We start from the raw sequence: 57,671 nt of genomic DNA on the forward strand, positions 1-57,671 counted from the left end.
TCTGCAACCTGTGTTCCAAACATGACTTCAAGTTGACCTGAAAGACGGCGCGAACCGACTTTTAAAATAGGCAGTGCTTGGGTCGCACCTTGGTCTAACCAGCGTGTTGGCATTTGACCTAGACGGGTAATCCCCACTTTTAAAGCACTTGAATTTGCTAGATAGACAATATGCGGTTGAAAGCAAACCTCATGAGCAAAATCATCTTCACGGCAAGTACCTAAATGATAATGGCACGTTTCAGGCTTCATGATACACATGTCGCAAGATGCCTTGGTTTTCATGCATTTAAAGCAATGGCCTTGCGAATAAGACTTCGGTGTTTTTGCTCCACAAGAAACACAATAAATGTTTCCTGTTGCTTCAATCTCAATTTCTTGACCTAAACTAAATGGTAGCTCGGTTTCTGAGCGATCTAATATAAATTTATATTCAACATTTGCCTTATGTGTTTGTTGATCAGTTACACTAAGGTCTTTAAGACCTGCATGCATTTTATGACAAATGCCTTGTAGTTCCATGTTTAATTACTCGCTTCAAAAAAGGTGCAGTTATGGCTGAGCAAAATGTCATCACTTCAATGCTAGACGATTTATCGCAAGAACAGCCAATTCAAACTGCATTGTGTATTGGGCAAAATTTGGCACAATACCCTACAAATTATTCAATTCAATGGTCCTATTTTAACGTATCTGAGTTTTTAAGTCTGCCTTTTACGCAACGATATGATTTAGGATTTGTACTTTTAGATACAGATGAAATGTCTGGGATCACCGATTTACAAAAATCCCAGTTATTGGTCAAGTTGCGTGATTTACTGGCAAAACGAATCGTCGTGGCATGTCAGCTAAAAGATGAGCAGTTACTCAGATCGCTTGGTTTTACCCAACTTATTGATAAAACTTTACATCAAAATGATTTTGCACTTTGGCAGTTTAATATTTTGACCTATAAACATGTACCAGATTGGTTTAATTCTAAGTTTTGGGCTAACCCAGAAAACTGGAATAAATTTCGTTGGTAGTGATTTTATTTTGGTTATAAAACCAGTCTTAAGCTATTGCAAAATTTAACAATTCCAATTTTGGTGAATAGGATAAAGCCAAGTATGCTGTACTTGTCTCATAAAACTTAAAAAGGAAAACGCATGACAGATTTAACCAATATTGTGGAAATTCTGGCAAAACAAGCACTTGGCGGACAACAACAATCACAAGGCGGGCTAGGTGGTGGATTGGGCGGGGTACTTGGTTCAGTACTCGGTGGCTTGGGTGGGCAGCAGCAACAATCACAAGGTGGATTGGGTGGCGTGCTTGGTTCAGTTTTAGGTGGTTTGACAGGTGGACAACAACAACAAGCACCGCAAGCGGGTGGTTTTAATGCCTCTTCTTTATTGATTGCAGTTGTGCCATTGGTCTTGGGTTGGATTCAACAAAATGGTGGTCTACAAGGTGCTTTAGCTAAATTGCAAGGCGCAGGTTTAGGTGGGCAGGTTCAAAGTTGGGTCGATCCGTCACAAGGTAATGGTGCTGTAAATGTAGAGCAAATCCAGAGTTTATTTGGTGGTCAGCAAGTTGAACAAGTTGCTCAACAAGCCAATGTTCCGACCAATGAAGTATATGGTGCAATCTCTACAGTATTACCGCAAATTATTGATTCACTCACACCACAAGGTGATGCAACAGATCACACTGAAGCCAATGGTGATATTCAAAATGTCATGAATTTGGTATCAGGCTTTTTAAAGTAAAATCGAATATAAAAATGATCAAAGCCAGTCAATAGCTGTTGACTGGCTGATTTAAATTAAGGCTGTGGGTCATCGCCAATTGCTTCGCTACTTTTTACGTCGCCATTCTGTTTCTTTTTAATGTATTTAATTTGCCCATATCCTTCAGCATACCATTCATCCAATGTTTCATCTCCGATTTGAGAAATGAAATGACATGCATTATCAAACTTTAAAGTATTGTCATCATTGTCAATTAAAGTCAGATCTTCAAATCCTACAAATACTAAGTCAATGGTCTTATTGTTTTCAGACTTATCATTGTTATCCATTTGCGATTCAATGACCGCGTTATAGGTCATTTGGAATTTTTGCTGTGGTTTAAGATTGGATGGGAATGTTGGAAGCGGAGCTTGATAGGTGGTTTTTACCAACACATCATTTGGATTTGATCCGAGCGCAGCAATACCATAGTCCAAGTTTGCAAGCATGGTGCGGCCAGTTAAATCGTAGATATAATCTGTACGCACACCTGCGCCTTGTCTAACGATTGCTATTGCATTCTGATTGTTGAAGGTTGTTGGAACAATCTGTATTTGTGTTTCTTCATTGTTGTTCAGGGTAAACTGTTTGTTGGGTTCTAACTTAAAACAATCATCTGAATTGGCTGCTTTATGTGCTTTTTTAACCGCTGGGGCTTCTGCTTGATGTTCAGAACTGTCATGCGGTTTATTTTTAGAGCAAGCAACACTAAAAATAGAGAGTAAGCTAATTACAACAACAGTTTTCTTCATTTTTACCCTAGACGATAAAGTTTAAATTTCACGAGGCTATTTTTCACTATGAGCCAATAAAAAACAACCATATTCTTACGAAATATGGTTGGAGTAAACTTTATATTTATGAGTTGCTTATTATTCAGCTAAGACAGTTTTGTCTTCCTCTTCATCATCTTCAGCAGAATCCATACCTAATTCTTTGAGTTTGCGGGTTAAAGTATTACGCCCCCAACCTAAAAGTTCAGCAGCATGACGTTTACGACCACGGGTTTGTTGAAGTGCTGCGATGATCAAAGTACGTTCAAACATTGGGGTGGCAATGTCTAAAATTTTCATTTCACCATTTTTAAGCTTTTGAATTGCCCATTGCGCCAGTAACTCATCCCAATGATGTAATGCAATACGATCAATACCAGCTTGTGCTTGACCCTGATCATCAGATTTGTTGATTGGAATTTGTTTTAATTCAGACGGCAAGTCTTCTGGATAAACTTCACGACCTGTGATCATCACAGTTAACCAGCGGCAGGTATTCTCGAGTTGACGTACATTGCCTGGCCAAGGCAGTTTTTGAATATACTCTTGCGTTTCTGGGCGTAAAATTTTCGGACTAACTCCGAGTTCTTTACCCGCGCGTGCCAAGAAGTGTTGCGCCAACATCGGAATATCTTCAGAACGATGAGCAAGTTTAGGGATGTGAATACGAATGACATTTAGGCGATGATATAAGTCTTCACGGAAACGGCCATCATTGACCAACTTTTCTAAATCTTGATGTGTTGCTGCCACAATACGAACATCAACACGAACTGGAATATGACCACCAACACGGTAGAACTCACCATCTGCCAAAACACGAAGTAGGCGTGTTTGGGTTTCAAAGGGCATGTCACCAATTTCATCTAAGAATAAGGTTCCGCCATTGGCTTGTTCAAAACGACCTTGGCGTTGAGTATTGGCACCGGTAAATGCACCTTTTTCATGGCCAAATAATTCAGTTTCAATCAAATCTTTTGGAATAGCGGCCATGTTTAACGCAATAAATGGTTTACTGCTTCTTGGTGAGTGGCGATGTAAAGCGTGTGCAACTAACTCTTTACCTGTTCCAGATTCACCGTTGATCAATACAGTAATATGCGATTGAGATAGACGTCCAATGGCGCGGAAAACTTCCTGCATTGCAGGGGATTCACCAATAATTTCCGTAGATTGAATCGGGGTAACTTTGGCCGATTCTTGTTGTTGCAGTTTGTTGATATGCAAAATCGCACGATTCACCAACGCAAGTGCTTCATCAATATCAAACGGTTTTGGTAGATATTCAAAAGCACCTGTTTGATAGCTCGATACTGCAGATTCTAAATCTGAATGTGCTGTCATAATAATCACAGGCAGATCAGGATAACTTCCTTTGACTTTTCCTAGGAAGGTTAAACCATCAATGCCAGGCATACGAATATCAGTGAGAATGACATCTGGCGCATTGCTTGGAAGTTGATCTAAAGCAGATTGTGCTTCTTCAAAACTGGTGACGTCGAAGCCTTCTTCTTTAAATGTTTTTTCCAAGACCCAACGCATAGCACGGTCGTCATCGATCACCCAAATTTTATTATGCGACATGGTTAGACTCCCAAGGTAGATATAAGCTAAATACTGTTTTTCCAGGAACGGATTGGCATTCAATCATTCCGTTGTGTTGATGCATGATATTTTGTGCGATGCTTAAGCCAAGACCTGTTCCTTTGGCACGACCAGTCACAAGTGGATAAAACACGGATTCTAAAATTTCTTCAGGAACACCAGGGCCATTGTCTTCAATATCAATACGAATGGCTGATTTATTCAGTACGCCATTAATCGTCACCAAACGTTGGATGCGCGTACGCAACATTAGTTCAGGTTGATGATCAATAAAAAACTCACGATTCTCAGTCATCGCCTGTACCGCATTGACACTGATGTTGAGCATCACTTGAATCAGTTGATCGCGATCCGCTTTGACATCAGGCAATGAAAGGTCATAGTCTCGTGTAATTTTAATTTTTTTCTTGGTTTGATTTACAATTAAAGAGCGAACACGTTCGAGCGGTTCATGCACGTTGACCAATTCGTAGCTCGGGAGCTGACGTGAACCTAGCATGGTGTCAGCAAGGTTTCTTAAGCGATCGACTTCACTGATAATAATATCGGTGAACTCTGCGTACTGTGGATCATTTAAACTACGAGCAAGCAGTTGAGTTGCGCCACGAATTCCACCTAATGGGTTTTTGATTTCATGTGCAACACCTCGAATCAGCTGTCGTGCAACTTGGTGTTGTTGAATCAGGTTTTCTTCTTTAGAAATTTTAAGCATCCGATCAATCGGATTTAATTCAATTAATAGTAATGGGTGATAGGGTCTTCCTGTATTTAGCTGCGATACGGAATAATCAACATGCATGTCTTTAAAGTTAACATTGATAATCGCTTCACGGCGTGTATAGGCTTGACCTGTTTTTATTGAGTTGTTTAATGCTTCCAAGGTATTAAAGCTATCATTTGGTGCATGTAAAATATTAATCACTGGCTGACCTGCCGCACGAAGCAAGCTAATATCAAACAATGCTTCGCATGATGAATTAAGATAAAAAATATTTAAATTACAATCGACCAAAAGAATTGCAGTGGTTAAATTATCCACCAGCAATCTATAATCAATTGTTGGGTATTGATCCATTAGCAGAGCTTTCCTGTCTTTAAATAGCGCAATGGCATCTGCACCTCGTTTTCTATTTTCCCGAACATGGGTGATTGAATCGGTTAAATCGTCCTGATATAAAGCAAGATGCACGCCAACTTTTATATACTGCGCAGTTTTCTTACATGAATGATAAAAATTGCGCATTTACTGCGCTTTATTCAAGTGTAAAAACCAGCATTCATATTACGCTATCATTATATTGTTCCAAAATGGTGCATTGTAGTAATTTAATTATTTGATTGGATGTATTTTGGTGCATTATACAAAGAGTGCAGTTTCCACCTGTTTTTATCTCTTGAAAAGTCATACAATACGCGGATTATAGTGGAGCGCAGATTCATGAAGTCCCCCAAAGTCGGTTTTGTATCTTTAGGTTGTCCTAAGGCATTGGTAGATTCTGAACGCATTTTAACGCAGTTAAAGACTGAAGGTTATGATGTTGCATCAGATTATGAAGGTGCTGATTTAGTTGTTGTGAACACCTGTGGTTTTATTGAATCTGCAGTACAAGAGTCTTTAGATGCAATTGGTGAAGCCATGAGCGCCAATGGTCGTGTGATCGTCACAGGCTGTTTGGGTAAAGATGAAGATAAAATTCGCCAGATGCATCCAAATGTCTTAAAAGTGACAGGTGCTGCGGCGTATCAAGATGTAATGGAAGCTGTCCATCAGTATGTTCCAGAACCACCGAAACACAATCCTTTTGTAGATCTTGTACCTGAACAAGGTATTCGTTTAACACCTAAACATTATGCTTATTTAAAAATATCAGAAGGCTGTAACCATCGTTGCACATTCTGCATTATTCCAAGCATGCGTGGTGATCTTGTGTCACGTCCTGTTGGCTCTGTATTAAATGAAGCACAGGCGTTAAAAAAAGCGGGTGTAAAAGAAGTCTTGGTGATTTCTCAAGACACCTCCGCTTATGGTGTAGATACCAAATATAAGCTTGATTTCTGGAATGGTCAGCCTGTTAAAACCAAATTCTATGACATGTGCGAAGCGCTTGGTCAGTTAGGGATTTGGGTGCGATTACATTATGTTTATCCATATCCACATGTGGATGCGGTGATTGACTTAATGGCACAGGGTAAAATTCTTCCGTATTTAGACATTCCTTTTCAACACGCCAGTCCGCGCATCTTAAAATTGATGAAGCGACCAGCTCATAGTGAAAACACCTTGGAACGTCTAAAATTATGGCGTGAAAAATGTCCTGAATTGGTTATTCGTTCAACATTTGTCGTGGGTTTCCCTGGTGAAACTGAAGAAGATTTTCAAATGTTATTGGACTGGTTACAAGAGGCGAAACTTGATCGTGTAGGTTGCTTTACCTACTCACCTGTAGAAGGCGCAACAGCCAACGATTTGCCTGATCATGTTCCTGAAGAAATTAAGCAACAACGCTATGAACGTTTTATGGAAGTTCAACAAGCGATTTCTGCTGAAAAACTGCAAAGTCGTATTGGTCAAACCATGACGGTTTTAGTGGATGATCTTGAAGAAGAATTCCCAGTCGCAATTGCACGCTCTTATGCAGATGCACCTGAGATTGATGGTAATGTTTTTGTTGAAGATATTGATAAGTCAGTGATTAAAGCTGGTGATTTACTTGAAGTCGAAATTACAGATGCAGATGAATATGATTTGTTTGCCAAGTTGATTCGCGTTAAATCAGCTTAAGTATTGCCGATTTCGATTTGATTAAATACGAATAAAATTGTAGATATAAGTATTGGAGTTTTGTGATGTTAGATTCTAAAAAGCCACGCTACGAGCGAATTTTGCTGAAACTTTCGGGTGAAGCGCTTGCGGGTAATAAAGACATGGGGATTGATGCCCAAGTCTTAGATCAAATGTCTTTATCTATTGCTCACTTGGTTGGTTTGGGTGTGCAAGTGGGTATTGTGGTTGGTGGTGGTAACTTATACCGTGGTAGTCAATTACAAAAAGATGGTTTGGTTGGCCGTGTAACGGGTGATCAAATGGGTATGCTTGCTACGGTAATGAATGGTTTGGCATTACGTGATGCTTTGGTTCGCCGTAACATCAAAACCCGTTTAATGTCAGCATTGCCAATTGGTGCAGTAGTTGAAGCATATTCAAGCCGTGATGCAATTCGCCACTTAACTCAAGGTGAAGTGTGCGTATTTGTTGCTGGAACAGGTAATCCGTTCTTTACAACGGATACAGCAGCATGCTTACGTGGTATTGAAATTGAAGCAAACCTTATTTTAAAAGCCACTAAAGTTGATGGTGTCTACAATAAAGACCCAAGCAAATATGATGATGCTGTTAAATATGACCATTTAAGCTTTGATGAAGTTCTAGATGAGAAACTTGGTGTCATGGATTTAACTGCAATTTGCTTATGCCGCGATCACAATGTGCCACTTCAAGTATTTGATATGAACAAGTCTGGTGCTTTGCTTTCTGTGGTAATGGGCGAAAAAGAGGGCACTCACGTTACAAACTAATGTACGTGGGTAGTAAAGCTCTTTATACTACTGCAATTTTAGATTAGGGTGTATTGACACTTCGCCTGTTTATGAAATGTCACTAGACCTCATACACATTTAGATAAATAAGTAAGGAAGATCATATGATTAACGATCTTAAAAAAGACGCAGAAGACCGTATGAATAAGTCATTGGAGTCTTTGGAACATGGTTTTGCAAAGGTTCGTACAGGTCGTGCGCATCCATCCATCCTAAATGGAGTTATGGTTCCTTACTATGGTTCTGACGTGCCGTTAAACCAAGTGGCTAACGTGGGTGTTGAAGATTCACGTACTTTGTTAGTTCAACCATTTGAACGTTCAATGGTTTCTGCAATTGATAAAGCAATCCGTGAATCAGATTTGGGCTTAAACCCAGTAACTGCTGATGCGATTCGTGTGCCAATGGCTGCTTTGACAGAAGAAACACGTAAAGATATGCAGAAAGTTGCACGTAACGAAGCAGAAAATGCCAAAGTTGCGATTCGTAACATTCGTCGTGATGTTTTAGGCGATATCAAATCATTATTAAAAGATAAAGAAATTTCTGAAGATGATGAACGTCGTGCAGGCGATGATATCCAAAAAATTACCGATAAATTTGTTGCTGAAGTGGACAAACGTCTTGCTGCGAAAGAAGCTGAATTGATGAAGGTCTAAGATTTAAATGACCACATCTGAAGACAACCATCTTCCAAAACATGTTGCCATCATCATGGATGGCAACAATCGTTTTGCAAAAAAGAAACAACTGCAAAAAGGTGATGGACACCGTGAAGGTAAAAATGTCCTTGATCCGATTGTAGAGCATTGCCGTAAAGTTGGCGTTCAGGCGCTTACTGTGTTTGCTTTCTCAAGTGAAAACTGGAACCGACCGCAGTATGAAGTTGATTTGTTAATGAAATTGTTAGAAGACACAATTCATGAACAAATTCCACGGATGGAAAAATTCGAAATTTCGTTGAGATTTATTGGTGATCGTAGTCGGCTTTCTCCAGAGCTACGTGAATTAATGTTGCATGCTGAACAAAGGACTGCTAAGTTCAGTAACATGACTTTAACAATTGCGATTAGTTATGGTGGTATGTGGGATATCGCAGATACTGCACGTAAACTTGCGCAACAGGTTAAAGATCAACAAATTGATGTGAATCAAATCAATACTGAGTTATTTGCACAACAAATAAGTTTGGGGGATTTGCCACCCGTGGATTTATTGATTCGTACAGGCGGTGATTACCGACTGTCTAATTTCTTACTGTGGCAGGCTGCATACGCTGAGTTATATTTTACTGAGACATTATGGCCAGAATTTACAGTGCAAGAGTTGGATCATGCGTTCAATATTTTTTCAGGGCGTGAAAGACGTTTCGGAAAAACCTCTGAACAAATTCAACAAGAACATATAGAGAATTTATAATGTTAGAGCGGATTATAACCGCATTGGTATTGGTGGCAGTTGTACTGAGTTGTATGTTTGCAACAAAATCTCAATATCCAATGTTAGTGTTAATGATTATCGCAGCTGGGGCAGCAGGTTATGAGTGGTTTAAACTCATGCCACATGAATCTGACCATGTGAAGAAAATTAAAGCTGCTGGATTCGGTGTATTGACCGCTTTTTTTTCAGGGTTAGCATTATATTTTAATGATTTGGCGCTTATTCTTTGGAGTGCCTCTATTCTCACTTGGTTGTGTAGTCTGTATTGGGTAAAACATTATCCTGAATATGATGGCTGGTACAATATCACTTTAAATATTGTTGGCTTGGTTTTAATCAGTGCCGCAGTTACCGCTATTTTTGAAGTTTGGAAAAGCTCTCCTTGGTGGTTGATGTACCTGTTCCTGTTGGTTTGGGGCGCGGACAGTGGTGCATATTTTGTTGGGCGTAAATTTGGTAAGCGTAAACTTGCGCCAGATGTGAGTCCAAACAAATCAATCGAAGGCTTAATTGGTGGGATTGTCACTGTTGCGATTGTGATCATCGTGGTTCAATCGATTTACCTACATTTAACGCTTCCACAACATATTCTTTTCCTAGTTTTGTCTATTGTGACTGTGTTTAGCTCTGTGCTTGGCGACTTGTTTGAATCTATGATCAAACGTCGTGCAGGAATTAAAGACTCAGGTCGTATCCTTCCAGGACATGGTGGGGTGCTTGATCGTATAGATTCATTGCTTGCTGCGGCTCCATTTTTTGCGGCTGGCATGTATGTTTTAAAACTTATTGGTGTAGATTTATAGATGTCACAATCTGTTTGTATATTAGGTGTTACAGGTTCTATTGGGCGCAGTACTTTAAAAATTTTACAACAGCATTCGGACCAGTATTCAGTTTTTGCAGTGACTGGATTTAGTCGAATCAAAGAACTCAGTGAAATATGCAAACAATATCGACCGAAATGTGTTGTTGTACCATCGGATAAAGTAGATGAGTTACAACAGCTACTTGCTATACATCATATTTTTGATATCGAAATCCTTACAGATGAAGCAGGGCTTATCACCGTATCGGAACATCCTGATGTAGATGTGGTGATGGCAGCAATTGTTGGTGCAGCAGGATTGTTGCCGACTTTAGCTGCAGTGAAAGCAGGTAAGCGCGTTTTACTTGCCAACAAAGAAGCCTTGGTGATGTCTGGCGATATTATGCTTCAAGCAGCTAAAGATCATCATGCTTTGTTACTGCCTGTTGACTCTGAACATAATGCTATTTTCCAATGTCTTCCGCAAAATTATTTACAGATTCAACCCAATGGTGAGCCTCAATTGGGGGTCAAGCAAGTTTTGTTGACTGCTTCAGGTGGCCCATTTTTAAACTTTAGCTTAGAACAATTAAAAACCGTAACACCAGCACAAGCCTGTAAACATCCAAATTGGTCGATGGGACAAAAAATTTCGGTAGATTCTGCAACCCTGATGAATAAAGGTTTAGAATTGATCGAAGCATGTCATTTATTTTCAATTAAAGAACAATTTGTTACAGTTGTTGTTCATCCACAAAGTATCATTCATTCAATGGTTCAATATGTGGATGGTTCAACTTTGGCTCAAATGGGTAATCCTGATATGTGTACGCCGATTGCGCATGCACTTGCATGGCCTGAGCGGATTCAAACACATGTCCCGCCTCTAGATTTATTTGTCCATTCACAACTCGACTTTCAAGCACCAGATATTACGCGTTTTCCATCGCTTAAACTGGCTCGACATGCTATGCAGGCGGGCGGATTGGCACCGTCTATTCTCAATGCTGCCAATGAAATTGCTGTAAGTGCTTTTTTACAGCAAAAAATTGCATTTTTACAAATTTCACAAGTGGTTGAACATACCTTAAATCACGTTCAAAATGGTTTGGCAGATTCGATTGACACGATTTTGCAGACAGATCAACTTGCGCGCCAAGTTGCTTCACAACGCATTACACAATTGGGAAGCTGATCATGAGTGTTCTATTTATCATTGTTGCTGCCATATTCCTACTTGGTCCGCTGATTGCGATTCATGAATTTGGGCATTATTGGGTTGCACGTAAACTCGGTGTAAAAGTACTGGTTTATTCAATTGGTTTTGGTCCAACTTTGTTGAAGTGGACATCGAAAAAATCAGGCATCCAATATCAACTTTCTGCATTACCACTGGGTGGTTATGTCAAAATGTTGGATGAGCGTGAGGGGAATGTTAGTGCGGAAGATTTGCCGTTAGCATTTAACCGTCAGCCACCATGGAAGCGTATTGCGATTGTTGCTGCTGGTCCATTGATCAATTTGATTTTTGCAATCGTCCTATTTTGGATTCTATTTCTACCTGCACAAGAGCAATTAAATACTCGTGTTGGTGCAATTCTACCCAATACACCTGCTGCAACAGCTCAAATGCAGATTGGCGATAAAATTGTTGCTGTAGATGGAACAGATGTTAGCACTTGGGAAAAACTCAACTATGCCATCGTTGATCGTGTTGGTGAAACAGGTCATATCGATGTTCAGGTTGAGCGCAATGGTCAGCCGCAGAGTTTTGCTTTACCGATCAAGAATTTCTTAAAAGACCAAAGTCAGTCACCATTTGATGTGCTAGGTTTTACCCCATATCGTCCACAGATTCCTGCAACTGTTTATAAGTTAAGTAGTGATGGCGCTGCGATTCGTCAAGGGATGAAAGAAGGTGACCAAATCATTTCAATCAATCAGGTGAAAATGAAAGATTGGTTTGATGTGGTAGATGTGGTACAAAAATCACCTGAAAAGTTACTTAAAGTTGATGTGTTGCGCCAAGGGCAAATTGTACATTTACAAGTAATGCCGCAAGGTAAACGCGACAATATGGGAAATGTAACAGGTATGTTGGGTGTGCAAGCACAGACTGATAAACTGACAATTCCTACTGAATATAAACAAACAATTCAATATAATCCTGCTGAAGCTTTTGTTGTTGCTGTTGAAAAGACCGGGCAACTTTCAGCAATGATTTTGAATTCAATGGTGAAGATGGTACGTGGTTTAATTGGCTTAGATAATTTATCAGGTCCAATTACCATTGCAAAAGTCGCTGGTCAAAGTGCTGAAATGGGGTGGCAAACATTCATTTCATTTATGGCTTTGATGAGTGTGAGTTTGGGGATTTTAAATTTATTGCCTATCCCGATGTTAGATGGCGGTCATTTGGTTTATTACATTGTTGAAGCAATTCGTGGTAAACCTGTTTCTGAACAAATACAATTGGTTGGGTTAAAAATTGGTATGGTACTGCTTGGTAGCATGATGCTTCTTGCAATATTTAATGATTTTATGCGTTTATAACGCAATTGTGGATTAACTTACTGGAAAATAATAGGCATGCAGCACTCACATTTATTTATGCCATTAGCGCTCGTTAGTGCGATGGCAGCTGTACAGCAAGTACAAGCGGCAGATGAGTTCATTGCACGTGATATCCGTGTGGATGGCTTGGTTCGTTTAACGCAACAAAATGTTCTTGCACTTTTACCAATAAATAGTGGTGACCGTGTCAATGATCCTGCAATTGCGGATTCAATTCGTGCTTTGTACGCTTCAAATCTATTTGATGATATCCAAGCATCTAACCAAGACGGTGTCTTGGTGTTTAAAGTGATTGAACGTCCAGTAATTTCAAAAATTAATTTTAAAGGCAATAAACTAATTCCGAAAGAAGCTTTGACGGATGGTTTAAAGAAAATGGGCTTGGCCGAAGGCGAAGTGCTTAAAAAGTCTGCCTTACAAACCTTAGAAACTGAGTTAGAGCAACAATATGCTCAACAAGGTCGTTATGATGCAGATATTAAAGTTGAACAAGTTGCTCAACCTAATAACCGCGTTGAATTGAATATCAATTTTAATGAAGGTAAGCCTGCAAAAGTTTTTGATATCAATATTATTGGTAATACCGTATTTAAAGAAGACGACATTAAACAGGCGTTTGCGGTAAAAGAGAGTGGCTGGTTATCGGTTATTTCTCGAAATGACCGTTATGCACGTGAAAAAATGTCTGCAAGTCTAGAGTCGTTGCGAGCGCTATATCTCAATAAAGGTTATATCAATTTTGATATTAACAGTTCAAATTTAAATCTTAGTGAAGATAAAAAACATATCTTTATTGAAGTTTCAGTCAATGAAGGCGAGCAGTTTAAATTTGGCGAAACTAAATTTTTAGGTGATGCACTTTATAAAACTGAAGATTTAAAAGCGCTACAAATCTATAAAGATGGCACAACGTATTCTCAAGAAAAAGTCAATGCTGTAAAGCAGTTATTACTTCGTAAATATGGTAATGCGGGTTACTACTATGCAGAAGTAAATGTCGTCCCTGAAATCAATAATGAAACCCATATTGTTGACTTAAATTACTATATTAATCCTGGTCAACAAGTGACTGTACGTCGTATTAACTTTACCGGTAATACTAAAACTGCGGATGAAGTATTACGTCGTGAAATGCGTCAAATGGAAGGTGCTTTAGCAAGTAACGAAAAAATCGACTTGTCTAAAGTTCGTTTAGAACGTACTGGTTTCTTTAGTAAAGTTGATGTTAAACCTGTTCGCGTACCGAACTTGCCAGATCAAATGGACTTGAATATTGATGTTGAAGAACAACATTCTGGTACCAGTACATTGGCAGTGGGTTACTCTCAGAATGGTGGTATCACATTCCAAGCAGGTTTAAGCCAAACCAACTTTATGGGTACCGGTAATCGTGTTGCTATTGATTTATCTCGTTCAGAAACCCAAGATTATTATAACTTAAGTGTGACTGACCCATACTTTACCATTGATGGTGTAAGTCGTGGTTATAACATGTACTACCGTAAAACCAAGTTAAATAATGATTATAACGTTAACAACTATGTAACGGATAGTATTGGTGGTGGTGTTACATTTGGTTATCCAATCGATGAAAATCAAAATATCAGTGCGGGTTTAAATGTTGACCAAACCAAAGTTACTACTGGTGCTTATGTTTCAACCTATGTACGTGATTATTTGTTAGCAAATGGTGGGAAAGCGAGAGGTGGCCAAGGGCGTTATTGCCCAACCGCGTTGTTGAAAGATTATAAACCTGATGATAATGAAAATGTTTCAACTTGTGGACCAAATGATGATCAATGGGTGCCGTTTGATAATGAGTTTGAAGGTAAGTACTTAACTTATAATTTAAACCTAGGTTGGTCATATAATACATTGAACCGTCCGATATTCCCTACTAACGGTACATCACATCGTGTCAATGCTGAAATCGCATTGCCAGGTAGTGATGTTGAATATCAAAAAGTTACTTATGATACACAGACTTATTTCCCATTAGGTCGTGATTTCGTATTACGTGGTTATGGTAAGTTAGGTTATGGTAATGATTTGCCATTCTATAAAAACTTCTATGCAGGTGGTTTTGGTTCAGTCCGTGGTTATGACAACAGTACATTGGGTCCAAAATATCCTGGTGTAACTTATAATGAAAGTCATACAAAGGATTACGATCCAGAAGAAGTTGGTGGTAATGCTTTAGTACAATTTGGTACAGAGTTGGCTTTACCAGTTCCATTTAAAGGTGATTGGGCGCGTCAGATCCGTCCGGTGATCTTTGCTGAGGGCGCACAAGTCTTTGATACTAATTGTAGTACTGCTACTGGTAGGCTATATTTAGAGGGTGGTGACGCTGATAAAGGTGTTGAAGCCAAAAAATATTGTAAAGATAACTATGACTTTGACTTTGGTAACATGCGTTATAGTGTTGGTGTAGGCTTTACTTGGATTACCATGATTGGCCCACTTTCGTTGAGTTACGCATTCCCATTGAATGACAAACCAGGCGATCAAACTAAAAATATTCAATTCGAGATTGGTCGTACTTTCTAAGTACGATCTTTTTACGAGATTTAACTTAATATAAGGAACAATGATGAAAACAATGAAAATGGCCATTGTGGGCTTAGGCTTGGGTTTTGCTGGATTGGTTCAAGCGGCAGGTTTTGGTGTAGTTGATCTAGAAAAAGTTGTAGAAAGTAGCACCTACTTAAAGCAACAGAATGCAAGTTTAGAACAATCTGTTAAACCGCAAACCACTAAGCTTGAACAAATCACCAAAGATATTGAAGCGTTGAAACAAAAAGCACAGGCTCAAGGTGCAAATGTTCAGCAAATTAATGCGCAATACCAAGCAAAAGTGAATGAATTCCAAACGATTCAGCAAGGTGTTCAGGCGAAAGTACAGAGCACAATTCAAAACACCAATGCAACTTTTGAGGCTCGTGTAAAGCAAGCTGCTGAACAATTGCGCCAAGAAGCTGGATTAGACTTTGTTTTGAATAAAAATTCAGCACTTGCTTATGACGCAAAGAGTGATTTAACTGCTAAAATAATCCAAAAGGTTAATGCAATTAAATAATCAATGAAATCAAATCGTTTTCATCTCGATGAATTAGCTCAGCTTGTACAAGGTGAGCTAATTGGTCAAGCCAATTTTGTTTTAGATGGGCTTGCAAGTTTAGAACACGCGCAATCCAATCATATTTCTTTTGTAAATAACGACAAATATTTGAATGAAGCTCAAAACTCTAAAGCTGGCGCTTTGATCGTCACGGCAGAGTTAAAAGAACAGCTTACAAATTGCCAGAATTTTATTGTTGTTGCCAATCCCTATCTTGCTTTTGCGATTTTAACCCATCAATTTGAAGTTAAAGTAACTAAACGGGGTATCGAAAGTACTGCGCAAATCTCTCCTTCAGCAATTATTGCAGATGATGCTTATATTGGTCATTATGTTGTGATTGGTGATGATTGTGTGGTGGGTGCAAATACAGTTATCCAATCACACAGCAAAATTGATGATGGTGTTGAAATTGGCAAAGACGGTTTTGTCGATTCTCATGTGACCATTACAGGCCAAACAAAAATCGCAGATCGTGTTCGGATTCATTCCAATACTGCAATTGGTGGTGAGGGCTTCGGTTTTGCACCTTATCAAGGAAAGTGGAATCGTATTGCTCAATTGGGTTCTGTACGTATCGGAAATGATGTACGTATAGGTTCAAATTGTAGTATTGATCGTGGTGCTTTGGACGATACAATCATTCATGACGGTGTCATTATTGATAACCTTGTGCAAATCGCCCATAACGTGCAAATTGGCGAGAATACTGCCATTGCAGCCAAGTGTGGTATCGCGGGTAGTACGATTATTGGCAAAAACTGTGTTCTTGCAGGTGCTGTTGGCATCGTAGGGCATATAAAAATCACAGATAATGTCACAATTACTGGAATGTCAATAGTCACAAAAAGTATTTCTGAAGCAGGTTCTTATTCTTCAGGTACTGGACAGTTTGAAACAAATCATTGGAAAAGAACGGTTGTGCGCTTAAGACAATTAGCAGATGTGCCATTGACCAAACTGGTGAAACAAATAGATCATATGCAGGCTCAAATTGAGTCCATTGAATCAACTTTAAAGTCGCGTAAATAATTATGACTGAGTCTAAATCTCTACCTTTTACGGTTCCTGAATTACCAATGCAAACCCAAACGATTCGCGAGTATTTGCCACATCGTTATCCATTTTTGCTTGTCGATCGTGTAACTGAAGTTACAGAGAATGGGATTGTAGGATACAAAAACGTTTCAATTAATGAAGAATTTATGCAGGGTCATTTCCCTGGCTATCCAATTATGCCAGGTGTTTTGATCGTTGAGGCGATGGCACAAGTTTCTGGTGTGCTTGGTTTTATCATGAATAATGAAAAGCCAAGACCAGGTTCTTTGTTCTTATTCGCTGGTGCTGAAAAAATACGATTTAAAAAACAAGTCGTACCAGGTGACCAACTCGTGCTAAAATCTGAATTACTCATGCAAAAACGTGGCATTTACAAGTATTTATGTACTGCCAGTGTTGACGGCGTGGTAGCAGCAACCGCTGAAATTATCATTTCTCATCAGAAATTAGAGCAGGCATGAGCAGTAACGACTTAATCCACCCAACCGCTATTATTGACTCTTCTGCAGTGATAGCACCAGATGTCCAAATAGGGCCATATTGTATTATTGGTCCACAAGTGACGATTGGTGCTGGTACCAAACTTCACTCACATGTTGTGATTGGAGGCTATACACGTATTGGTGAAAATAACGATATTTTCCAATTCGCAAGTGTAGGTGAAATTTGTCAAGATTTAAAATACCAAGGTGAAGAAACTTGGTTAGAAATTGGCGACAACAACAAAATCCGTGAACATTGCAGCTTACATCGTGGCACTGTTCAAGATCGAGGCCTAACCAAAATAGGAAGCAATAACCTATTGATGGTGAATACGCATATTGCACATGATTGTTTGATTGGAAATAACAATATTTTTGCAAATAATGTCGGCATCGCTGGCCATGTTCACATTGGCGATTTCGTCATTGTGGGCGGGAACTCAGGTATCCATCAATTCTGTAAGATTGATTCTTATAGTATGATTGGTGGTGCATCACTGATTCTTAAAGATGTTCCTGCTTATGTCATGGTTTCAGGCAACCCTGCGCATGCCTATGGTATGAACGTTGAAGGGATGCGTCGTAAAGGTTGGTCTAAGAATGTGATTCAAGGCTTAAGAGAGTCGTTTAAATTGATCTATAAAGAGAATTTAACCACTGAACAAGCCATTGAAAAAATTCGTCAAGAGATCCTTCCAGAAGTTGAAGAAGTCCAGTTATTGATTGATTCAGTATTAGAATCTAAGCGCGGTATCGTGCGTTAATTGTTAAAAATATCAATAAAAAATGCCTCTATTGAGGCATTTTTTTGGTCTAAATTGTGAATAAGCGGATTAACCTTTTTTGAAAAAACCTGCTTCTTCTGATTTAGGGTAGGTGCTTAACAGTTTGCTTTTATAGACATTTGCAGTTTGTGTATTCTTGTTGACATCTTTAGCGATACTATAAAGTTGGTATAAAGCACGCGGTGCTTTAGACGAGTTTGGAAATTTAGCTGCCACGATTTCATAGTTTTTCTTGGCTTCATTATAGTTTGGTGGATCAATTGCCAATTGAAACTCAGCTAACCAAAAATAAGCATTTCCAGTATAAATACTGTTTGGGTAGTTTTTAATAAAGTTTTGCATAGGAGCGATGGCTTGTTTTGCACCGCCTTTTTTATAGGCATCTAAAGCAATGGTATAAGCTGCTTTTTCCAGTGCAACAGGATCACTGGTATTGTTGCTGCTGTTGGCTGGTGTTGCTGGATTTTGAGCCGTTGTTGGTGCCGGGCTATTCGTTGTAGCTTTGCTTGCAGTGCTTGTTTGATCGGTTGCGGTTGAACTATCGACAGGTGCATTTTCAGCAGGTGCTTGTTCTGGTTGATTGCTTTCAGGTTCAAGTTTCTGATTGAGCAGTTCAAGACGTTGATCTAAATCGGTATAGCGGTTGGTGAGTTCTTTGTTTAGTTGATCAATGGCATGATCTTGTTCTTCAATCTTGCCACGTAATTCACGAATTTGATTTTCTAATTGTTGATTCTTTTGTATTAAATCCCAATTCATATTTCCAGCAATGGGTGCTGGTGAATTCGCTACATCATTTCGAGATGATGCAGTATCACTTAATCCACGAGATTCTATAGGGATTGCATATAAAGATGCTGAACTGAGTAAAGCAATAGAAAACAGGGCATGCTTTTTTAGCATAATTTAAAATCCATCAAAGTCAAAATTTTTCAAATAGACTGATATGGGCTATTTGAAAATCAATAATTGTTATCATTAAAAACGGCTAGGGGCGGAATTGCAAGATGCTTTTACAATCTTCAGCTAATTCTAATGCAATATGAAGCTTTTTTGTATTTTAACACCTGCAATCTATGAAGTAGCGCTGAGATAAAATTCAGTAGAATATTGACTAATGCTTGATAATTTTAATGGGCTATTGAAAAGAAAAGTTAGAATTACTGTTAAAAATTAACCATATTGATGATGAAATAAGCAAACGAATGAATAACTTGAGAAAATCACAATGTTAGGCTTGAAAGAAAATTAAAAATCTCTATACTCTGTTCTTGCAATGGTAGCCCTGCTGGTGGTTTCGCAATTGTACTCTGAAAACCCCGCCAGGACCGGAAGGTAGCAACGGTATCAGAAATACGATGTGCCGAGATTTTGCTAGTAGGGCTGCCACCAGATTTTTAAATCTACCAATAATGATAACTCAAGAGATCCATTCGATTTATATCCTACATTTTAAAACCATCTCTGCTATTTAATTCCTGAAAATTTTATATTCTCATTCTTTAGACCATCTGATTTAATTCAATCATCATTTTTTAGTCGTGACTAAAGATCTATCATCCTTATTGAGCTTATATTGAAAATACGCGTATAGTTTTACGGATGAATGAAATGATAGTTTGTACAGTGCTAAAAGATATTGGATCTGATTAGAATTTATAAGAAATCAAAAGTGAGAAGGGAATTCTATCAATAGATTTTCAGCCTAAGATTCTCAACCTAGCGTTTAATGAAAAGTTGATCTTGAATTGTATCGACTGACCATCATCAATCATCATTTGGTTTTTTTGAAATTGCTTTCATAATTGCATCCATTTCAAAACCACGATATTGTAAAAAGCGAATTTGTTTGGCTTTAATTTTTGGATCTTTGCTGACCTCTGTACCATATTTTTTAACTTTCAATTGATAGGCTTGTTCATACCAATCAATTTCTGCAATATCCTCTTGTACTAAGGCTCTATCCAGTTGTTTGGCGCGTAAAGCCAGTTTGATTCGATTCGGGCCTTTACCTCTGCGGACTTGACTACGCACAGTCATTTCTGCCACACGTTGGTCACTTTGGTAGTTATTCGCTGACAACTCATCAACCAAAGTTAAAACCTCCTCTCGGCTCTGCGCATAGGTCATCAGCTTTTCAATTAGATCAGCTTTGGAATATTCTTTTCGAGTCAACACCGCAAAAGCATAAGAACGCAAACGTGTACCGGTTAAGCCCTGTGGTTTGGGTGCAAGATCCTGTTCCGCATTAAAGGCGTGTTCATCATTTACAATGCCAGATTCAGGTTCTGCAGGTTGAGATGTAGAATGCTGATACGCTGTTGTTTCCTGTTCACCAAATTGTTGTTTGAGTTTTTGGTAGTCTAACAATTTGGGAAATTTTGCTTGGCTCATAGCTATTGATAACAATCTATTTATTTCAGAGATAAACACTAGTTTAGCTTTAATTCATTTTTTTAACAGTGCAAATGCTATACGGATGAATTTTCCTCCGCCTAAATATCAAAGAATCTAAACCAGTATAAGAGGGGAAGATAAACAGATATCAGGGTTTAGATTTTTATTTAAAGTGCTTCATGTCGAAGCTTAATAACGCCTAAACTGGCTTACCGATACTATCCGTTTCTATTTGATCAATGATTCGAATTGACTTAGGACGAAGATAGCGAGGAGTTTGGCCGCTAATCCATAATTGTAATTCCTCAATATTGAGTATCTGATTGAGAATAATGTCTACAGCCAAGCATTGTCCAAGATCAGCATCATCTATAGCATAAGCGCGTGCAAATTTGATTGCGTTATGGATATATAAAATATTTTCCAAATCAATCGGGTAAACATTTACACCACCGCAAATTAACATATCATCAGAGCGACCTTTTAAATAATAATAACCTTCAGCATCTTGTACGGCTAAATCACCGCACTGTAGCCATTGATTCGGTGTAATTGACCAAGCACATTTGCTCCATAAGATACCGATATTGCCATTTTCTAAAGGCTGACCTGTAGAATCGGCAATTTTAATTTGTACACCTTGAATAGCTTTTCCTATACTTTCAGGATTTCGTTTTAAATCAGCTGTTGTTGCCAAGAGGTTAATTCCACTTTCAGAGCTGCCATAGAGATTGAACAGTTGTATCTGAGGATAGTGCTGTAGGGCATGTTTGACTAAATTCGCACTTAAAGGCGCGCTACCTGTAATGATGTATTGCACTGAGCTCAGAGGAGCGTTCAGTTCAATTAAACGGTATAAAATAGTGGGCACTAAGTTTAAACAATCAATTTGATGGTGTTTAATCAGTTGCTTGGCAGATTGTGGATCAAAACGTTTTTGCAAAATCACAGTTTTATGAAAGCTCAGCGCCATCAAACTCGCAGTTAAACCTGCCGCATGGCACAGTGGTGTCATCACAAAAATTTGCTTAATTTTAAAAAATTTTAGTTTTCTGAGCATGAGGTCTAACAAAGGTAAACTTTGTAGTGGTTTAGATTGCCTTGTCGCAACTTTAGGGATTCCTGTTGAACCAGAAGAACAGACACTTATTTTATTAAAATAAGTCGGTTTTATACGAAATTTCTGCTGGGTACTTGGTGCAGGAATAAGCGTAAAATTTTGGATATTGAGTGGAGTAAATACATCTAAACTGCCAATAAGATGCAGTTGTCTTTGCTCAATTAAAGCTTGAAGTTTATGCTGTACGAGGCTGGGGTTAACGATAATGATATCTTTACCTAAACGGCTCAGTGCAAACAAGGCCGCCAAGCTATCTAGGTCTTGTTGCATCATTAAACCAATCTGTTGCGGAAGTTGCTTTGGATTATGGGAGTTTTGCCATTCACAAATAAGTTGATCAGTTCTGTATTTTAATTCTAAAAAGCTAATTTGATGCTCATCAATAATAAATGCTGTTTTATTTTTTTGAATACGCGTCTGTGCATCTAAAATACTATATAAATGAATACCATGTTGAATAGTGCTATAGCATAAACTTATGCACCATCTTAACCCAAAGATCCATTTCATCTTATAACTTTCGCTTGAGTAAATGTTTATAGAAATAATAAATCGGTGTGATCAACAATATTGAACCAATCTGTGCAATTCCTAGCCACCATGGTTGCCATTGTCGTTTACGATAAATTAGGCACGCAAGAATCGCTTGAGCAGCGTCTTTTGCTTGCATCGCTGGCATTTGTTGATATTGCTTGGTGGGTAAAATCATTCGTGTACGTACTAAGGGCAAGTAGACTAAGCCTGCGTGTACTTCATGAACCGCCAATTCTGGTTGAATGGCAAGAATCCACTGTTGCATTGCGGTTTTCGAAGCTTGATAGGTTGACCAAAATGGCGGGGCAAACAGTTTGGTATTGATGGTTGAAACCACAATAATTTGTCCTTGCTTGTGTTTTAAATCACCTAACAATAAACGGGTAAGTTGAGCAGGGTTGATATAGTTAATCGCAATGGTTCGATCGATATCCTGTGGGCGATCCAAGCTATCCCAAACAGAGCGCTGAATTGATTTTCCTGCATTATGGATCAATACATCAATTTGAATATTGCGTGCTGTTAGGCTTTGAAAAATATGTTCTGCGGCATCGGATTGATATAAATCTACACAGATGATTTCAATATGGCACGAATAAGATTCTAATTTACTTTTGAGTTGTACAAGTTTATCTGTACTGCGTGCAATCAGCACAAGCGTGCATTGCGTATTGGATAACAGCCTTGCACATGCTTCACCAATCCCAAAACTTGCCCCTGTAATTAAAATGGTTTTATTTTGAAAGTGTTGTTTGAGTTTATTTTTTTGAATTCGTGGAGCTCGAAAAAATAAAAATTCAGTGATTGTTCTGATTTTTTTATACATAATAATGAAAGAATCTGATTCATAACGGCTTTAGCTTAGTTATAACTGAAATTTATATTAAATCAAAATGACTGTTGTTTAATTTAGTTTTTAGCATAAAAAAGCACCTCGAAAGGCGCTTGATATACTTAAAAATAAAGTTTGAATTTAAACATCTAAAAAGTCAGGCTCTTCTTCTTTCTCTTCTGCTGGTGCGGCATTAGCAGTAGTCAAAAGCTTTTCACGAATCATACGATCAAGTTCTTGAGCCAATTGAGGGTTTTCCTCTAAATGTCGAATGACATTGTTTTTACCTTGACCGATTTTGTCGCCTTGATATGAGTACCAAGCACCTGCTTTTTGTACAAGTTCTTGTCCAACTGCAAGATCAACCAATTCACCTAAGTGATTTACACCTTTGCCATACATAATTTGGAAAAGTGCTTCACGGAAAGGAGGCGCCATTTTGTTTTTTACAACTTTGACTTTGGTTTCAGAACCTACAATTTCATCGCCTTCTTTAACTTGTCCAATACGACGGATATCTAAACGTACAGAAGCATAGAACTTCAATGCGTTACCACCAGTTGTGGTTTCAGGGCTACCAAACATCACCCCAATTTTCATACGAATCTGGTTAATGAAGATAACCATGCAGTTTGAACGCTTGGCATTACCTGTGATTTTACGTAAAGCTTGGCTCATCAAACGTGCTTGTAAACCCATGTGAGAGTCACCCATTTCGCCTTCAATTTCGGCTTTAGGGGTTAACGCTGCTACAGAATCGACAACGATCATATCGACTGCACCTGAACGAACCAACATATCTGCGATTTCAAGTGCTTGCTCACCATTATCTGGCTGTGAAACTAAAAGGTTGTCTATATCTACCCCAAGTTTACGTGCATATTGTGGATCTAAAGCATGTTCCGCATCTATAAAGGCACATGTTCCACCTGCTTTTTGGCATTGCGCAATGGCTTGTAGCGTCATTGTCGTTTTACCAGAAGATTCAGGACCGTAAATTTCAACGATACGACCTTTTGGTAAGCCCCCAATACCCAATGCAATATCAAGTGTTAAAGAGCCTGTAGAGACTGCTTCAACCGCTTGAACAGTGTTATCACCTAAGCGCATCACTGTGTTTTTACCAAATTGCTTCTCAATTTGGCTCAGTGCCGCATTCAGTGCCTTGCTTTTGTTATCATCCATCTCGTAAACCTCAAACGATGTAATATCACTAATATCTTAAGTGGATGTCATTAAATTTGATCTTTCGTCCACAGCAGTAATAGTGACAGAAAATAAAAAATGGTTCTATATTAAAAAACATTAGTACGACATAAGATGTCGTACCCAACCTAAACGAATTCAGTCATCATCATAGGACCAAGATTGGTCAAATTGTTGATCATTTTCTTGTTTAAATTTGCTAATTTGTCGTCGATCTTTTTTACTTGGTCGATGATCAGGGCGCGCTAGATTATGCAATTTTCTTTGGGATGAAATCAACTCTCTACGTGCCACACTCACCTCAGTTTCTTCATAAAGTTGTTGGGCAATCGGTGCGCCGCCACGAACAACGGAGAGTGCTTTAATCACTACCGTTTTACGATCAAAACCTTGTTGTATGGTGAGCTCCATTCCAACGCGAATCTCTTTTGAGACTTTAACACGTTCATTATTATGATGAACTTTACCACCCTCGATTGCATCTTTGGCAATAGAGCGTGTTTTAAAAAAACGTGCAGCCCAAAGCCATTTGTCTACACGCATTGTTTCAAGTTGTTGTTTCTCAGGCTGTTTTGACATCGACATCCTTATGTTCTAAATCTGTTGACTGTAAGTTTGCTAACGCTAAGTTTTTCAGTAAAGGTAAAAGCTCAGTTAAATGATTAATTGCAGGGTATTCCAATTCTAAGTGATGACGCGCAGCACGACCACTGGAAGGTTGGGTAATCGTAATTAAGTGCGCTATACCAAACTTTTCAGCACCTTTTAATACTGGGATAGTGTCATCCACGAAACATGCATTTTGTGGATCAAATGGATGCTTTTGCTGCAGGATTTGCCAAAACTCAATAAACTCTTTGGAATAGCCAATTTCTTCACTACTGATCATTACTTCAAAATAAGGGCTGAGATCAACATTTTCAAGTTTAAGTTTTAAGCCAGCACAATCTGCATTGGTCAGTAACCAACAACGATAACCTTGTGCTTTTAATTGTTTTAATAATTCAAAACAGCCCATTCTTGGGGTGATTTTATCTTTAAAATCATATTGTAACTGTAGGACATCAACCCCAACTTTTTCAGACCAGTATTTTGAAGAATACCAGCAGAGGGTATGATTATGTTGTTGATAAAATGCATTTAGAATGTTTTGACTGTGCTCTAAACTACATTGATGGGTTTCTGCATGCCGTTCAGGGAGTTTTGTGTTCCAGATCAGATCATCAAAAGCTAAATCAAGGAGTGTACCGTCCATGTCAAAAAAGATGATCGGTTTTTGCATTCAAGGAACTCCAAAGTTTTTTAAAGTTTAGCAAAATTCATCTGAAATTGTAAAACGAGTTCATTTTTAATAAATTAACTGTATATTAAAGCCCATTAATCACTTTCAAAGTTTAAGAAAGTTATTTAGGTTAAAAGAAAAATTATGTACATATGTGTGTACATAATTTTTTAAATTGCTTTTATAAGTATAAAGTATTTGGACTGAAAAAATCATAGGTAATCCCCCCTAAAAATAATTGAAGTTAAAAGTAGAAAATCGAATAATCCTGTTGAAGGAGATTTTCTATGAAAACATCTAAATATTCAGACAGCCTAATCATGAGTATTTTGAAGCAAGCCGAATCAGGAACCCCTATTCCTAATCTGTGTCGTGAACATGGCATGAGTTCCGCTACATTTTATAAATGGAAAGCGAAGGTCGAATAGAGTTGTTATTATGTTTGGATGTGGTGCTTAATGGGGTTGTGAAAAAAATAAAAGCCCATAAATTGGGCTTTTAATAAAGACTTCACTGTTACCATGATTCTTTTTATCCTACTCAGTGTCAAAAGACCTGTTAGGGGCGGCGTCCTTCGTTCTTTAGGTCTGCTAGGGAGTTACCTTAACGCAAACAGACCAGTTTAAAACTGACCCAACGGCAGGAACCCTGTGCATTGAATCATCAAGCCATCGGGAAGTCCTTGCTCCTGCATCGTGAGTATAAATTGTCAATTGTGATTAATCAATTTGCAGATTCAGTTAATTCAACTTGGACATTCAAAAACGAGTGTGAAATGTGAGTGAAGTCGATTAATGAGCGTGTAAAGAATATTGAAGAGGGATACAGAAAAAATAAAAGCCCATAAACTGAGCTTCTAATAAAGACTTCACTGTTACCATGATTCTTTTATCCTACTCAGTGTCAAAAAAGACCTGTTAGGGGCGGCGTCCTTCATTCTTTCGGTTGCCCACTGGCTGGTTACAGGTTGTGGCAACAGGTTAGCAATGCTATTAAACCCAACGGCACGGACCCTGTGCATTGAATCATCAAGCCATCGGGAAGTCCTCGCCCATGCGTTGACAAGTATAAATTTTCAATTGTGAATAATCAATTTGCAGATTCAGTTAATTCAACTTGGACATTTAAAAAAGAATGTGAAAAGTGAGTGAAGTGGATTTATGATTTTGTAAGGAATGTTGATGAGGGCTGGAAAATATAGGTAATCAATGCTAGTTTGGTTTACTATAAATCAGTAAAGTAAAATTAAAAAAATCATGAAACTAATTTTAATCATTCCACTTGTTTTTACTTTGACAGCTTGTGTTAGCCTGCCTAAAAGTTCTCAAGAGCTTCAAACAAAAAGTACCACTAGATACCAGTTTAATGTAAATAGGGATTTAGATATTGTTGAAAGAAATTTTGATGAGTTTTTAGATAAATGTTACTACACACTAAATAATGCAAAGATTTATTTAAACCATGCACAAGTTGGGGTAGATCAAGGTTTTGATAAGTCTAAAAATGGTAATCATATCAAGTATTCGATTTATGGTGGGTTATCACCAAAGAATTATGTTTTAGATTTGGATTTGACTAAAGCTACAGATTCGAGCAGTGTAAGAGTCGATGTGGTGGCGGTGACAGGTATGTGGAAAAGGCATTTTCCGAAGTATGAACGGGTTGCTAATGGGGAAAAAGAAAGTTGCCCATGGTAAGAAATAATTAATTTAATCTCTCTTCTAGGGAGGTTTTTTATGACTAAAAATAAATAACAAGTAATTTAGAAAGAAAGACCCACTTAAAAAAGTGGGTCTTTGGGGTGGCGTCCTTCGTTCTTTCGGTTGCCCACTGGCTGGTTACAGGTTCTGGCAACAGGTTAGCAATGCTATTAAACCCAACGGCAGGAACCCTGTGCATTGAATCATCAAGCCATCGGGAAGTCCTTGCTCCTGCATTGTGAGTATAAATTTTCAATTATGATTAATCAATGAGTGGACTTCTTTTGAGTTTGCTAGGTTAAATATTCGATTGAATGTAGATAATCAGATTAGGCAAGTCGTTAGAGAGTGTAAAAGACAAATAGATTTTGCTTTTTATCACGCCAAACTCAGGATATTTATTAGTTAAAAGCTATTGTTTTCATGCACTCAACATAAAAAAATGGTAGGCTTGTGGACAAAAATCAGACATCCTACAGGTCGGATCAATGTTTATTACCACTCAAGCACCACAAGATGAACAAATTTTAAAATTAGTTCCAGTTTTGGCATCTGCAAGTCAAATCTTGCTCGAGGAATACCAAAATTATTGTGCTGGAAATGCGTTTAATATTGATAAAAAGGATGATCAGTCACCTGTTACACAAGCTGACCTAAAAGTGAATGCTTATTTAATTGAACAATTGGCGAAAATCACTCCTGAAATTCCAGTGCTATCAGAAGAGAGCGATTATTCTCAACGACATACATGGAATATCTGCTGGATGTTGGATCCTTTGGATGGAACCAAAGAATTTATTCATGAACGTGATGAATTTACGATTAATTTAAGTCTAATTCACAACCATCAAACCATATTTTCAATCATTGCTGTACCGACAGAGCAAGTGATGTATTTGGGATATTTAACAGAATTGCCTTATAAATATTGCTTTATTCATCGTACTTGGGAACGTTATTGCAAGTTTAAAGCTGTAGAGGAAGATGCAATTCAAATTGGACTAAGCCATAGCAGTAAAAATCCAAAGTATCAGCAATATATTGATTATATTGAACAAGAGTCGCCTGTCATTAGACGCGAGGCGGGCAGTGCCTATAAGTTTTGTATGATGCTTGAAGGCGAAATTGATATTTATCCAAGATTCCATCCTACCTCTGAGTGGGATACCAGTGCAGGACAAGGATTATTGGAAAGTATTGGTGGCGGATTACTGAGTTTAGCTGCGGTACCATTTACCTATAATCAACGTGATACCGTGTTAAATGATGGATTTATCGCATTTCGGAATGTCGAAAATAAAGAAATTGCTTTAGAAGCATTAAGCAATGTGAGCTTTTAATCTGATATACATATGCATTTTATAGATAATTTAACATTTTTAGATTAGATTGAGCGCTTGGCTGCATATGTTATAGTAAGCTTGTATAAAAATGAGTTTTAAGTTGATATGGCCTTAGATTTATTGCCGAACAGTATGCTAAAAGCAATAGATTTATTGCCCGATGCGAAAACACCTGTAACCTTATTCACGCGTCATTCAATTCGTGAGGTTGTGAATGGGCAGGGGCTGGCAGGTTATGATCTGCAATTAACTTCCCAAGGTCGTGATCTAGCGCAAGCTTGGGGCTGTTATTTGATTGAAAATACGGATCGTGTGATTCAACACTGTATTTCAAGCCCCATTCAGCGTTGTATCGATACCGCGGCTTTGATGATTCAAGGTGCTGACGGAATTTCTTCTTATCCGAATACCCATCATATCGAAATTGTAGAAAAGGGCTTATTGGTTGAGCCGGGAAGCTTTGTGCTGGATATTAAACAGGCCGCTCCCTATTTTAGAGCACAAGGTGCCTTAGGTTTTATCAACAGTTTTGTAAATAATGCCTTACCTGGTATGAAGCATCCGATTACGGGTGTGGTGGATGTGCTTGAATTAATCTATGAAACACATCCTACGCTAAACAACGGTATTAGTTTGGCTGTGAGCCACGATACGATTCTTGCTGCAATTATTGCGGTGATTTCAAAACGTACCTATATCAGTCAAAGTGATTGGCCTGAGATGATGGAAGGTCTATTTGTTTGGTTTGAAGGCGAGCGTTTTGCAGATAGTCATTTAAAATGGATTTGGCGAGGTGAACGTGGTGAATTGTCGATACGTGAGTTTCAGCAATAATTGGATCAAATACAAGAAGAAGATTAAATAGCAGTGTATTCCTTACACAATGGGCGGCATCCTTGTCGCCACACAATAGCAATAACATGTAAAAAGAAAAGTCTTAAGTTAGTAATGCTATTGCTAACACTATGTTGTAAGCAGACTTGGTGTGGTTAAATAACAACCTAAAACTCAATAAATCCATAAAATTAAAATTTAGGGCAATACGCCATTTTTATATTTTTTAAATAAAAATCACATGATTATAAACAATGTGATATATTTAAATGGTTGAAATATATAATTATTTTAATTTAATCTCAGAAACTAGGGATAGAGATAAGTCGTTATAAATATGGGGAAGATATGTGATGCAATTACGGTTTAAATATTTAACAATTTGTACGCTTTCAGCAATGCTTATCGCATGTGGAGGCGGTAGTGATAGCCATTCTACAAATGATCAGCCATCGAATATACCGCAAAACCCTGGCGATGGTACAAATGAGTTACCTGGAGATGGTACACCAGAAACTCCAGACAACGGTTCAGGGGGGGCAAATGGTGGTACGACTTTGCCTCCAGAGAATGGTTCGGGCGGTTCAAATGGCGGTACGACTCAGCCTCCAGAGAGTGGTTCAGGTGGCTCAAATGGTGGTACAACACAACCTCCTGAAAATGGTTCGGGCGGTTCAAATGGTGGTACAGGCACAACACCACCTGTAGTAGAAAAATATCCAGAACCAGTTAAAAATAAAATCTCAAGCAGTGTATTAGGCTTTTATGATTTTAATGCACAGGGTGGAAATCGCTTATTACGCAATGATTTAAATGGTGACTTTGCTGCGATGCTACAGTTTGCCCAAAGCCATGTGGTAAATCCGAAGAATAATGAACAGGATAAAATGCCACGCTTAACAACGCAAAAAGATGCATTGTTGTTGGTTACACCTTTGGTTTCAATGGGGGATGTTGATAAATTACAAGCGGAAATTTATCAAGGTAACCAACTGATACGTACTGTAAATCTAAAAGAGCCTTCGCGTCTTGCTGCTTCAGATCAATCTAATCAGGATGATCGAGCGCGGGTGATGTACTCTAAACAGGCATGGTCAGTAGCATTAAAGTGGGATGAGGTACGTTCAGGATTATCCATCCGTATTATAGACTCTGTAAACAATCGCAGTGGTTCTTTAGCTGGGGCAGATATTGATTTTGCAGCACCAGGCGAGTTGGTGGTGCAAAGTATTCGTTTAGGTTTATTGACTGATGCACCTAAATCCAATGGTCACTATATGCTGTTGGAACCTGAAAAAGCAGGAACCGATTATTTCCAAACCATCCCTGCTGCAAAAATGATTGTCAGCAAATACGATGAAATGAAGCTTAATCGGGTCATGGTTGCAAGTGGTGTCATTTACGATTCTGTCAGTGCAACAAATGGTGGTGTCTATGATGGAGATATGCGTGAAAACACCGCTAAATCGACATTTAGTGTTGGAATTAACTTAGCGAATTGGGGTGTCACCAGTTCATCGATGCAAAGCCAAGAGCAACCACAAGTGACTCAAAGTGTGGTGATTCATCATGCCAGAGGTAAATATGCCAATGGCGAGTCCAATCATGGCTTAAGTGGTGGAAATGGTATTTTGACATTGATCGATTCGGTGGGGAATGAATTTAGCCATGAAATCGGGCATCACTATGGTTTAGGGCATTATCCTGGTTCAGTGGAAGCTAGTGGAAGTCCCACAAATTATTTCTGGTCTGCACACCATGCGGATAGCGGTTGGGGATACATTGCATTTCGAAATAAAATGCGTGGCAATTTAAATTGGGGCAATACCAATTTAGGTGATGGCAGTAATGGTGTACCAAACTTCCAAAATCTCTATGCCTATGGTTGGGATGCCATGAGTGGTGGATCCAGCGCCAGCTCGATTTCCAAATATACCCACTATACTGGTTATAGTATGTGGTTAAAAATTCAACCTGCTTTTGATAAATACGTGTGGGATCCAAACTCTACGACAGGTTATAAAAAATGGAATGCAGCAACACGTGAAATGGTAGATGCACAACCAAAAACGCCAAACTCAGGCAATGTTTGGTATAACAGTGCCGATGGTAACTTTTTAAAACCACGGTTGTTTAGTGTGCCTGTTTATACGATTTTAGGTGGCTATGATCCAGTTAATCAGGTGGGGATTATTTATCCTGCGGCACGAGGCAATTGGGGCAATGTCTTTAATCTACCTCAGGCCAACACGGCTGGCACAGCTGCAAGTTGTTGGTTAAATGTGCAGTATGCCAACAAAGTAGAAAATATTGCACTTGCACCACAACGGGTAAACTCAGGTAGCAATGCCAATAAGTTCCATATCAACCTTGCACAAAGTGATACGCCTCAAAATGTTGATCTCTACTGCCAAAAAGCAGGCCAGCAAGCAGTGAAATTGTCGAATATCAATATTCCAGTCACTACACAAGCAATGGCACCTTTTGTTTCTATTGGCAAAGAAGCAGAGTATTCGGCATTAAGAACACTTGAAATGCCACAACTCGAACAAGCTTTGCTGAATAATAAAGGTAAAGAGGTGGTCAGCCTAGATGCGGATTCACGCTTATTATTTGACTCTTATCGTCAATTTAAAACTGAATTGTCAGCGGACGCGCAAACAGAAATGGTCCGTTATACCCAACAGCAAATTAAACTTTATCGTTTAAATCGCTGGATAAATGCATATCGAACTGATCTCGAAAGTGGCAATGTTGAAGCGATTGAGGCATTTAATCAGTTTGTGGCAAAGTTGGAACTAAGCAATGATTTCAATTTAAACCATGTTTCTAGCATTAAAAACGGGACAAATTGTCTAAAAGTTGAAACACTGGCTAATGGCAAATTGAATGCCTATATCAGTGGTAAGAGTGGCTGTACGGATGATGACACTGAACAGTGGATCTACGATGCAATGGGTAAAATCCACAGCAAAAAATATATGGATCAGTGTTTAGCCAATCAGGGTGGTGTGATTAATCTAAGCTCATGTAACCATGATGCAGCAAGCCAAGTGTGGGCGATGAATGCCACACAGCAACGTATCGAGCAAGGATCAAAATGTTTTGATTTGGAATATGGCTATTTAAGCAATAACCGAGCACGTTTGATTAGTTATAATTGTGGTACTGGTGGGAATCAAAAATGGACAAATCTTACTGCCAATAATAGTTTGATTTTGGCTGCAACCCGTGCTGAAAATTTAGCTTTGATCAAGCAGCTTCTAATCAAGTAACCATTGATCAAATAAGCAAATCAAAAATTAATTAATCACAATAAAATAAGCGCCATAAAGCGCTTATTTTTGTTCATGTTGATGATTTTACTTAAATACATCAATGATTGAACTGTTGTTATGCTGGTTTAAGAAAACTGATCCGCATTCATCAAAGAGTGTTGTAAATCTTCAGTGGCTTTACGCCCTTGCAGTTGTAAGGCAACAGCATGTATTAAACCGGTCCAAGTTTCATTGGGTTCCCAAATTTGATGCATCAACTCTTGTGCGGTTGGCATATCGATATCCATATAATATTGGCGATATAAATACATCAAACAACTCACCCGCATATTTTTTGCACAATGTACCCAAACAATTTTTTCCTGTACCAAATGCGCGATCAAATCTAACACAAATAAGCATTGATCATCTGCTGGTGTATCCCAATGGATTGGAATTTGAATGTAGTTGAGCCCAAACTCAGCACAGATTTTATCTTCATGTTCAAGGTGTAAGCTGGCATCTGTAAATGCCAGATTGATGATTGTATCTACGCCGTATTCTTTAATCTGTTTCAGTTGTTCAGCACTCGGCTGACCTGAAGTCAGTAAATGTTCGTGGACAAACTGGAAGTTTGCGATTTGACAGAGTTCTTGTTCAAGTTCGTTCATAGCATTCTTACAGAAAATGTTTAATAACATCATAAACAAAAACGCCATCTATGTAGATGGCGTTTTTATATTAATTAACGATTTGGTAAAATTTCTTTTAAAGCTGCATCCATTTCCAGAAGCGCTTTTTCAGTGGTTTCCCAATCGATACAACCATCAGTCACCGATTTACCATATTCTAAATCAGCCAGATTTTCAGGAATATCTTGGCGTCCACCTTTGATATGGCTTTCAACCATAATGCCGACAATAGATTTATTGCCATCTAAGATCTGTTCAGTGATATTTTTCAACACAAGCGGTTGTAAATACGGATCTTTATTTGAGTTGGCATGACTGGTATCAATCATGATTTTATTGCTGACTTTGGCTTTTGCTAACGCATTTTCCGCTTCAGCAACAGAGCCCGCATCATAGTTCGGCTTACCATTACCACCACGTAATACAACGTGTGCATAAGGGTTACCGCTGGTACGAATCACTGAAACTTGGCCTTCGTTATTTAAACCCAAGAAACTATGACCATGTTTAACAGACTGCATGGCATTGGTTGCAACGGTTAAACCACCATCTGTACCGTTTTTAAAGCCTACAGGTGAAGAAAGACCAGAAGACATTTCACGATGCGTTTGGCTTTCCGTTGTACGTGCACCAATCGCAGACCATGAAATAAGATCTTGGTAATATTGTGGTGAGTTTGGGTCAAGCGCTTCAGTTGCACAAGGTAAGCCTTTATCGTTTAACTCAAGCAATAGTTTGCGACCTAAACGTAGACCTTTTTCAATATTAAAAGAATCATTCATATCTGGATCATTGATCAAACCTTTCCAACCAACGGTTGTACGAGGTTTTTCAAAATAAACACGCATGATGATATATAAAGTATCTTTTACTTTTTCACTTAATACTTTTAAACGATTTGCATAATCATGTGCTGCAACAGGGTCATGAATAGAACAAGGGCCAATCACAACAAATAGACGTTTATCTTTACCATCTAAAATATTACGAACAGTTTCCCGACCATGAAGTACAGTTTGGTAGGCATTTTCATTTAATGGTAATTCAGCTTTAAGTTCCGCTGGGGTTACCAGCGTTTGAATGCTTTGGACATTCACGTCATCAATATCTGATTGAGTAATTGGATTTGAATTTAATGTATTCATTGCCGTCACTGGGTATTAGAAACATACAGAAAGTATTTTTAGTGGTCAGAATATAACACGAATTGGCCGAAGTTTTGTCATAAATAAATCATTAAAACTTTGCGGTCAATTCATAATTATTAGTTATCAATAAAAGCTTAATTTTAAACCTGTGGTTGTTGGACGGATGGCGTCACCATTGCAGCCTGTGGTTTTTCTACAGGTTTGGATTTAACTGGGTTTAAGATAAAGTTAATACCCAAGGCAAATAGGGTGATCCCCAAAACCTTGCGAATCATTTTTTCTGGCATTTTAGAACTGATCAAGGTCCCCACCACAATTGCAGGAATTGAGCCCACCAGTAACCATCCAAGCAGATGAAAATCTACATTGCCAGATGTCATATGCGCAAACCCAGCAACAGAGGTTAACAAAACAGCATGTACCACATCAGAACCGATGATACGAATCATTGGTAAATTGGGAAACATGAGGATCAGCGCCATGATACCAAATGCGCCAGCACCTACAGAAGAAAGGGTCACGAATACACCCAGTACAATCCCCATAATCACAACATAAGTACGTTTGCCTTCAATGTTGAAATTATTGGCCTCATGAAAATCTTGCTTTTCTGCACGAAATTTAGCAAAGAATTTTTCAATTCTAGAACGGAACACAATAGACAAGCCTGTTATGGTCAGCATAAAGCCTAACACCATGGTTAAAATGGCTTTGTAGTGTGTTGAACTGCTGAGGTAATTGTCTAAAACCCAATGGGTGATAAATGAAGCTGGGACACTGCCCAAGGCTAACCAGAGAACAATCGGCCAAACAATATTGAGTTTTTTAGCATGAACCATTGAGCCACAAAACTTAGAAATAGCCGCATAGAGTAGGTCTGTTCCGATTGCGATGTGTGGTTCTATTCGAAATAAACTAATCAGGATGGGGGTCATAAGAGAACCACCGCCTACACCAGTAATACCTACACAGAAGCCGACTAAAACGCCAGCTAGAATAAACTCAACAGGACCAAACATGACTTATATTGCCAGATATCAAAAAACAGGCATATCTTATGACTTTTTTGTATAAGTGGTTGTCTTGATTGTTGATTTACTTATGCAAAAAAATGCTAAAGTCTTTTAATTTTAGCGTAATGCAAGTTTTTATATCTATCTAATTGATTATTATTCTAAATTTTGATGGGGTCTTTTTGATGAATCAAAAAATGATCATTTGAATTTAATCATATTGCTATTGAAAGTTGCTTCTCCCACTGGGAGAAGGCTAGGATGAGGGTGCTTTTATGTCGATTTATGCTTTTAAAAAGACTTGTGAAAGAACTTAATAAATATACTAATTATTAAATAAAAATTAAGATCTTAATAGGATTTACTCAGCAACTTCAACGGTTAGACCATAAGTAAAAATTTCACTTTCTGGCTTTTTGCTATTGTCAGGATTAGCCTCTGGATAAGAAGTCGTAATCAAATAAATTCCAGGTTTTTCAAATTTAATTTCCACTTCACCTTTTGCATTGGTTTTTACATGAGGTTGTTCACGTTGCGCACTGGTTTCATAACTACTGGCGCCTTTAAACACATCAATCTCAAGGTTTGGTACAGCTTTGCCATTGAGTAAAATCTGCGCTTTTAATGATTCACCAGCAAACAATTCATTTGGATGGGTTAAAAACTTAACTTCAAATCCTTTATTGCTGACTGCTGGAACAGGGCTTGGTTTGCCTTTGGTGACAAAGCTTTCAGCAATAATATTGTTTTTAACCTCTAAGATTTGTGCGTTTGCAGGGACTTGGTCTGCTGAAACTGAACGTGGCGGTTGTGGTGGTGTTACTGGTTTTTTTTCAGCATCGGCTTTTGGTTGTTCTGGTTTAGGCGCTTGCATATTTGCATTTTGCTGACGTACAGGGCGGATACGTAACCATCGACCATCTATAAGGGCATATTTACTACTATTCCCTAAAGCATTATCTGTACGGATACGGTAAGTCCCTTCGCTTGGAAGATCAAACTCAGCAACATTAAAGCGTTTTAATTCAGCGGCAGGGTTTATTTTTATTTGCTGACCTTTAGGATCTGTAAGGAGATAGCTGGTTTTAAAGTTAATGCTGGGAACAAAAAATTTTTCAAGGGTCAGTGAACTCTGGAAGCTTACATTTTGGGATGCGCTGGTATCAAAAACTTCAGGGAGAATAAAAGGGCTGATGGTATGTGCAGAACCAACTACGGGTAATGCAGATAGCAAGGCAATTTTGAGCCATTGATTCATTTTAAGCGTCCTGTAAACTTAAGTTAAAATATTTTACATAATGTACTTGATAACAAGTATCATTATCAATATTATTTTAACAAAATTCAGAGACTATCCGTATGTCCTCATCAAGCAGACGTTCACCCTCAACTCGTGCTGTATTTCGTCTTTCGCCTCTGGTCATGGCATTAGCACTGATATCTCCACTGCATAGTTATGCAGAAACAGTGCAGGTTTCTGCTACAAGCAATAACCATGTTGAATTGGAAAGTCATCATTTCCATCGTGATCATGTTTTGGGTACATCTTTAGATGTGGTGATTACTGGAACTTCGCAACAAGAAGCTGCGCGTGCAACAGCTGCAATCGAAAAAGAAATTTCTGATTTGAATCGAGTGTTATCTACTTGGCAAAGTGACAGTGAAATTTCGCAACTCAACCAACAAAAGCATCTCACAGCATCTTCGGATTTGTATCAAGTCATCGCTGCATGTGAAGCTTGGCGTGGTAAAACCTGTGGCGCATTTGATGCGCGTTTAGGCAATTTGATCGCAATGTGGCAACAGGCCAATGGCGTGCTTGAAATTGATCAAAGTACTCGTGATCAATTGATTTCTCAGTTGCAAGACAACAGTGTTCGCTTGGATGAAAAAACAAAAAGTGTGCAAATGGATAGCTCTGTTACTTTTGCACCAGATGGCTATGCAAAAGGCTATATTATTGACCGAGCTTTAATTGCAGCACGTCAAGCGGTACCGAATTTAAAAGGTATTTTACTGGATATTGGTGGTGACATGCGCGTTTGGGGAACCTCACCCAATCAAGCGGGTTGGAATGTTGGTGTACAAGATGCCTTTCATCACTATGACAATCTAGCACCAAGCCAAGTTTTAAACTTAAAAGACCAAGCGGTCGCATTCAGTGGTCAGGGTTATCGTAGTCTGGCGGGGCAATCTCATCTTTTAGATCCACATACCGGTTTGCCAATCCAACATGTTGAGCAATGTGTAGTTGTTGGAAAATGTGCTGCGGATGCAGATGCTTTAGCAACAGCCTTAACTGTGATGAAGCCAGCAGAAGGAATGCAACTGATCGAATCTTTGCTCGGTTATGAAGCTCAACTGACACTATCAACGGGTGAAATGCATCAAAGCACAGGTTGGAATGCTTTGGTTCAACTGCCACAGCAAGCAGATTTTCATAATGTTGCAGCAAATGCTTCAGCAAAATGGCCCGCAGGTTATCAAGCGGTGATCGATTTGGTTATTCCCAAATTGGTTGTGGAAAATTATCGTGCACCTTATATCTCGATCTGGGTGACCGACAGTGATAAAAAATTAGTGCGGACACTTGCAGCTTGGGGCAAAGACCCGAAATGGATTAATTCAAACTATGTATGGTGGCGCCGTTATGGCCGTCAAATAACGAACTTGGATGCAGTTGCTAAACCGTCACGCCAACCGGGTAATTATAAACTGGCTTGGGATGGTAAAGATGACAATGGTAAAACTGTAGATGCAGGGCAGTATCAAATACATGTTGAAGCTTCACGTGAGCATGGTGATCATTGTTATCAAACTTTTAACTTGGACGTAAAAGCAAAAGCTTCCTCTCAAAATTTACCTGCACAAAAGGAAATAGGTGTCGTCAAACTGAATTTCCAGAAAGTGAATTAATTTGCTGACTATGCCTGTTCGGATAAGCGTTTTGATAAAAGTTTTGATGAGAGTTTAATTGTGTATCAACGTCGAGATTTTTACCGCCATGCACGTTATGTGCATGGCTGGTTATCAGCTTTTGCTTTTATTGTCTTAATCTTTTTTGCTGTTACGGGACTAATTTTAAACCACCCTGAATGGTTTACCCCTGCAACAGATGAAAATACTGAAACGATTACTTTACCTGAAAATGTCCTGACTCAAATTAAAGACCAAGAGAATCCAAGCACTCAAATCGTAGATTATCTACGACAACATCATGCAGTCATTGGTCGTTATAAGAGTGGTGAAGTTATGGACAATGAGGTCATGATTCATTTGGCAAGCCCAGCAGGTTCAACAGATATTTGGGTCACTTTAGACAATGGTCAAGCTGAAATTACACTTAAACCAGCCTCTACCGTTTCATTGATCAGTGATTTGCACCGTGGAAAAAATGCGGGTAAAGCATGGACTTGGCTGATTGATATCAGTGCAATCATCATTACGATCTTATCATTGGCAGGCTATATCCTATTTTTAAGTATTAAGACTCGCTTAAAAACACATCTTTTCTTGACGGTATTTAGCTTAGGGCTATTGATGCTTCTGGTTTGGACAGTGGTATAAAAGGTTAGAACAATGACACATGCTGTACTGACTGTACTTCTATTTTTAGCAATCTTGTTTATATTTCATGGCATTTTTCTGTTGCTTTTATTGAGACCTCAATCAAAATGCAATTTAGCTCAAAATGCAGATGAATATTTGATTATATATGCAAGTCAGTCAGGGCAGACAGAAAGTTTTGCTTTGCAAACAGCCCAGCAATTATCTGCTTCAGGTTATTTGGTTCAGTGCTTGAGTATTGAACAGGTGAATGCCGCTTTATTTAAACGTAGCTTAAAGATTCTATGGATCGTTAGTACTTATGGCGAGGGTGATGCACCAGATTCAGCACGTCAGTTTGTTAAAAACGTAATGACAAAGTCATTTGATTTAAATGACATTGAGTATGCTGTGTTGGCTTTTGGTGATTCGCATTATGCAAATTTCTGTAATTTTGGTAGACAATTGGATTTATGGTTAACTGAAAACCATGCACAAGCTTTATTTCCCATGATTTGTGTTGATCAACTGAACCCTACAGGTCTGACGGAATGGCAAACTCAACTTAACCTAGTTTTGCCGCAATTTTCCGTTCAACCTGTTCAATTGACACAACATCCATTTCATTCTGTAGTGTTATCTGAACGCCATTTGTTAAATCAAGGCAGTTTAGGGCATCCAATGTATCATCTTGTGTTTACCCAAGTTGAAGCATTATGCTGGAAATCTGGTGATATTCTTGAAATTCAATGTGCCAATACAGATTCACAAATCAAGGCATTTTTAGATCATTTTAATCTTCAAAACTCCAGTGTGCTTCAGGCTAATCACCCAATAGAATTATTGCGGTTTAAGAATTTACGTTCATTTGATGCCATGCAACATTCAACGGCATTTGAGCAATGGTTGGCACAGGCAGAAGACTTACCGATTCGTGAATATTCGATTGCCAGTATTACATCGCAAAATCAGATTGAGTTGGTGGTCAGACGAGAAGTTCATCAAACAGGTTTAGGGCTGGGTTCAGGCTATCTTACCCATGCGCTGGCTTTAGGTGAGCAAATTTTTTGTCGAGTTCGTTCAAATCCCGCATTTTATCTGGTTCAAAATGATCGGCCTATTATTCTGATTGGAAATGGTTCTGGGATAGCAGGCTTGATGTCACATATTCGGCAACGCGCAGAATGGTCTTTTCAGCAAAACTGGTTAATTTATGGCGAACGTCAGTACCAAGTTGACCTTGGCTTTGCAGATCAATTGAATCTATGGCAACAACAGTCTGTACTACCGCAAATTGATTATGCGTTTTCACGTGATACAGATAATCAGAAATATGTACAAGATTGTGTATTGGAGAAATCAGCACAACTTAAACAATGGATTGAGCAAGGTGCATCAATTTACATTTGTGGTAGTTTAAAAGGGATGGCACAAGGGGTTGAAACAGTATTAATCGATATTTTAGGTGAAAATCAGTTTGAGCAGTTGATTGAACAAAAACGTTACTTACGTGATGTATATTGATTGCGTGATGTTTCTCATTTCTATATAGATGATTAAAGTAGCGAATTAAGAATAGTCTTATGAAAGCAAACTTTATAACTTATGGAAATTATACTCTTCTATAGAAATGAATATGTATGATTGAAAAGCTTGCAATGCCACGCTATTCTCAAAAATATTCACACCAGTACCAGATGTCTAATGTGAATATTCATGCAGATAAAATTTATATCGCAATACCTTTATATTTAGCTGCCCAAGGTTGCGCTTGCTCCAATTGTGCCGCCAGTTGTAATAACACATCCTCACGTCCAAAAGGTGCAATAAATTGTGAACCTAAGGGCAGATTATCTTTATTCCAATATAAAGGTACTGACATAGCAGGTAAGCCCGTGATATTGGCCAATTGGGTAAATGGAACCCATTGCAAATTATTTTTAATCATCTGCTCAACCAGCTTACCTTTTGCCAGTAAGTGGGCTTGATCAACTTTGAGCAAGGCTTTTAAAATCGGAACCTGCCAAGATGGTGTTTTTACCTCACCATTTTTCGGTGCTACTGAGGCTGTAGACGGAATTAGAAATAAATCATAACGCTCAAAGAAGTGGTTCATTTTTGCAACATAAACACCCCAGTTATTGAGGTTGTTAATATAGTCCACAGCAGAAGCTTTGGCACCAAATGCTGCAATTGCCAGTGTATCTAATTCAAAATCTTGATCTGTTGCACCAAATCGCTGTTTGACTTGATTGACTGTATAAGCGCATTGACTAAACCATGTGGTAATAAAGTCTTTGGCAAGCGCCATACCGTCAATCTGAGGGGTTGCTTCTTCAACAATATGTCCTAAAGATTCTAAAAGTTTGGCGGTTTTTTGAATGGCTTGTACTGCATCTTTTGAAACTTTGGTCCCAATTGGGGAGACAGTGGAAAAGCCAATTCGCAAACGTTTTGGGGCTTTTTCAATAATGTCTAAGTAGCGTTCAGTTGGACTTTGGATATTGAAAAGCGCAGTACGATCTGAGCCTTGAGTGGCATCTAACATAGCGGCACTATCACGAACTGATTTACACAATACATGTTGCATCGCAGCCCCATGCATTGCTTCACTGATTTCAGGTCCCCAAGGTGTACGTCCACGACTTGGCTTTAAACCAAATAGGCCACAATATGAGGCTGGAATCCGAATAGAACCGCCTCCATCACTTGCACCTGCAATTGGTACGATACCTGCTGCTACGCCAGAAGCAGAACCTCCAGAAGAACCACCACTATTGTGTTTTAAATTCCACGGATTTTTGCAACTGCCCCAAGCCTCAGGTTCAGTGATACCTTTAATGCCAAACTCTGGCGAATTGGTTAAACCAAAAGTAACCACGCCCGATTTTACCCAGCGATTGACGATTTCTGAGTTTTCTTTAGCAATATATTTAGCATTTTTAAATGCTTTAGAACCAAATGAAGTTGCGACACCTGCATATTCTTGGTGTAGATCTTTGAGCAAAAACGGTACACCTGAAAAAGGACCAGTTGCATAGTTTTGGGTATTTTTTAATGCCTGTTCATAAATCGGAATAACGATCGCATTAATTTTAGGATTTACCTGTTCAGCACGTTGAATTGCGATTTCTAATAATTCATGTGCTTGTACTTCTTTGTTTTGAACAAGCTGTGCTAAACCGATACCATCATATTGAATATATTCTGAAAATTTCATAGCTTTCCCTTGCTGTTTTGAGTTATTGGGCAAATATCTTTTGGTTTTGTTCGATCGTGGTTTCTAGACAAAGTTGATTTCTACCTTTTTCCTTGGCTAAATACAAAGCATCATCAGCCCGTTTAATCAGCTGTTGAAAAGGTATGCAATAGGGTAAAGTCTGATAACTTAAGCCAATACTGACGCTGATATTTAAGCTACGCTGATCATCTAAATGAATCGGGGTATTAAAAACGCTATTACAAATTCTTTGTGCAATGGCAACACTTTGTTCTAAAGATAGATCTTTTAATAATATAGCAAACTCTTCACCACCTAAGCGACCAAATAGATCATTCGCACGAATTTGTGCTTTGACTTGATGGGTAAACTCTTGCAAAACATAATCACCAATCACATGGCCATATTGATCATTAATTTTCTTAAAATGATCTAAATCTAAAACCAAAATCGTGACACTGTGTGCTTGTTGCTTTTCAACATCCTCAGCAATGGTACGTTCACTTTCTTCATAGAAATAACGACGATTGAGTGTGGTGGTGAGACCATCATGATTGGCTAAGTATAAGATTTGGTGATAAAGTTTTTGGCGATTTAAACTGATAATAGCAAGGGTTAAAGGCCCTAAAGCCAACATCATTAAACCGATGCGTACAGACAAAGTAGTACCCAAATAGGCATCTGGAGATTGAGCGATATAATATGCAGTCAATGCATTATAGAGCAGCATACACACGATACAGTTAATGATAGAGACAAAGAATAAATTATAGCTTAGTGCAGCCCAGACCAGTGCTGCAATGGGGAACATAATTGCACCAGGACCCAGAAAAAAATGGGTCAGAATGACCGATAAAATCACGCCCAACAGTGGAAGAAATTTTTCGTACTGAAAAGGCTGTTGTTTAAATTGTTGGATATGGCTTTGAATGGTTTTTTTATCTGGGATTGCCAATATAATCGGTAAAAAGGCAATGACATTGAGGATTTCTCCCGTCCACCACATCCCAAAATCAATCCAGATTCTATCCATAACCATAAAGGTGTTTGGTAAATAAGGGACCGTTAAACTTGCGACGATTGGTGAAGCTAAACAACCGCCAAAGGCACTGATTGCAAATAAGTATAAAAATGTTAGGCCTTTATTATATTGTTTATAATCCAGTTTAAAAAAACGAATCAGTCCTAATGTGACCAAGGCGTGAGCTAGATTGGCCAGAGTCAGAAAGAAGGTGATTAAAAATGAATTGCCAGTAAGCAGATCTGCGAGCATAAAGGCGGTAAATGCGCCAATCCATCCCCCTATATTTTTTAAGCGATGAAACCTTAAAAAAAGTCCAAGTAAAACAGCATTTGCGGGCCAAAAAATGGCAAGAAAGGATAAGGGTCTACCAAATATTCCAGCCAATGCGCAGACAAAAATAATCATTGCAATAATAAAAAATGCAGAGATGTTGTCTTTAAGCGTTTGACTTAAATATGCGATAGCTCGAGGCAATTTTCTAACCTATTCTAAAGAGGGATTAATCTCTAAGCCAATATTTTATCTGGCTCTGCTAAGGTATTAATAAGTAATCATATCTATTTATATCGATAAATCAATAGTTTTAGTTACCTTAATTCGGGCTCGTCACAAAAATGTTTTTGCCTAGACTAAACAAGAAAGATTGTTCATATATGGTTAATTTTACATGTTTTATTCTAAATCTATGCTAATTTATGTCTGATGAAATATTACATACAGACTTGGTATGAAAAAAACAGCACTTATAATTTCTTTATTGCTTAGCCTTTCACCTTTTGCGAGAGCTGAAACAGTTCAACCTCAAGCAACCAATCCTGCGACTGTGGCTGCAACCAATACCACAAGCACAATTCGTATAAATACTCGCCCTGAAATTTTAGGCTTATGGGGCATGGAAATTCCAGAAAATAAGAAATGTACAGAATATTATAATTTCCGCGGTTCCAATGAAGTGGTGGTGAATAGTGCCAAAGAGTGGTCAATCGGTCTGTTTGATTATCAGCCTTCACCCGATAATACGCTGGAAAAGCCACCCGCATTAATCATGCAAATTCGCTATGAAAATAATGAAACTGATTGTTCGGGGCGTAAAGAAGATCAGTCGGGTGAAGTTACCCAATATTTTGTGAAGTGGGTTAATAAGAACACTTTGAATTTTTGTATTTCTGACAAAGGTGATCAATGCTTTGCTACTTTACGCAGAGTCTTGCCTTAAGTTGATTTAAAGCATCAATGCTTGGCTAAATAATCAAGCATTTGCTTTAAAATAAAAAACCTCTGATTTTACAGAGGTTTTTTATTGGCTTTTTTATTGGATTAGAGGATGCATATTAAGCATCTTTTTCATGTCCTTGAACTTGTTTTAACAAGTGTTTTTCAAGGTAGTGAATATCCATTGCTTGTGAACAGAAGTTTTTGTCTTCAAGGATCAGATCTTTATGTAATGGAATATTGGTTTTAATTCCAGTCAAGATCATCTCATCCAAGGCTTGTTTCATACGGGCAATCGCAGTTTCACGATCTTTACCATAAGAAATCAACTTTGCGATCATTGAGTCATAATACGGAGGAATGCTATATCCTTGATAGATATGAGAATCTAAACGGATACCTGCACCGCCTGGCGCATAGAATGATTCAATTTTACCTGGTGATGGTAAGAAGGTCGACGGATCTTCTGCATTGATACGGCATTCAATCGCATGACCTTCGATTTTAATATCTTCTTGTTGAAGATTTAAACCTAGACCCGCAGCGATACGTAATTGCTGTTCAATAATATCTACACCAGTCACTTGTTCAGTCACTGGATGCTCAACTTGAACACGGGTATTCATCTCGATAAAGAAGAATTCACCATCTTCAAATAAGAACTCAAAAGTACCAGCACCACGGTATTGCATCAACTTACATGCATTGACACAGGCTTCAAGAATATGCGCACGCGCTTCTTCTGGTAAACCTGGTGCAGGTGCTTCTTCAAGCACTTTTTGATGGCGACGTTGTAAAGAGCAGTCACGGTCATATAAATGAATCGCTTGACCATTACCATCTGCTAAAACTTGTACTTCAACATGACGTGGTTTTTGCAGGAAACGTTCCATATAAACCGTATCATCACCGAACCACATTTCAGCATCACGTTGTGCAGCTTGAACCGATTCAAGTAATGTATCGACACGTTCAACAATACGCATTCCGCGACCACCACCGCCTGAAGCAGCTTTTACAATCAGCGGGAAACCAATTTCTTTGGCTTCAGCCAACGCATTGTTGGGTGTCACTGCATGCGCTGAACCAGGAACTGTTGGTACACCTGCTTTACGCATCGCCGTAATTGCAGAAACTTTATTTCCCATTAGACGAATATGTTCAGGACGCGGTCCAATGAAAATAAAGCCTGAGTTTTCTACAATTTCTGCAAATTCAGCATTTTCAGATAAGAAACCATAACCGGGATGGATGGCATCTGCGCCTGTAATTTCTGCTGCGGTAATAATGGCAGGAATGTTTAAATAGCTTTCGCTACTCGCACCTGGACCTATACATACTGCTTCATCACAAAAACGTAAATGCATCAAATCTTTATCAGCGTCTGAATAGATGCCGACAGTTTTGATTCCTAAAGTTTTGCAAGCTCGAGTGATGCGTAACGCAATCTCACCTCGGTTTGCAATTAAAACTTTTTGCAACATATCAACCCCCGAGGTATTACGCGCGGTAGCGGAATAAAGGTTGACCGAACTGGATTACATCACCATTTTTTACTAAAATTTCTTCAACTACACCACTTTGAGTTGCTTCAATCGGGTTCATAATTTTCATTGCTTCGATGATCCCGAGGGTTTCACCTGCAGAAACAGTTTGACCTACATTTACAAAGGGTGCTTCACCAGGACTTGGTGCTGAATAGAACACACCAACCATTGGAGACGTTTCTACTGCACCACGAGAGGCAGCTTTAACTACAGGCGCTTCAGCGGTTGGGAGGGCAATAGGTGCTACACCAGCAGCAACCACAGGATTACGGCGAGTTAAAGCAATCGATTGATCGCCTTCTTTCACTTCAATTGCTTGAAGATCAGATTCGATCATCAAATCGATGAGCTTTTTAATTTTGCGAATATCCATGGGTTCGTATTCCTAAATTATGATTGGGTTGAAGATTTAAGTTTTTCGATGGCGAAATCAAGTGCAAAAGAATAGCCTTTGGCACCTAAACCACAAATGACGCCAACGGCTTTATCTGATAAATAAGAATGATGTCTAAATGCTTCACGTGCATGAACATTAGAAAGATGTACTTCAATAAATGGAATCGCAACGCCAAGTAGGGCATCACGTATAGCGACTGAGGTATGGGTCAGCGCGGCAGGATTAATAATGATAAATTTTATGCCGTCTTGTTGAGCTTGGTGAATACGATCGACCACAGCACCTTCCCAGTTGCTTTGAAAAGTATCTAAACTTATATTGGCTTGACGTGCTTGGAGACTCAATTGTTGGTTAATGTCATCCAATGTGAGGTGACCATAGACCTCAGGTTCGCGCTTTCCTAGCAAGTTTAAGTTTGGTCCGTGAATGACCAAAATGGTCGAACTCATTGAGAGTGCTCCAATTCAAAAGTCGCAAAAAAATTTGCAAGATGTCTGCAAAGTTTGCATATTATGGCATATTTTTCCACAAATACTTTATATTTTCTTTGAATCGTCGCGGAAACGCAGTGCCTTGTATGGGCTATATAATGTTAATTTTGTCTGTAAATGGCAATGTTAAAATATGACATTTTTAGCAGATGTTTTACAGAGACTTTATTTTAAACTGAGTGACCAAAACTATTCATTTGATTTGTGTAACAGCCATATGACTATCGTCAATAGATAAGATCTCACTACAACGTGTTGTATAGCTTGGAGATCGATTTTGCTGGCGCATTTTCCATGTTTCTTGGTTGGAATGATAACCCACTTGTATACAGTCTGAGCCAAAGCGTTGTTTCATACTTGAGAGCGTATCCATAAGTTGATCACGTTGCTGAATAAAGTCTACAGGATGCCATAAGTCATTGATGTGCTGGCTTTTGCTATGCAGTGCTGAGAACATCACAGCAACTTTTACATACTTTAAATTTTCTTTAAATAAAACATCAATTTGCTGTAATGCTGACTTGGTTAAAATCATCAAATCGTCTGTTGCATACATCAAGCCAATGACACTACTTTGTGCCTTTTTATAGGGCGCCTGTGCAACTTTTTCATATAAGGAAACATGCACAACTGCACACAGTTGCCGTTGCTTGCTGAGTCGTTGATGTGCACGATTGACATGGAAAATAATTGCTTGTTTGATAATCTCAACATTGTTTAGGGCAGATGCAAAACTGCGTGAGGAAAGGATGCGTTTGGAGGGAATGTCTGCATCGTCCAATGCAATGCAGGATTGACCTTTTAGCTCACGAATGGTGCGCCCAATGACCACTGAAAACTCGCGTGCAAGGTAATGTTCATTGGCAAAAGTTAAGTCATAGCAATTATAAATATTATAAGCTTGTAAGCGTTTGCTGGTTTTACGTCCAACGCACCAGACTTCTGCAACACTGGTTTCAAGCAGTAGGCCTTCAAAACTGCATAAATCTAAACCAGTCAGGTCACAGACGCTATCAAAGCCTCTACGTTTCTTGGCAAAATTGTTGGCAAGCTTGGCTTGAGTTTTACTATAGCCAATACCAATGCAACAGGGCAGACCAAGCCATTTTTGGATGGTTTTGATGAGTTTTCTACAATAATCCTGTAGATCGAATAAGTCTTGGTAAGAGCTGAGATTGATAAAACATTCATCAATAGAGTAGGCTTCCAAATCCTCATCTTTAAAAAAAATCTTTAAAATTTTAAAAAAACGATCTGAAAAATCACCATATAAAGCATAGTTACTTGAAAAGGCGAGTACCCCAGCTTTTTTAGCTTGTTGTTCAACTTCATGCCAAGGGATTGCCATATCTATGCTTAACGCCTTGGCTTCATTGCTTCGTGAAACGACACAACCATCATTATTGCTTAAGACGACAACGGGCTTATTATTTAAACTGGGGTTAAATACGCGCTCGCAACTGACATAACAATTGTTAATGTCGATCAAAGCAAAAATTTGTTCGCTCATGGGCTGTCTTGAAAAAGTTACAAATTCAAGTGAAATATTAAAAGATGTTTAAAATAAATTCAAATCAAATCTAGTGTGGATTTGTTCATCCTTTGGGCTGGATGATTAAATCGTTGGTGTGGTGAGATGCAAAACTGACTAAGCACTGTTGAGCTTCGTAGTGGTTTAAGTAATTTAGGTAAAAAGAGCAAATAGAGAAGTGGTTCTTTTAAAAGGTATATCTTAAATTGCAGCTTACAATGTCGAAAAATGAAACATCTCAATCCTTGTATAGAAAACTGAGAGGGCTAAATTAACAGTTGTCGTCGATTTGTACGGCATATCCCAATATTGAAAAGGATGGATATGAAAATGGCTAATCAACAACATAACTCTCAACAGAATCAGCAACAGAATCAGCAACAAAACCAGCAGAATGACCAACAAGGTCAACCCAACCAATCTAATCAGCAGCAGAAGCAACACAGTCAGCAAGATCAACAATCAAATCAACAAAATCAGCAAAAGCAACAATCCAACCAACAGGCTCAACAAAATCAGCAAAGCCAACACAAGCCTCAGCAAAAATAGGGCTTTGAACTCATCTTAATCGTAGCTTCTAAATGACAAAACGCCTCAACTGAGGCGTTTTGTCATTCTAGCTATTTTGAATTTTAAGCTTCTTCATTTTTAAGTGTCTTGAATTTAAGCTTACGTTGTCGATTACTTAAATCGTTTATTGCTTTCATCAAGAATTTTATGAAGACCTTCATTTATATTTATACATTGATTAAATTGGGCAAAATGGTGTATTTCAGTGTTTAGTGCGCTAAAGAAATGCGCTGGGTCTGCAATAGTATGATTAAGATGCTGGGGTTCAAGATGTAGGCTGATGACTTCAAATTGATTTTTTGCCCGATGTGCTTTGCAATCTATACGTCCGACAATTTGATCCCCATATAAAATAGGTAAACAAAAATAACCAAATACACGTTTAGGTGGCGTCACATAACATTCCAAACGATAATCAAATTTAAACAAGGTATTTAAACGTTCACGATGTATTACCAGATTGTCAAAAGGAGAGAGAATTTTTACTTTTAACTCAATATTCGGGATCTGTTCTAAGGCATCGGTTTTGATATAAAGATTTTGACTCTCTTTGTCACTACTGCCTAATTGAGCTAAAGTGGTGATCACACCTGCATCTAATTGTTCATTGACGATGTCACGCATTGCCTCACGAATCTTTTGCCCAACTTTTAAATGCAACAATTGCTTCCATGCAAACACGCCATGTGCACGGAGCGTGGTATTGAACAAGTAGCGGGCATATTCCTCTAGTGTAGGAACACTCAGATCAAGATGACTCGGGATACAATATTCGGTCAGTTGATAGACTTTTTCCATACCATTACGTTCAGAAATCATCAAATCGCCTTGCATAAACAATTGCTCAATCGAACGACGCGCTAAACTTGAGTTCCACCAGCCCCCTGAATTTTGCTTATTGCCTTGTTCAATGTTGCGTAATCGAATACTGCCTTCAGCTTTCGCCCGAGCCAGAATCTCATTCATAAAAGCTTGATCACCACGATTAAAATAACGATGCTCACCATTTCTAATCGATGTCATATGAGGAAGTGCATAGCGATAATCTTGCATTGGTAAATAAGATGCTGCATGAAACCAATATTCAAAAATATGCTGCTGTTTGACTAGTTGATTTAAATGGCTTTGCTGATAGTCTGGAACACGGCTCCATAAAATATGGTGGTGGGCACGTTCTACTACAGAAATTGTATCAATCTGAATATAGCCAAGATGTTCAATCGCATGGCGTGTTCCAGATAATCCTGTACCAAAGGAAGCAGGTGAAATTAGGCCTTGATGAGAGAGTGCCAGACGTCTTAATGATTCAATCATAACAATTATTTTTTTAACCTATTTTTAGTGAGTCTTGGTTACTAGGTGGGTATCACAAATGAAGCTTGAAGATGAGTAGCACAAACAAAGGCTATGATGTTCAATGATCATTTTAATTTTTTAAGAATACAAGTAACAACACCCCAAATCATAATTTGTTCTTCACTGTGTGGATGAATATCTGGAAAATCAGGATTTTCTGCTTTAAGCCAAATATCATAAATTCCTGTAGATACTTTAACTTGCATAAAGCGTTTGACTGTAAATTCATTGTTGATTAATGCCAAAACAACATCGCCGTGTTCAGCCTCTAGGCTACGGTCAATTAAAATTTCATCTCCAATTTCAATACCTGCATTTTTCATTGATAAGGAGTTAACTTTTAACATAAAGGTTGCAATAGGGTTATGAATTAAGTGTTCATTTAAATCAATTTTTTTTTCAGTATAGTCTTGAGCGGGTGATGGAAAACCTGCTGCAACGGTTTCCAAAGGATAGGGAATACAGATGTTGCTACGAAATTCAATTGTACGTAAATCTTGCTTTGAAATAGGCTCAATAATAGAAATAAGAGAATTGATTGTCTTAAAATTTTCTCTTACAGAGCGATCATTTAACTTCGATGGCGGAGTCAAATTTGGCGGCATCACGATTCACCTTGAAAATGTAACATAATCAAGTTTAACAAAATAAACGCGTGATGCAAGATTCTTTTGGTGAATTGATTGTGATTGTCAAACTGTCAGCTTACAATTTGACAAAATCCAATCGTTCGGAAATGTACATGTTGCAAGATTTTGTAGAAGAACAGAAATTAGTGTGTGAAGAATTTGACTCTCGATATATCAAAGTCAATGAAACGGATCTCGTGGCTATCGCTAAGCAAACCTTAAGTAAAGAACCGATTGTGGGTTTGCGTAAACAGCCAGATGCTGAAAATGTGTCATGGTTTATTTATGGTGGTGAGTTGGAAGAGGGTGAAGATTTTTTTGATGTGATCAGTGTAAAAGAGCTTGAAGAGGTTTTTCCTGATGCGATCCCTTATCTGGCTTTGGAACAAGGCTTTAGATTTATGATAGATGCTGATGAATACGAAGATGTATGGAAAGCAGATATTTTATAAATAAAAGGTTTGCTTCAGCATGATCTATAGATTTATTTTGACCCTCTGCAGTATTGTTCTGAGTAGTGGATTGAGCACGCAAAGTTTTGCTGAATCATCCACGCAAAAACTCACCCAAGAACAGTATGATCAACGTATTCAAACCTATACTGATCAAGTCAATGCAACTAAACATATCTTGGATGAAGCGCATAGCACGATCACTGCGATTGAGCAGCATCAAGCATTTTGTTCACGTTTAGATGCTTATCAAGCGATTGCTAGGATTTCGAAAGAAAATTTAGAACTTGATACGGCCAATATGATGTTGGTGATCGCCAATAATTTTTTAGATCGACAAAAGCAAAGTATTGAGCAGTCAGGAATGACACTTGAGCGATTTTGTTCGATTAAGAAATAAACAAAATGTCATTTAAGCCTTATTTTAGTTAGAAAATGATATTTAATTGGCTGAAAATGATAAGTTGTTTTTAAAAAAATGATCAATAATAGACGCATTAAAGCAGTACAAGATTTGATTTTCCCTGGTCTGTATTTTGTGTAGCTTTAAGCGTCAATCGTATGATTGACGCACCCTAAACTCGCTTAATTGCGAGTTTTTTAATGCATTTTTTTTATGGATTTTATTTGCTTGAATATCGGAAAAAGATAGCAAGCCGATTAAAAAGAAAATAACCACTCAAAAAAGAAACAGAAAAATCAACCAGCATTCACTTTTGCGCAGAATTTTAAAAAGAATAGCAGGGCAATTCAAGATCGTGGATAAAGCCAAACAGGCTGAAGCACTTGAACAAAAGCTGAAAATTTTGCTATATACTACAATCATATAAATAAACTGAGTCATTCATTTTATTGATGATTTTTTTATGATATGTACAAGCATTACCGCAATATTTTTATTTTGCGCAGATGTTGTTACTGTAAGATTGTTCGCATGAGCAGTATAAATTTTTTATTATCATTTTGTAGTCAAGAGAATATGGATTTGTATGAATTCACTGATCAGTCAAATCGTGAGGTTGTTGCTGTATATGTATTGAATAAATTCTTTAATTAATCTCTCTATAAATTTTTATTTAAAGGATTTTTATGAAACCGATTCGCGTATCGCCATCTCTGACTTTAGCTTTGTTACAAGCGCGAGAAGCTACAATGATGCATTTTAGACCGATTTTAAATGAAATGGGTTTGACTGAGCAGCAATGGCGTGTGATTTCTGTACTTTATCAATATGATGAACTTGAAAATAACCACTTGGCTGATTTGGCATGTATTTTAAGACCCAGTTTAACGGGGATTTTAAATCGTATGCTTGATCAAAATCTGATTAAGAAACGAAAAGATCTACATGATCAACGAGTGAGCTTGATTCAGCTGAGCGATGAAGGTAAAAGATACTTTGAGACGCAAGCGGTGAAAATGGAAGAAAGCTATACAGATATTCAAACACAATATGGTGCAGAGAAAATCCAGCAGCTTATGGAATTGTTAAACGATCTCTCTAAAATAAAACCACGATAAATTTTAAATTATCAGATTTCAAGTGAAACAATGGTTTAAGAGTTAAAATAAAACTGCATGTCAACTCAATTCATTTTAAATATGCAAAACACCCTAATCAAAAATGAGTGGGTTTTAATCACTCATTTTTATCATTGCTTAATCAAATAACTTTTTAATGTCTTTCGGTGCGCCTTGCTGGCTTTGAATTTCACCTTTTGTATCTTTCCATACCATTGCAGGAGTAGCATAAAAACCGTATTTATCCATCAGTTTGGTATTTTCATCTAACTTTTCAGATAACGGCTTAGGAATGCTTTTCATTTCCACCAATTTATTCTTACCGTTGCTTAAATTGTATTGTTTGAAAATTTCTGCAGGATTGGCATTGTTTAAAATCGTTGCGGCTTGTCCTTTGCTGCTTGGGCGAATGACCCCAACCATAATATGACGTAATTGAACTTTTCCTGAATCTACAAAGGGACGTGCTTGTTGCCAAAAGGTATGACAGTAAGGGCAGTTTGGATCATTAAATACATAAACGACTTTTGGTGCATTGCGATCGCCGTCTTGAATCCAAGTTGATTTTTCTAGGCTTTTCCAAATTTCATCTAATACGGCACCTTTAACATGGGTGTTAATCGCTTCTTCGGTTAAATTTTTTCCTGAAGCATTAAATAGGTCACCGACGATATAGTGCTTTTGATCTTTTGAAATAAAGATTGTCGATGGATATTCATCTTTATAGCCCGTCCAACCTTCTAAACCCTCGGGTGCATCTATTTGCTTAACAAAGTTATAACCTTCTTTTTCCAATTTATTTTTAAGGAAATTTGCATCAGCAGCAAACAAAGAGCCACTTAACACCAAACCAAGCGAATAAATACCGAGTGTTTTTAAATCAATCATCAAGATGACTCCTAAGGTTAAAAGCAATAATTCTTTAATCAATGCCAATGAAATAGATTATTCCGAAACTATCCTTTGAACTTTTTGGTGAAGCGCTGCATGGGTAAGTTCCCCCATATGTGTATCGATTAATTTGCCTTGTGCATTAAAAAATAAAGTGCTGGGTAAGCCAAACATTCCCATTTTTTGTGCCGTTACACCGTCAAAGTCCAGTAGAACCCAATGCAAATTAAGTTTGTGTTGTTGCAAATACGTTTGCACCGTTTTGGCGTCTTCATTCTGATTAATAAAGACAAATTGCACATTGGGGTATCGTTGTTGAGCATCATTTAACACCGGCATTTCACGTCTGCAAGGCGGACACCAACTGGCCCAAAGATTAATTACGGTGGGTTTACCGAGGAACTGAGTCAGCTCAACATGCTCTTGTTGAAGATTCACTAAATTGACTTGAGGAAATTGTTGGTATTGCAATTGTACCTGTTGATAGAAATATTGGCCTGAAATGAAAAACAGGGCAAAAGCTGCAAAGCATAGTGCAATAAAGCTTTTCTTTAGAGATCGATTTTTCCAAACCATCCATAGGCCAGCGCAAGCAATTCCCACATAAAGATGAAAACCTTTATCTTGAATCTTCAATATTTCAATTGGATGCTCTAAATAAACATCTAAATTGAGTAAGACAAAGCCAAGTCGTGCAGATAACATGCCGACCAAGAATGCCGACCAAATCGAGTCTTTAAACGCAGCCCATTGTAAATTTGAAATGCTAAAATATTGAAAGCTAAACTTTCCAATTACCACACTCATCAGTATCGCAAGCATGAGGATGGTTAATCCCCATGGCAACATAATCGGTCCTAAATGAATTGCTTGTGCAGTGATCATGGAGAGTTTGCTTAACGTCCTGTGTGTATTTTTTCAGTTTGTTGAATAAGTTGTGGTGCTGAGAAGGTACCTGTAAAGCGCAATTCACGGATTTCTTGTGCATTGCTATTTAAAAACAGCATGGTTGGCGGACCTAAAATTTCACGTTGTTTTAAAATGATGTCTTGTGAGGCGTTGTATTCCGTTAAGTCTAATTGGATGAGGGTGAAGTTTTTCAATGCCTCTTGTACATCGGTACGTGGGAATACCTCTTTTTCAATCGGTTGACACGCCACACACCAGTCCGCATAGACATCAATAATGATGGGTTTGCCTTGCTGTTTTGCATTGATCAAAGCCTGTTCTAATTGTTCAGCGGTGGTCACTTTGTTCCAAACTAAATGTTCTGTTTGGCTATGTTGAATTTGATAAGCAGAATAACTTTGTTGAATATTCCAAAAACCAGCCACTAAACTGGCAATTGCGATGATTGCAAGAATAACTTTATTGACTGTTTTTTCACTGTCGCGTAGAGCAATAAAGAGATAGATTGCCAATGCGATACACAGCAAGGCAAAAATAGCAGCATACACAGTCGAAGGCAGCATAGGGCGAATAAAGTACAATGCAACCATCAGCATAATAAAGCCAAAACTGACTTTAATCCGATCCATCCATTTACCTGGTTTTGGTAATAATTTAGAACCAAATACACTAGCGATAAATAAAGGTAAACCGATACCTAGACCGAGAATAAATAAGTACAAACCACCTAATACAGCACTTTGAGTTTGTGAAACAAATAATAATGCGCCAGCAAGTGGGGCACTCATACAAGGGCCAACAATAAGTGCTGATAATGCACCCATAACTACAGCACCGAGCACTGTCCCAGCTTTTTGATTATTTTGCAGATGACTCAATTTATTGGTGATGAATTGCGGTAAGTTTAATTGATATAAACCAAATAAATTTAAAGCTAATACAACAAATAAAACTGCAAATAATGAAACAATCCAAGGGCTTTGGAACCAACGTTGAAAGCTATAACCAATTTCAGCAACCACAATCCCCATAATGGCGTAAACCACTGCCATACTTACTACAAAGCACAAGGCAATCACAACAGCTTTATAACCTTTCGCGCGCTGAATGATGATGCCAGAGAGAATTGGAATAAGTGGCAGCGAACAGGGTAAAAACGCCAGTAAAATACCTAAACCGAAAAACACCAATAAATTTAGAAACAGAGAGTCTTTAGACAATAGTTTGAAGAATGATTGATCATCATTCCATTGTAATGACGATGTATTGTTTTTAGTGCCCGTATTGCTGTTTAAATCAGCAGAATTTTCCGTATCTGTAATTGCATTGCTACTTGCAACAGAAGCATTGGGGTCGATTAGATGTGCAGTGTTATCTGCTTTATTGACAGTTTTTTGTCCAAGCTGAGTGGTTTGATCATCCAATACTTTGTTTGGAACTGGTTCTTCAGCAGTTGAATTGGCTTTAGTTTCAGCGTTTTCTTTGAGCTTTTTATCTTGAGCTGGGACAGTAGCAGGCTGATTGAGTAATGTGCTATTTGAATTATTATTGAATAGGTGCTTAGACGATGTATTGCTTTGTGGTAATAAGCCATCTGCATCAGTTGCAATAGTTTTCCTTTGTAATGGATAACATAAGCCATCCGCAGAACAACCCTGATACATCACTAAATATTGTGAATTTGGTTTGACTTGAATCTGTGTAGTCACATTTTCATAATGAACTTCTGTTTTCCCAAAGGTTGGATCATCTTTGATATGACCTTTTGGGAGACTTAAAGGTACAGCTTTATTGTTGACTGTTACTTTAAATTGATCATGATAAAGGTAATAGTGAGGTGCAACTGTCCATTTCAATTGTGCTTTATTTTCTGAAATTGATTCAGCAGAGAATTGAAAAGCTTGATCTGGGGGGAGAAACTCAGGATTTGCGTGGCTGATGGTACTTAGACTCAACAAAGTAAAACCACATACACTGAGCAAGGTTCGCAACTTCATAATTCCATATCTTTGTTTCATTTACAGCCATTATCCATAATTTCAGATAAAGAAGGCATTATTCTAAGTTTTTCTTTGTAAAAATACCGTTAAAAGCATTTAACCCCATTTTGCTTAAGTTTTTGAAAAATTTGTCCATCATTAGGATAGAGTCTGTCGAATTGGGTCATTTTCTTGGTTTTTTTGCTGGTGTAATTGACATTGTAAAGCACAGCACCTTGATAAACGATTTCATAAGTTCCTGTTTCTTTCTGATTGATTATTTCTTTATAGAAATCGTGAAATTCACTTGGTCTACCTTGTGCTGTATCAACAGCATCATAGTGGGTAAACTTTAACGAGATTTTTTTCATATAAGGATAATATTGAACTGTTTTGACTTTTGGAAATTCTTCCTCAGAAATAAGCAGAAGGTTCGGGGCTGTTGACAATTCGTCTATGTTGTTTTGACTTTCTTTAAAGCAAAAATATGGGGCAGTTTGCTTTGCATAAACAGGCAAAGAGAGAAGACTCATTATAGTTATAAATAGCCTAAGCGATTTCATATATTTTCCTCAAAGTTTTCCTTGTCATTATTCATAGATTTTTGCAGCCATTAAAATATCTGCAAAAATTTTCCATGGGATGCACTCTGGTTGTGGCTGTTGGGTATTGGCATAAAAACCCTCCATATCTTCCACCCAATTGTGCATTGCTGCTAAAAAGCTTTGCAGATCTTTATTTTCCCATTGTTGAATATTTTCCAGATGATCTTGTTTGAGATTATCTAAAAATGTTAAAAAATCTTGTTTGCTTTTTATTGCATTAATTTTCATAAGCATCATTTCTAATTTACAGGATAAATTGTTGTATAAATATAGGCCATCTCGCACGTTTTTTGCATTCCAACAATTGAAATTAATTTCAACTAGACCCATATAGAAATTAATCAACAGAACAGACACTTTGTGAAATTTGATTGATGATCAAGCTCACGATAACAAGTCGAAGCTCAACAATAGGATTAGG

The 57,671-nt window shown here is 38.2% G+C and carries 54 protein-coding genes, 1 other RNA gene and 1 pseudogene (1 of these 56 cut by a window edge); 28 read left to right on the forward strand and 28 right to left on the reverse strand.

The features are described from left to right. Nucleotides 1-521, reverse strand: the 5' portion of a protein-coding gene (locus PYV58_RS09355; protein WP_034613915.1) for a DUF2797 domain-containing protein. Its footprint begins 352 nt before the window's first position; 521 of the gene's 873 nt are visible here — the first part of the coding sequence; the start codon lies at nt 519-521; its stop codon lies off the left edge, out of view. A gap of 32 nt (nt 522-553) precedes the next feature. Here PYV58_RS09355 and PYV58_RS09360 point away from each other — a divergent pair, with 32 nt between their 5' ends. Further along, a complete protein-coding gene (locus PYV58_RS09360; protein WP_004822152.1) occupies nt 554-1,024 on the forward strand; it encodes a DUF6231 family protein in 471 nt (156 codons plus the stop codon). Nucleotides 1,025-1,147: 123 nt separating this feature from the next. Next, a complete protein-coding gene (locus PYV58_RS09365) occupies nt 1,148-1,750 on the forward strand; it encodes a YidB family protein (protein WP_004719714.1) in 603 nt (200 codons plus the stop codon). 56 nt (nt 1,751-1,806) lie between these two features. Here PYV58_RS09365 and PYV58_RS09370 read toward each other — a convergent pair whose 3' ends face one another. The 3 genes from PYV58_RS09370 to glnL form a co-directional block, all read right to left on the reverse strand. Further along, nucleotides 1,807-2,523: a hypothetical protein gene (locus PYV58_RS09370; protein WP_004822149.1), complete on the reverse strand. Its 717-nt coding sequence runs from the start codon at nt 2,521-2,523 to the stop codon at nt 1,807-1,809. Between the two features lie 120 nt (nt 2,524-2,643). Beyond that, the gene (glnG, locus tag PYV58_RS09375) at nt 2,644-4,128 is read right to left on the reverse strand and encodes a nitrogen regulation protein NR(I) (protein ID WP_004822147.1); all 1,485 of its coding nucleotides are present in this window, start codon (nt 4,126-4,128) and stop codon (nt 2,644-2,646) included. Next, a complete protein-coding gene (gene glnL / locus PYV58_RS09380) occupies nt 4,118-5,224 on the reverse strand; it encodes a nitrogen regulation protein NR(II) (protein WP_034613940.1) in 1,107 nt (368 codons plus the stop codon). Before glnL ends, glnG begins: the two co-directional genes overlap by 11 nt. A gap of 363 nt (nt 5,225-5,587) precedes the next feature. On the opposite strand from glnL, the gene rimO reads away from it, so the two are divergent. From rimO to lpxA, 12 genes are all read left to right on the forward strand, one after another. Continuing rightward, on the forward strand, nt 5,588-6,931 hold the full coding sequence (rimO, locus tag PYV58_RS09385; RefSeq protein ID WP_034613917.1) for a 30S ribosomal protein S12 methylthiotransferase RimO: 1,344 nt from the start codon (nt 5,588-5,590) through the stop codon (nt 6,929-6,931). Between the two features lie 65 nt (nt 6,932-6,996). Beyond that, entirely contained in the window at nt 6,997-7,725 is a 729-nt protein-coding gene (pyrH, locus tag PYV58_RS09390; protein WP_004719725.1) for a UMP kinase, read from the forward strand. Nucleotides 7,726-7,850: 125 nt separating this feature from the next. Further along, complete coding sequence (gene frr / locus PYV58_RS09395) at nt 7,851-8,405, forward strand: ribosome recycling factor (RefSeq protein ID WP_004719727.1); 555 nt, start codon at nt 7,851-7,853, stop codon at nt 8,403-8,405. Nucleotides 8,406-8,412: 7 nt separating this feature from the next. Continuing rightward, on the forward strand, nt 8,413-9,165 hold the full coding sequence (gene uppS, locus PYV58_RS09400) for a polyprenyl diphosphate synthase (protein WP_004719730.1): 753 nt from the start codon (nt 8,413-8,415) through the stop codon (nt 9,163-9,165). Further along, a complete protein-coding gene (locus PYV58_RS09405; protein ID WP_004719733.1) occupies nt 9,165-9,989 on the forward strand; it encodes a phosphatidate cytidylyltransferase in 825 nt (274 codons plus the stop codon). The genes uppS and PYV58_RS09405 overlap by 1 nt, the downstream gene beginning before the upstream one ends. Beyond that, nucleotides 9,990-11,186, forward strand: a complete 1,197-nt coding sequence (gene ispC / locus PYV58_RS09410; protein ID WP_034613919.1) for a 1-deoxy-D-xylulose-5-phosphate reductoisomerase — start codon at nt 9,990-9,992, stop codon at nt 11,184-11,186. Nucleotides 11,187-11,188: 2 nt separating this feature from the next. Then, nucleotides 11,189-12,544 (forward strand): RIP metalloprotease RseP, encoded by a 1,356-nt coding sequence (gene rseP / locus PYV58_RS09415; protein WP_034613921.1) that lies wholly within the window; start codon nt 11,189-11,191, stop codon nt 12,542-12,544. A gap of 36 nt (nt 12,545-12,580) precedes the next feature. Further along, on the forward strand, nt 12,581-15,115 hold the full coding sequence (gene bamA / locus PYV58_RS09420; protein WP_034613923.1) for an outer membrane protein assembly factor BamA: 2,535 nt from the start codon (nt 12,581-12,583) through the stop codon (nt 15,113-15,115). A 43-nt stretch (nt 15,116-15,158) separates the two neighbouring features. Then, nucleotides 15,159-15,644, forward strand: coding sequence for an OmpH family outer membrane protein (locus PYV58_RS09425; protein WP_034613924.1), 486 nt, complete (start codon nt 15,159-15,161; stop codon nt 15,642-15,644). 3 nt (nt 15,645-15,647) lie between these two features. After that, complete coding sequence (gene lpxD / locus PYV58_RS09430) at nt 15,648-16,718, forward strand: UDP-3-O-(3-hydroxymyristoyl)glucosamine N-acyltransferase (protein WP_004822133.1); 1,071 nt, start codon at nt 15,648-15,650, stop codon at nt 16,716-16,718. Between the two features lie 2 nt (nt 16,719-16,720). Beyond that, nucleotides 16,721-17,206 (forward strand): 3-hydroxyacyl-ACP dehydratase FabZ, encoded by a 486-nt coding sequence (gene fabZ / locus PYV58_RS09435; protein ID WP_004719745.1) that lies wholly within the window; start codon nt 16,721-16,723, stop codon nt 17,204-17,206. Next, nucleotides 17,203-17,991 (forward strand): acyl-ACP--UDP-N-acetylglucosamine O-acyltransferase, encoded by a 789-nt coding sequence (lpxA, locus tag PYV58_RS09440; RefSeq protein WP_004822130.1) that lies wholly within the window; start codon nt 17,203-17,205, stop codon nt 17,989-17,991. The genes fabZ and lpxA overlap by 4 nt, the downstream gene beginning before the upstream one ends. Nucleotides 17,992-18,060: 69 nt before the next feature. On the opposite strand, the gene PYV58_RS09445 is transcribed toward lpxA, so the two are convergent. After that, complete coding sequence (locus PYV58_RS09445) at nt 18,061-18,918, reverse strand: YbgF trimerization domain-containing protein (protein WP_227504240.1); 858 nt, start codon at nt 18,916-18,918, stop codon at nt 18,061-18,063. 380 nt (nt 18,919-19,298) lie between these two features. On the opposite strand from PYV58_RS09445, the gene ffs reads away from it, so the two are divergent. Beyond that, nucleotides 19,299-19,395, forward strand: an RNA gene (gene ffs, locus PYV58_RS09450) — signal recognition particle sRNA small type. A 384-nt stretch (nt 19,396-19,779) separates the two neighbouring features. Here ffs and PYV58_RS09455 read toward each other — a convergent pair. From PYV58_RS09455 to PYV58_RS09480, 6 genes are all read right to left on the reverse strand, one after another. Next, entirely contained in the window at nt 19,780-20,406 is a 627-nt protein-coding gene (locus PYV58_RS09455) for a regulatory protein RecX (protein WP_034613927.1), read from the reverse strand. Between the two features lie 202 nt (nt 20,407-20,608). Then, nucleotides 20,609-22,039 (reverse strand): class I adenylate-forming enzyme family protein, encoded by a 1,431-nt coding sequence (locus PYV58_RS09460; protein ID WP_034613929.1) that lies wholly within the window; start codon nt 22,037-22,039, stop codon nt 20,609-20,611. Between the two features lies 1 nt (nt 22,040). Beyond that, nucleotides 22,041-22,889, reverse strand: coding sequence for an SDR family NAD(P)-dependent oxidoreductase (locus tag PYV58_RS09465; protein ID WP_034613931.1), 849 nt, complete (start codon nt 22,887-22,889; stop codon nt 22,041-22,043). Between the two features lie 147 nt (nt 22,890-23,036). After that, entirely contained in the window at nt 23,037-24,080 is a 1,044-nt protein-coding gene (gene recA / locus PYV58_RS09470) for a recombinase RecA (protein WP_004719755.1), read from the reverse strand. A gap of 159 nt (nt 24,081-24,239) precedes the next feature. Further along, a complete protein-coding gene (locus PYV58_RS09475; RefSeq protein WP_004719756.1) occupies nt 24,240-24,680 on the reverse strand; it encodes a S4 domain-containing protein in 441 nt (146 codons plus the stop codon). Continuing rightward, nucleotides 24,664-25,383, reverse strand: coding sequence for an HAD-IA family hydrolase (locus PYV58_RS09480; RefSeq protein ID WP_034613933.1), 720 nt, complete (start codon nt 25,381-25,383; stop codon nt 24,664-24,666). The genes PYV58_RS09475 and PYV58_RS09480 overlap by 17 nt, the downstream gene beginning before the upstream one ends. A 287-nt stretch (nt 25,384-25,670) precedes the next feature. Between PYV58_RS09480 and PYV58_RS09485 the strand changes: the two are divergent. The 5 genes and pseudogenes from PYV58_RS09485 to PYV58_RS09505 all read left to right on the forward strand — a co-directional run. Further along, nucleotides 25,671-25,802: pseudogene (locus PYV58_RS09485) on the forward strand (transposase); the annotation flags it as partial. 837 nt (nt 25,803-26,639) lie between these two features. Then, complete coding sequence (locus tag PYV58_RS09490) at nt 26,640-27,080, forward strand: hypothetical protein (RefSeq protein WP_227504255.1); 441 nt, start codon at nt 26,640-26,642, stop codon at nt 27,078-27,080. 491 nt (nt 27,081-27,571) lie between these two features. Continuing rightward, nucleotides 27,572-28,423 carry a 3'(2'),5'-bisphosphate nucleotidase CysQ gene (locus PYV58_RS09495; RefSeq protein WP_004719760.1) on the forward strand — a complete coding sequence of 284 codons (852 nt, stop codon included), beginning with the start codon at nt 27,572-27,574 and terminating at the stop codon, nt 28,421-28,423. Between the two features lie 108 nt (nt 28,424-28,531). Continuing rightward, nucleotides 28,532-29,260, forward strand: a complete 729-nt coding sequence (locus tag PYV58_RS09500) for a phosphoglycerate mutase family protein (protein WP_034615596.1) — start codon at nt 28,532-28,534, stop codon at nt 29,258-29,260. A gap of 353 nt (nt 29,261-29,613) precedes the next feature. Then, complete coding sequence (locus PYV58_RS09505; RefSeq protein WP_275059803.1) at nt 29,614-32,535, forward strand: M66 family metalloprotease; 2,922 nt, start codon at nt 29,614-29,616, stop codon at nt 32,533-32,535. 128 nt (nt 32,536-32,663) lie between these two features. Here the strand turns inward: PYV58_RS09505 and PYV58_RS09510 are convergent, their stop codons facing one another. The 4 genes from PYV58_RS09510 to PYV58_RS09525 form a co-directional block, all read right to left on the reverse strand. After that, the gene (locus PYV58_RS09510; protein WP_034615591.1) at nt 32,664-33,188 is read right to left on the reverse strand and encodes a protein tyrosine phosphatase family protein; all 525 of its coding nucleotides are present in this window, start codon (nt 33,186-33,188) and stop codon (nt 32,664-32,666) included. A gap of 74 nt (nt 33,189-33,262) precedes the next feature. Then, complete coding sequence (locus PYV58_RS09515; protein WP_004719768.1) at nt 33,263-34,354, reverse strand: 3-deoxy-7-phosphoheptulonate synthase; 1,092 nt, start codon at nt 34,352-34,354, stop codon at nt 33,263-33,265. Nucleotides 34,355-34,497: 143 nt separating this feature from the next. Next, nucleotides 34,498-35,376, reverse strand: a complete 879-nt coding sequence (locus PYV58_RS09520; RefSeq protein ID WP_034615589.1) for a sulfite exporter TauE/SafE family protein — start codon at nt 35,374-35,376, stop codon at nt 34,498-34,500. 355 nt (nt 35,377-35,731) lie between these two features. Next, nucleotides 35,732-36,628: a DUF4198 domain-containing protein gene (locus tag PYV58_RS09525; RefSeq protein WP_034615587.1), complete on the reverse strand. Its 897-nt coding sequence runs from the start codon at nt 36,626-36,628 to the stop codon at nt 35,732-35,734. A gap of 101 nt (nt 36,629-36,729) precedes the next feature. On the opposite strand from PYV58_RS09525, the gene PYV58_RS09530 reads away from it, so the two are divergent. Genes PYV58_RS09530 through PYV58_RS09540 form a run of 3 tightly spaced genes read left to right on the forward strand, consistent with a single transcriptional unit; the run spans nt 36,730 to nt 40,440 of the window. Next, the gene (locus PYV58_RS09530) at nt 36,730-38,286 is read left to right on the forward strand and encodes a DUF2271 domain-containing protein (protein WP_034615584.1); all 1,557 of its coding nucleotides are present in this window, start codon (nt 36,730-36,732) and stop codon (nt 38,284-38,286) included. A gap of 60 nt (nt 38,287-38,346) precedes the next feature. Next, the gene (locus PYV58_RS09535; RefSeq protein ID WP_034615581.1) at nt 38,347-38,937 is read left to right on the forward strand and encodes a PepSY-associated TM helix domain-containing protein; all 591 of its coding nucleotides are present in this window, start codon (nt 38,347-38,349) and stop codon (nt 38,935-38,937) included. 12 nt (nt 38,938-38,949) lie between these two features. Beyond that, nucleotides 38,950-40,440, forward strand: a complete 1,491-nt coding sequence (locus tag PYV58_RS09540; RefSeq protein WP_034615578.1) for a sulfite reductase subunit alpha — start codon at nt 38,950-38,952, stop codon at nt 40,438-40,440. A 205-nt stretch (nt 40,441-40,645) separates the two neighbouring features. Here PYV58_RS09540 and PYV58_RS09545 read toward each other — a convergent pair whose 3' ends face one another. Together PYV58_RS09545 and PYV58_RS09550 are read right to left on the reverse strand one after the other, a co-directional pair. Then, nucleotides 40,646-42,136, reverse strand: a complete 1,491-nt coding sequence (locus tag PYV58_RS09545) for an amidase family protein (RefSeq protein WP_034615575.1) — start codon at nt 42,134-42,136, stop codon at nt 40,646-40,648. 22 nt (nt 42,137-42,158) lie between these two features. After that, nucleotides 42,159-43,634, reverse strand: coding sequence for a GGDEF domain-containing protein (locus PYV58_RS09550; RefSeq protein ID WP_034615571.1), 1,476 nt, complete (start codon nt 43,632-43,634; stop codon nt 42,159-42,161). 253 nt (nt 43,635-43,887) lie between these two features. Here PYV58_RS09550 and PYV58_RS09555 point away from each other — a divergent pair, with 253 nt between their 5' ends. Further along, entirely contained in the window at nt 43,888-44,376 is a 489-nt protein-coding gene (locus tag PYV58_RS09555; protein ID WP_004821977.1) for a hypothetical protein, read from the forward strand. A 115-nt stretch (nt 44,377-44,491) separates the two neighbouring features. Here the strand turns inward: PYV58_RS09555 and accC are convergent, their stop codons facing one another. The 4 genes from accC to PYV58_RS09575 form a co-directional block, all read right to left on the reverse strand. Continuing rightward, nucleotides 44,492-45,856, reverse strand: coding sequence for an acetyl-CoA carboxylase biotin carboxylase subunit (accC, locus tag PYV58_RS09560; protein WP_004719789.1), 1,365 nt, complete (start codon nt 45,854-45,856; stop codon nt 44,492-44,494). Nucleotides 45,857-45,872: 16 nt separating this feature from the next. Continuing rightward, nucleotides 45,873-46,292 carry a biotin/lipoyl-containing protein gene (locus tag PYV58_RS09565; RefSeq protein WP_004719790.1) on the reverse strand — a complete coding sequence of 140 codons (420 nt, stop codon included), beginning with the start codon at nt 46,290-46,292 and terminating at the stop codon, nt 45,873-45,875. Between the two features lie 17 nt (nt 46,293-46,309). Beyond that, on the reverse strand, nt 46,310-46,765 hold the full coding sequence (aroQ, locus tag PYV58_RS09570; RefSeq protein WP_004719793.1) for a type II 3-dehydroquinate dehydratase: 456 nt from the start codon (nt 46,763-46,765) through the stop codon (nt 46,310-46,312). A 235-nt stretch (nt 46,766-47,000) separates the two neighbouring features. Beyond that, complete coding sequence (locus PYV58_RS09575) at nt 47,001-48,317, reverse strand: Y-family DNA polymerase (RefSeq protein WP_034615569.1); 1,317 nt, start codon at nt 48,315-48,317, stop codon at nt 47,001-47,003. A 351-nt stretch (nt 48,318-48,668) separates the two neighbouring features. Here PYV58_RS09575 and PYV58_RS09580 point away from each other — a divergent pair, with 351 nt between their 5' ends. Next, nucleotides 48,669-48,887 carry a hypothetical protein gene (locus PYV58_RS09580; RefSeq protein WP_034615604.1) on the forward strand — a complete coding sequence of 73 codons (219 nt, stop codon included), beginning with the start codon at nt 48,669-48,671 and terminating at the stop codon, nt 48,885-48,887. Nucleotides 48,888-49,019: 132 nt separating this feature from the next. On the opposite strand, the gene PYV58_RS09585 is transcribed toward PYV58_RS09580, so the two are convergent. Beyond that, nucleotides 49,020-50,222 (reverse strand): crosslink repair DNA glycosylase YcaQ family protein, encoded by a 1,203-nt coding sequence (locus PYV58_RS09585; protein ID WP_034615567.1) that lies wholly within the window; start codon nt 50,220-50,222, stop codon nt 49,020-49,022. Nucleotides 50,223-50,329: 107 nt separating this feature from the next. Next, on the reverse strand, nt 50,330-50,869 hold the full coding sequence (umuD, locus tag PYV58_RS09590) for a translesion error-prone DNA polymerase V autoproteolytic subunit (protein WP_034615565.1): 540 nt from the start codon (nt 50,867-50,869) through the stop codon (nt 50,330-50,332). 137 nt (nt 50,870-51,006) lie between these two features. Between umuD and PYV58_RS09595 the strand changes: the two genes are divergently transcribed. The 3 genes from PYV58_RS09595 (at nt 51,007) to hpaR (ending at nt 52,866) form a co-directional block, all read left to right on the forward strand. Next, nucleotides 51,007-51,345, forward strand: a complete 339-nt coding sequence (locus PYV58_RS09595) for a hypothetical protein (protein WP_034615602.1) — start codon at nt 51,007-51,009, stop codon at nt 51,343-51,345. 19 nt (nt 51,346-51,364) lie between these two features. After that, complete coding sequence (locus PYV58_RS09600; protein ID WP_004821964.1) at nt 51,365-51,745, forward strand: hypothetical protein; 381 nt, start codon at nt 51,365-51,367, stop codon at nt 51,743-51,745. A gap of 689 nt (nt 51,746-52,434) precedes the next feature. Beyond that, nucleotides 52,435-52,866, forward strand: a complete 432-nt coding sequence (gene hpaR, locus PYV58_RS09605) for a homoprotocatechuate degradation operon regulator HpaR (protein WP_004821962.1) — start codon at nt 52,435-52,437, stop codon at nt 52,864-52,866. Between the two features lie 138 nt (nt 52,867-53,004). On the opposite strand, the gene dsbG is transcribed toward hpaR, so the two are convergent. The 5 genes from dsbG to PYV58_RS09630 form a co-directional block, all read right to left on the reverse strand. Next, nucleotides 53,005-53,754, reverse strand: a complete 750-nt coding sequence (dsbG, locus tag PYV58_RS09610) for a thiol:disulfide interchange protein DsbG (protein ID WP_034615600.1) — start codon at nt 53,752-53,754, stop codon at nt 53,005-53,007. Between the two features lie 57 nt (nt 53,755-53,811). Beyond that, on the reverse strand, nt 53,812-54,642 hold the full coding sequence (locus PYV58_RS09615) for a TlpA disulfide reductase family protein (protein WP_034615563.1): 831 nt from the start codon (nt 54,640-54,642) through the stop codon (nt 53,812-53,814). Nucleotides 54,643-54,653: 11 nt separating this feature from the next. Continuing rightward, nucleotides 54,654-56,684, reverse strand: coding sequence for a protein-disulfide reductase DsbD (gene dsbD / locus PYV58_RS09620; RefSeq protein ID WP_275059804.1), 2,031 nt, complete (start codon nt 56,682-56,684; stop codon nt 54,654-54,656). 68 nt (nt 56,685-56,752) lie between these two features. Further along, nucleotides 56,753-57,208, reverse strand: a complete 456-nt coding sequence (locus tag PYV58_RS09625; protein WP_034615556.1) for a hypothetical protein — start codon at nt 57,206-57,208, stop codon at nt 56,753-56,755. A gap of 27 nt (nt 57,209-57,235) precedes the next feature. Next, nucleotides 57,236-57,478 (reverse strand): hypothetical protein, encoded by a 243-nt coding sequence (locus tag PYV58_RS09630; RefSeq protein WP_227504254.1) that lies wholly within the window; start codon nt 57,476-57,478, stop codon nt 57,236-57,238. Nucleotides 57,479-57,671 lie beyond the last annotated feature (193 nt).

This window comes from Acinetobacter sp. TAC-1 (assembly GCF_029025845.1).
Classification (GTDB): Bacteria; Pseudomonadota; Gammaproteobacteria; order Pseudomonadales; family Moraxellaceae; genus Acinetobacter; species Acinetobacter guillouiae.

Bases quoted from the DNA above. Each gene is read 5' to 3' on its own strand.
- hpaR (WP_004821962.1), top strand. From the start codon at position 52,435: ATGAAACCGATTCGCGTATCGCCATCTCTGACTTTAGCTTTGTTACAA.
- lpxA (WP_004822130.1), top strand. From the start codon at position 17,203: ATGAGCAGTAACGACTTAATCCACCCAACCGCTATTATTGACTCTTCT.
- PYV58_RS09540 (WP_034615578.1), top strand. From the start codon at position 38,950: ATGACACATGCTGTACTGACTGTACTTCTATTTTTAGCAATCTTGTTT.
- rseP (WP_034613921.1), top strand. From the start codon at position 11,189: ATGAGTGTTCTATTTATCATTGTTGCTGCCATATTCCTACTTGGTCCG.
- PYV58_RS09545 (WP_034615575.1), bottom strand. From the start codon at position 42,136: ATGAAATTTTCAGAATATATTCAATATGATGGTATCGGTTTAGCACAG.
- PYV58_RS09585 (WP_034615567.1), bottom strand. From the start codon at position 50,222: ATGATTGAATCATTAAGACGTCTGGCACTCTCTCATCAAGGCCTAATT.
- PYV58_RS09460 (WP_034613929.1), bottom strand. From the start codon at position 22,039: ATGAAATGGATCTTTGGGTTAAGATGGTGCATAAGTTTATGCTATAGC.
- PYV58_RS09480 (WP_034613933.1), bottom strand. From the start codon at position 25,383: ATGCAAAAACCGATCATCTTTTTTGACATGGACGGTACACTCCTTGAT.
- pyrH (WP_004719725.1), top strand. From the start codon at position 6,997: ATGTTAGATTCTAAAAAGCCACGCTACGAGCGAATTTTGCTGAAACTT.
- PYV58_RS09505 (WP_275059803.1), top strand. From the start codon at position 29,614: ATGCAATTACGGTTTAAATATTTAACAATTTGTACGCTTTCAGCAATG.
- PYV58_RS09515 (WP_004719768.1), bottom strand. From the start codon at position 34,354: ATGAATACATTAAATTCAAATCCAATTACTCAATCAGATATTGATGAC.
- PYV58_RS09490 (WP_227504255.1), top strand. From the start codon at position 26,640: ATGAAACTAATTTTAATCATTCCACTTGTTTTTACTTTGACAGCTTGT.
- PYV58_RS09630 (WP_227504254.1), bottom strand. From the start codon at position 57,478: ATGAAAATTAATGCAATAAAAAGCAAACAAGATTTTTTAACATTTTTA.
- PYV58_RS09595 (WP_034615602.1), top strand. From the start codon at position 51,007: ATGTTGCAAGATTTTGTAGAAGAACAGAAATTAGTGTGTGAAGAATTT.
- dsbD (WP_275059804.1), bottom strand. From the start codon at position 56,684: ATGAAACAAAGATATGGAATTATGAAGTTGCGAACCTTGCTCAGTGTA.
- PYV58_RS09360 (WP_004822152.1), top strand. From the start codon at position 554: ATGGCTGAGCAAAATGTCATCACTTCAATGCTAGACGATTTATCGCAA.
- PYV58_RS09625 (WP_034615556.1), bottom strand. From the start codon at position 57,208: ATGAAATCGCTTAGGCTATTTATAACTATAATGAGTCTTCTCTCTTTG.
- PYV58_RS09520 (WP_034615589.1), bottom strand. From the start codon at position 35,376: ATGTTTGGTCCTGTTGAGTTTATTCTAGCTGGCGTTTTAGTCGGCTTC.
- PYV58_RS09370 (WP_004822149.1), bottom strand. From the start codon at position 2,523: ATGAAGAAAACTGTTGTTGTAATTAGCTTACTCTCTATTTTTAGTGTT.
- PYV58_RS09615 (WP_034615563.1), bottom strand. From the start codon at position 54,642: ATGATCACTGCACAAGCAATTCATTTAGGACCGATTATGTTGCCATGG.
- PYV58_RS09365 (WP_004719714.1), top strand. From the start codon at position 1,148: ATGACAGATTTAACCAATATTGTGGAAATTCTGGCAAAACAAGCACTT.
- PYV58_RS09495 (WP_004719760.1), top strand. From the start codon at position 27,572: ATGTTTATTACCACTCAAGCACCACAAGATGAACAAATTTTAAAATTA.
- frr (WP_004719727.1), top strand. From the start codon at position 7,851: ATGATTAACGATCTTAAAAAAGACGCAGAAGACCGTATGAATAAGTCA.
- PYV58_RS09465 (WP_034613931.1), bottom strand. From the start codon at position 22,889: ATGTATAAAAAAATCAGAACAATCACTGAATTTTTATTTTTTCGAGCT.
- glnG (WP_004822147.1), bottom strand. From the start codon at position 4,128: ATGTCGCATAATAAAATTTGGGTGATCGATGACGACCGTGCTATGCGT.
- PYV58_RS09525 (WP_034615587.1), bottom strand. From the start codon at position 36,628: ATGAATCAATGGCTCAAAATTGCCTTGCTATCTGCATTACCCGTAGTT.
- PYV58_RS09405 (WP_004719733.1), top strand. From the start codon at position 9,165: ATGTTAGAGCGGATTATAACCGCATTGGTATTGGTGGCAGTTGTACTG.
- PYV58_RS09600 (WP_004821964.1), top strand. From the start codon at position 51,365: ATGATCTATAGATTTATTTTGACCCTCTGCAGTATTGTTCTGAGTAGT.
- ispC (WP_034613919.1), top strand. From the start codon at position 9,990: ATGTCACAATCTGTTTGTATATTAGGTGTTACAGGTTCTATTGGGCGC.
- PYV58_RS09475 (WP_004719756.1), bottom strand. From the start codon at position 24,680: ATGTCAAAACAGCCTGAGAAACAACAACTTGAAACAATGCGTGTAGAC.
- PYV58_RS09530 (WP_034615584.1), top strand. From the start codon at position 36,730: ATGTCCTCATCAAGCAGACGTTCACCCTCAACTCGTGCTGTATTTCGT.
- accC (WP_004719789.1), bottom strand. From the start codon at position 45,856: ATGTTGCAAAAAGTTTTAATTGCAAACCGAGGTGAGATTGCGTTACGC.
- PYV58_RS09575 (WP_034615569.1), bottom strand. From the start codon at position 48,317: ATGAGCGAACAAATTTTTGCTTTGATCGACATTAACAATTGTTATGTC.
- dsbG (WP_034615600.1), bottom strand. From the start codon at position 53,754: ATGATTGATTTAAAAACACTCGGTATTTATTCGCTTGGTTTGGTGTTA.
- PYV58_RS09555 (WP_004821977.1), top strand. From the start codon at position 43,888: ATGAAAAAAACAGCACTTATAATTTCTTTATTGCTTAGCCTTTCACCT.
- fabZ (WP_004719745.1), top strand. From the start codon at position 16,721: ATGACTGAGTCTAAATCTCTACCTTTTACGGTTCCTGAATTACCAATG.
- bamA (WP_034613923.1), top strand. From the start codon at position 12,581: ATGCAGCACTCACATTTATTTATGCCATTAGCGCTCGTTAGTGCGATG.
- PYV58_RS09565 (WP_004719790.1), bottom strand. From the start codon at position 46,292: ATGGATATTCGCAAAATTAAAAAGCTCATCGATTTGATGATCGAATCT.
- glnL (WP_034613940.1), bottom strand. From the start codon at position 5,224: ATGGATCAATACCCAACAATTGATTATAGATTGCTGGTGGATAATTTA.
- PYV58_RS09510 (WP_034615591.1), bottom strand. From the start codon at position 33,188: ATGAACGAACTTGAACAAGAACTCTGTCAAATCGCAAACTTCCAGTTT.
- umuD (WP_034615565.1), bottom strand. From the start codon at position 50,869: ATGCCGCCAAATTTGACTCCGCCATCGAAGTTAAATGATCGCTCTGTA.
- PYV58_RS09425 (WP_034613924.1), top strand. From the start codon at position 15,159: ATGAAAACAATGAAAATGGCCATTGTGGGCTTAGGCTTGGGTTTTGCT.
- PYV58_RS09580 (WP_034615604.1), top strand. From the start codon at position 48,669: ATGGCTAATCAACAACATAACTCTCAACAGAATCAGCAACAGAATCAG.
- rimO (WP_034613917.1), top strand. From the start codon at position 5,588: ATGAAGTCCCCCAAAGTCGGTTTTGTATCTTTAGGTTGTCCTAAGGCA.
- lpxD (WP_004822133.1), top strand. From the start codon at position 15,648: ATGAAATCAAATCGTTTTCATCTCGATGAATTAGCTCAGCTTGTACAA.
- aroQ (WP_004719793.1), bottom strand. From the start codon at position 46,765: ATGAGTTCGACCATTTTGGTCATTCACGGACCAAACTTAAACTTGCTA.
- uppS (WP_004719730.1), top strand. From the start codon at position 8,413: ATGACCACATCTGAAGACAACCATCTTCCAAAACATGTTGCCATCATC.
- recA (WP_004719755.1), bottom strand. From the start codon at position 24,080: ATGGATGATAACAAAAGCAAGGCACTGAATGCGGCACTGAGCCAAATT.
- PYV58_RS09455 (WP_034613927.1), bottom strand. From the start codon at position 20,406: ATGAGCCAAGCAAAATTTCCCAAATTGTTAGACTACCAAAAACTCAAA.
- PYV58_RS09500 (WP_034615596.1), top strand. From the start codon at position 28,532: ATGGCCTTAGATTTATTGCCGAACAGTATGCTAAAAGCAATAGATTTA.